The following is a 57221-nucleotide window of genomic DNA, read 5'->3' as shown; positions in this document are numbered from 1 at the left end:
ACGATCCAGGAGCTGGCCTACGCCGCGTTCACCGCGCACGACCTGCCCGACGGGGTGGAGCCGCGGCTGGACTCCGAGGTCACCTTCGACCCGGAGACGTACTCGTTCCCGCACGGCACCCACCTGTGCGCCGTGGAGGTGGACACCGAGACGGGCCAGACGAGGATCCGCTCGTACGTGGCGGTGGACGACATCGGCAAGGTGATCAACCCGCTGATCGTCAACGGCCAGTTGCACGGCGGCATCGCGCAGGGCATCGCGCAGGCGCTGTTCGAGGAGGCCGTGTACGACGCCGAGGGCAACCTGCTGACCACGACCATGGCCGACTACCTGCTGCCGTCGGCCGCCGACCTGCCCGGCTTCACGCTGGACAGGACGGAGACGCCCTCGACCACGAACCCGCTGGGCGTCAAGGGCGTCGGCGAGGCGGGCACGATCGCCTCGACCCCGGCCGTGGTGAACGCGGTCGTGGACGCGCTGCGGCCGTACGGGATCAACGACGTGCAGATGCCGTGCACGCCGGAGCGGATCTGGAGGGCCCTGCAGGAGCGCGCGCAGGAAGGAGTGCGGCCATGATCCCCGCGCAGTTCGACTACGTGCGTCCCGGTTCGGTCGCCGAGGCGTGCGAGGTGCTGGCCGGTGACGAGGACGCCAAGGTCCTGGCGGGCGGCCAGTCGCTGCTGCCGCTGCTGCGGCTGCGGCTCGCGTACCCGTCGACGCTGGTGGACGTGGGCCGGCTGGACGAGCTCAAGGGCGTGCACGACCGGGGCGACCACGTCTACATCGGCGCGCTGACCACGCACGACGAGGTCATGCGTTCTCCGGTGGTGCGGGCGGGCTGCCCGCTGGTGGCGCAGGCGACGGCGCACGTGGCGGACCCGGCGATCCGGCACCGGGGCACGTTCGGCGGCTCGCTGGCGCACGCGGACCCGGCCGGTGACCTGCCCGCCGTGGTGCTGGCGCTGGACGCTGTCATGGTGGCGGTCTCGGCGCAGGGCGAGCGGGAGATTGCGGCGTCGGAGTTCTTCGTGGACTACTGGGAGCCGGCGCTGGCCCAGGGCGAGATCCTGGCCGGCGTGAAGATCCCCAAGCTGGGGGAGGGGTGGGGCTTCCACTACGAGAAGTTCCACCGCACCGCGCAGTCGTGGGCGATCGTCGGCGTGGCGGCCGCGGTCAAGCGCTCGAACGGCTCGATCGCCGAGGCCAGGATCGGGCTGACGAACATGGGCACCACCCCGCTGCGGGCCACCGCCGCGGAGAGCGCCCTGAGCGGCGTGGAGCTGGGCGACCGGGTACGCCAGGCGTGCGAGGCGGCGGCGGAGGGCACCTCGCCCCCGGCCGACCTGCACGCCCAGCCGGACTACCGGCGACATCTGGCCAGGGTGCTGACCTACCGCGCGGTCCGCGCCGCGGCCGGAGCGCCCTGACGACGTGACGGGGGCGCCCTCTTCCGGGGCGTCCCCATCCTCCGGGGCGCCCCGCCGTGCCGGGCGACCCCGGTCTTCCAGGGTGTTTCCATCGCGACGTAGTGTCACAGCATCGGCAGAAGGAGCGGATCGATGGCGATGCGGTTCGAGCACGAGTTCACTGTTCCGGTCCCGATCGAGCAGGCGTGGGCCGTGCTGCTCGATGTCGAGCGGGTCGCGCCGTGCCTGCCGGGGGCGACGCTGGACACCTTCGAGGGTGACGAGTTCACCGGCAGGATGAAGGTCAAGGTCGGCCCGATCACGGTGACCTACCGGGGCACGGCCAGGTTCGAGGACGTCGACAAAGACTCCTACTCGCTCACGATCCAGGCGTCGGGCAAGGAGGCCAGGGGCACGGGCACCGCCTCGGCCACGGTCAAGGCCCGCATGCGGGCGCGCGAGGAGTCCACGCTGGTGACGGTGGAGACCTCGTTCAACGTCACGGGCAGGCCTGCGCAGTTCGGGCGCGGCGTGATGGCGGAGGTGGGCGGCAAGCTCATCGAGCGGTTCGCGGCCAATCTGGCCGAGCTGCTGTCGGAGCCCACCGTGGAGCAGGTGGAGCCGGCGCAGCCGTCCGATGGCGGGCCGCACGAGGAGGAGCGGCACCTGAGCGCGGTCCCCGAAACCTCGCAGGAGGCGGCACAGCAGGCGGCACAGGAGGCTGCACAGCGGGCGGCCGAGGAGTCGGCACGGGAACGGCGGGTCGACTCGCTGCGCTCGTCCCGCACGCCCGACGAGGAGGCGCTCGACCTGCTGGAGATCGCCGGGCAGCCGCTGCTCAAGCGCGTCCTGCCGATCGCGGGCGCGGCGGCCGCGCTCCTTGTCATCATCTGGGTGATTCGCCGGATAATGCGGTGATTTTGGGCAAATAGTCCATCAAGTCCGGTCACTTCTCCCGGGCCGGGGGAAGTGCCATTCCCGCCGGGTTCGTCAAACGGGGGGATGTGCGATGCCGGATTGCACCGTGGTCGTGATCACCTACAACGACGCGGCCCGCCTGCCCAGAGCCGTACGTTCCGTGCTCGGCCAGTCGCTGCGCGACCTGGAAGTGATCATCGCCGACGACGCCAGCACCGACGGCACGCCCGAGGTGGCCCGGCGCCTGGTCGCGAGCGACCCCCGCGTCCGCTACCTGCGCAGGCAGGTCAACAGCGGCGGCTGCGGCGCGCCGCGCAACGACGGCATCGACGCCGCGCGCTCCCCGTACGTGATGTTCCTCGACAGCGACGACGAGCTGCCGAGGCACGCGTGCAAGAGCCTGCTCGCCGAGATCGAGCGGACCGGGGCCGAGTTCGTCGCCGGCCAGATCTCCCGGCTGCACGAGTCGAACGGCCGGCTGTACCCCTACTACCCGTCGCTGTTCGCCCGGCGGCGCGTGGTCGAGGGCATCAGGCAGGAGCCGGAGCTGTTCCTCGACAGCTTCAGCACCAACAAGCTCTACGACGTGCGGCTGCTGCGCGACCGCGTGCTGCGCTTCCCCGAGGACGTCCACTACGAGGACCACGTCTTCGCCGCCGAGCTGTACGCGGTGACCCGCAGGTTCGCGATCGTGCCGTGGACGGTCTACCACTGGCACCGCTCGACCGCGAACGACTCCATCTCGCTCAGCATCGCCGACCTGGAGAACGTGCGCCAGCGGGTGATCGCGGCCCGGCTGAGCGACGACATCCTGCGCGAGCACGGGGCCGCCGACCTGGTGCCGCACCGGCAGTACCGGTTCCTGCGCCAGGACCTACGGGTCTATCTCAACCCGCTGCCCGCCCGCGACCTGGTGTGGGTCAAGGAATTCGCCTCGATCGTGCGGCCGTACCTGGAGGAGATCCCCGGCGAGGTGCTCGACCGGCTGGACCCGCTGGACCGGGTCTGCTCCCAGCTCATCCTCGACGATCGGATCGAGGATCTGCGGGTGGCGGCGGGCTCGCTCACCGGGCCGCGCGCCGCCCCCAGGACGGCGGTGCAGCGCGGCGGGCGCACGTACTGGGGCAGCACGCCCTCCCCCGGCATGGACATCACCCGGCTGCGGCTGGCCGAGCTGCCGTTCAGCGCCTCCCGGCTGCGGCACGAGGTGATCGACCTGTCCTCCGACGGGCGGCGGGTGCGGATGACCGTGCGCACGTACGATCCGTTCGGCGCGCTGCCGCCGGAGTGGATGGCCTTCCTCCAGCTCGGCCGGCTGCGTGTGCCGATCGAGCCGCAGCCGTCGGCGGAGGGCGCGTACGTCACGCGTGTCGAGTTCACGCCGCCCGCCGCCAGGTGCGAGCCGCGCATCGGCTTCATCCGGCTCTCCGACGGGCTCACCACGACCGACCGGCTCATCGTGGACCCGCGTACCGAGCCGATCGAGCTGCGCGGCTGCACGGTCGGGGTCGAGGGGTACGCGGCCTACCTGTGCGTGCGCCCCGACTCGATCACCAGGGCGGTGCTGCGGCGGGTCAAGCAGAAGGTCATCAAGCGGATCAGCACGCCGCGGACGAAGCTGCTGGCGTACAAGCTGCTGGTCAGGGTGCTGCCGCCGCGCAAGAACCTGGCGCTGTTCGAGTCGGACGTCGGCAAGAACTACAGCGGCAGCCCGCGCGCCATCTACGAGGAGATGCGCAGGAGGCGGCTGCCCATCGAGGCGGTCTGGTCGGTGGCCAGGGGGCGCGGCAACTTCCCCGCCGACGCCAAGCTCGTCCGAAGGGGAAGCTGGCGCTACGTCTACACCATGGCCAGGGCCGGGATCTGGGTGGACAGTCACGGCTTCCCGCTCGACTACCCCAAGCCGCGCGGCACTCGCTACCTGCAGACCTGGCACGGCCAGGGCATCAAGTCGATCGGGTTCGACGCGCCCGACCTGCGCGGCGACTTCGACGGGCCGCGGGCGCGCTGGCGGGCCGCAGTGGCCAGGTGGGACGCGCTGGTCGCGCCGAGCGCGGAGTTCTCCCGGCTGTTCCTGCCGTCCAACGGCTACGCGGGCAAGGTGTACCGGTGCGGCACGCCCCGCTGCGACGCGCTGGTCAAGGCGGGCGGCCGCAGCGACGGCGCCCTTGAGGTGCTGCGGCGGCTCGAAGTGCCGCCGGGCAAGCGGGTCCTGCTGTACGCGCCGACGTACCGCGACCGGGCCAAGGGCAGCGGCCGGTCGGTGCGGGTGGACCTGGAGCTGCTGGCCGAGGAGCTGGCCGACGAGTGGGTGGTGCTGCTGCGCACGCACCCGGTCGAGCGCTACCGGCCACCCGAGCGCCTGCGGCACTTCGTCCGCCCCGCGGGCTCCTATCCGGAGATCAACGACCTCATGCTCGCCTCGGACGCGCTGCTGACGGACTACTCCTCCGTCATGTGCGACTACGCGCTGACCGGCAAGCCGATGGTGTTCTTCATCGACGACTGGGACGAGTACCGCCTGTCGGAGCGCGGCGTCTACCACGACCTGCCGTCCATCGCCCCAGGGCCATGCGTGACGACCACGGAGGAGCTGGCCGAGGTGCTGCGCCGCCTGCCCGCCGTGCACGAATCCTACGCCGAGCGCTACGCCGCCTTCCGCCGCATGTGGTGCGCGGAGGAGCGGGGCGACGCGGCGGCGCGGATCGTCTCCGACTTCTTCGAGGAGGCCCGGTGAGCAGCGTCGTGTTCACCTGCCTGGACGCCGACACGCTCGGCGGCATCCAGCAGGTCACCCACACCCTGGCGCAGGGGCTGGCCGAGCGCGGCCACGAGGTGCACGTCATCGGCCTGCACCGCACGGGCCGCCCGTTCCGGTACGTGGACGCGCCCCGCTACCACCGGCACCTGATCAGCCGGCGGCCCGCCGACGGCCCGATCGCCCGCAGGCTGGCCGACCGGCGGCTGAGGGAGCTGCTACGGGAGATCCCGCCCGGCTACGCGGTGCTGACCTCGCCGTCCGTGGTGGCCCGCGTGTCGGGGCTGCTGCCGCGCGGCTTCCGGCCGATCGGCCAGTATCACGGCTCGTACGACCACGCCCGCGGCTGCTGGCACCTGGCCTCGATCCGCCGCCACTACCCGCCGCTCGACCAGGCGCTCTTCCTCAGTGATGACGACGCCGTGCGCTTTTCTGAGCACGCGCTGCTGCCGAACGCGGGCGCGCTGCCGAACCCGCTGGCCCGCTGGCCGCAGGAGATGTCCAGGCTGGACGCGCCCCGGGTGCTGGGAGTGGGCCGGCTTGAGGGGGTCAAGCGCTTCGACCGGCTGATCAGCGCGTTCGCCAGGTCGCAGGCGCCGCCGCCGTGGGAGCTGCACCTCATCGGCGACGGCGGCGAGCTGGAGCGGCTGCGCGCGCACGCCGAGCGCGAGGGCGTGGCCGATCGCGTGGTGTTCCGCGGGGTGGTGCCCGCCGAGCGCATGCCGGGCGAGTATCTCAACGCCTCGATCCTGGGGCTGACCAGCGAGCACGAGGGCCTGCCGATCGTGCTGCTCGATTCGGCCGCGCACGGGGTGCCCGCGGTGGCGTTCGACGTGTCGGGCGGTGTGCGCTCCGCCGCGCCGGTGCTGGTGCCGCCCGGCGACGTGGCGGCGTTCGCGGCGGAGCTGGCCCGGCTGGTGTCGGACGAGGAGGAGCGGCGCAGGCTGGGCGCCGACGCCCGCGCACGGGCCGAGGCGTTCCGCCTCGACCACGTGCTGGACGGCTGGGAACGGGTCTTCGCCCACATCGAGCGCTGACCCGGGCCGAGCCGGTCACACCGGCTCGGTGAGCTCCTTGCGCTGCTGCGGCACGCCGGCCAGCGACCGCTGCCGCGAGGTGAGCAGGGCGGCGACCGGGCTGGGCTCGCGCAGCCGGTTGATCCGGTCGCGCATGTGCTTGCGCATCCTGCTCGCCTTGCGCTTCTGCATCGTCTTCTGGGCCGTGGTGATGTGCTCCTTGGACGGCTTGGGCGCGCCGCTCAGCTCGTAGCCCATCGACTCCAGGCGGTCGCCGAGCATGTGCTCGCACAGCGAGATCTCCCAGGGCTCCAGCCGGTTGGCCCAGCTGCCGACCCGGCTGCGGGTGACCTCGCGGTGGGTGTTGCTGTGCCAGACCTTGTGCTGCGGCACGGCCACGCTGGCCGCCTCGCGCGGCGAGATCATCGCGGGCGAGAATTCCTCGTCGAGGAAGTGGCAGAGCTTCTTCAGCTCGGTCATCGGGTCGTCGGTGAGGTCTTCGTAGCGCAGCTCGTAGTAGGTGTCGTCGGGCAGCGTACGGCGCAGCTTGCCGCCGGCGTCGATGGCCTCGGCCCAGGTCGAGATGGCGTGGAAGGAGTCGAGGGTGTACCAGGGCATCTCCTTCAGCGAGGCCACGCAGTCGCGGCCGTCCCTGATGAGGTGGATGAACTGGGCGTCGGGGAAGAGCCTGAGCAGCATGTCGACCTGCTTGACGTAGCTGGGCCGCTTGTCACCCCAGCGGACCTTGTCGAAGCGGTCGGCGTACATGCGGAAGGCGGTGCCGAACACCGAGCCGAGCGAGCCGGGGCCTTCGACGACCTGCTGGACGAACTCGTCCTTGTCGATCTTCAGCTCGCGGAACTTCGTGCTGCGGTCGGTCGCGATCCACTGCGCCAGCGCGCGGCGCCGCTGGGGGACCCGCAGGTCGCCCCACTTGCGGCGGCGGTAATAAGCGGGAACGAGGAAGCGCGTCTCCGGCGGCACCGCGATGCGCGGGTGCGAGTGGAGCATGAGCTGGAGCATCGTGGTGCCGGACCGCGGGCATCCGATGACGAAGACTGGCCGGTCGTTCATGTCGTACTAACCCCCGAAAACTTAGACGAGAACGTGCTCTCGGCTCTGCTGAGGCGAGCCCACGCCGTGCCTGCGCGTGAAGAGCCACATCCGGTACACAAGGAAGACCTCGTTGGCGAGCAGCAGCGCCCCCGACGTCGCGGCGAGCGGGATGAGCGCCCACGCCCCCGCGATGGGCGCGATCACGAACACCGCCGCGTGAAACTCGATGCCGCTCACGAGGTGCGAGCGCACGCGATGACGGGCCAGGAACCTGTTGAGCCTGCGGAAGAACCGGTGGAAGGTCCGCGACCGGGGCGTACGCCCCCGCGGCTCGCCCTCCGGGTGCTCGGTGAGGAAGGGATCCGGGCCGACCGGGTCCACCCCGAGTGGATCGGCCCCTAGTGGATCGGCGCTGATCTGCTGCGGGCCGCCCAGGAGGTGCGGTTCGGCCTCCTGCCGTTCCTCTCTGATGGCCTCGCGCACGCGCTTCATCTGCGGTGCGTTGACGTATCTGAACAGGTCCAGGACCGCCACCGCCGCGCCGAGCACGACGTAGCGCACGTCGCCTGTCAGCGCGTACTGCCCGTACGCCAGCCCCCCGGCGCACAGGACGACCCTGATGCGATCCCCCACGTAGTCCAGCCAGAGGCCGAACGGCGTGCCCGTGCCCTTCAGCCGGGCGATTTTGCCGTCCACGCAGTCGATCATGAAGCTCAGATAGAAGAAGCCCGCGCCCGCTATGAGGTGGTTCGCCGCGAAACATGCGGCCGACACCGTGCCGAGGACCAGCGAGAGCACGGTGAGGGCGTTGGGCGTGAGCCGGGTGTGGTTGGCGACGGGAAGGGCGACCCGGCAGGCGACCGGATCCACGAAATAGACGGTCCACCAGGAGTCTCTCCGCTTGCGTGTCTCGTAGACGTCATCCAGCGAATAGGTCCTCATGGATCCCAGCATGACCACGCGACGCGCCGAAGCGATTACGCTCTGGAACTACTGGGGGATGTCCATGCCTGTTCTTGACCATCCCGGCACTGACCCCAGCGACGACCACCGCCACGTTCCCCCCGACTCCCCGTCGCGGCACCAGCCCTTGAAGACCAGGCCGCGCATCTCGGCCCGCACGCCGAGCTTCCAGGGGCGGGCGGCGCCGGCCAGGCGGGCGGGGTCCACGGTCGCGATGACGCCGTAGCGGCCCTTGCGCCGCACCTCCAGCGGCACCCTGCGGCGGCCGTCGCTGAGCCAGAGGTTCACCTTGGGCACCTTGCGGTCCACCCGGTGGATGCCGACGTGGACGCGCAGCCGGTACTCGCCGCCCGTCCAGGTCCACTCCTCGACCTTGGCGATCAGCTTGAGCTCGTCGCGGGCGTCGAACACCTCGTCGGGGATGCGCAGGCGGCGGTCGCGGAAGAACGGGTAGTCGCCGTACCAGCCGGTCGTGCGCCAGCCGCGCGGCACCACGCGGGCGCTGTCCTCGCGTCCGCGACGGAACTCCCGCACGGTGCGCAGCTCCCGCAGCAGCCCGCGCCGCAGCAGGTGCAGCTCAAGGCGGCGCAGCGAGGGCGCGCTCGCCAGCACGTGCGGCCCCAGCTCGGCCAGCCAGGCCCGGCCCAGCTCCAGCAGCGGCCCCGGGTCCTGCGATCCCTCCGCGCACCGCTCCAGGGCCTGGAACAGGAAGACCGTGTCCTTCTCCAGCACGAGCGCGTCGAACCCGTCGAGCAGCTCGGGCGCGCGGTCGTCGAGGAACGTGCGCACCGAGCGGATGGCCGACAGCCGCTCCTGGAGGTTGGGCAGCTCGGAACGGCGCTGGGTGATCGAGGTGCCGCCCTCCTCGCGTTTGCGCCAGTGGTAGACGACGTCGCCGACCATGTCCACGCCGGTCGCGAGCACGTGGGCCTGCATGGCGACCGGCACGTCCTCGTAGATGCCGGCGGGGAAGCGCAGGCCGCAGCGGTCCCAGAAGGCGCGCCGGTACACCTTGTTCCAGACCGTGCGGTCCCTGATCAGGACCGGCTTGTCGGTGATGTGCGTGCACAGGTGCGGCCTCCTGAACACCTTCTCGTGCAGGACCGACTCTTCGAGCTCGCCGTCCACGAGCCGCCGCACGGCGCCGGTGGCGAGGTCGGAGCCGGTCTCGGAGAGCGTGCCGACCAGCCGCTCGTACGCCTCGGGCGGCACCACGTCGTCGCCGTCGGCGAAGGCCAGGTACGTGCCGCGCGCCCTGGCGATGCCCCGGTTGCGCGCAGGACCCGGCCCCATGTTGTGCTGGACGACCAGGACGAAGCGGCTGTCGCGCGCGGCGAAGTCCTCGGCGACGCGCCCGCCGCCGTCGGTGGAGCCGTCGTCCACGACGATCACCTCGATGTCCTCAAGGGTCTGCGCCGCCAACGACTTCAGGCACTCGGTCAGGTACGGCTCCACGTCGTGAATGGGGACGACCACGCTGAGCAGGGGGATCATGCCTTATTGCTCCTTGCACTCGGTGTGCGTTCGAGGGCAGCATGCCGTGGCGCCCGCCCCGCCTACGCCTGCGATGGCCGTCCCTGATGAGCTCTTTACCGAGCACGTAATCCGCTACGTTGTGCAAAGGATCGAGCACGAACGGTAGGGGGAGCCGTGTTGAGAGCAGCCCGCGAGGACGACCTGCCGGCCATGCGCCACTGGCGCAACCACCCTCGGGTCCGCGCCACCAGCTTCACCACGCACGAGATCACGCCGGACGAGCACGCCCGCTGGTGGGCGGCCACCCGCGCCGACACGAGCAGACGCGTGCTGATCTACCACCACGAGGGGGCCGCCGCCGGGGTCGTCACCTACACCGGCATCGCGGGCGGCGCCGCCCACTGGGGCTACTACCTCGACCTCGACGGCCTGGAGCGGCAGGGGCTGCTGCTGCCCGCCTGGATCGGCCTGGAGCGCGCGGCCATCCAGCACGCCTTCGGCCCGCTCGGGCTGACCACGCTGCGCGGCGAGGTGCTGGCCGGCAACGAGCCGGTGCTGCGGCTGCACCGGCGGTTCGGCTTCGCCGAGGTGGGCTCCTACCGGCGCGAGATCGACGGCGTGCCGCGCGACGTCGTCACCATCGAACTCAGGAAGGAGCACGCATGATCTCCATCGGGGGGCGGCCGATCGGGCCCGGGCATCCGCCGTTCGTCGTCGCCGAGATGTCCGGCAACCACAACGGCAGCCTGGAGCGGGCGCTGGCCATCGTGGACGCGGTGGCCGACGCCGGGGCCCACGCGCTGAAGCTGCAGACGTACACGCCCGACACGCTGACCGTCGACTGCGACGCGCCCGCGTTCCGGGTGGGCGACGAGCACGAGCTGTGGGGCGGCGAGACGCTCTACCGGCTCTTCGAACGCGCCAGCACGCCGTGGGAGTGGCACCGGCCGATCTTCGAGCGGGCCCGCGAGCGCGGGCTCGTCGCGTTCTCCGCGCCCTTCGACCCCACGGCGGTCGAGCTGCTGGAGAAGCTGGAGACGCCGGCGTACAAGATCGCCTCGTCGGAGATCGTGGACCTGCCGCTGATCCGGCTCGCGGCCGGCACCGGCAAGCCGCTCATCATCTCGACCGGCATGGCCACCGCCGCCGAGATCGACGCCGCCGTCGCGGCGGCCAGGGGCGCCGGGTGCACGCAGCTCGCCGTGCTGTCCTGCACGGCCACCTATCCCGCGCCGCCCGGCGAGAGCAACCTGCGCTCGCTGCCGCTGCTGTCCGCGCTCACCGGCGCGGTGGTGGGTCTGTCGGATCACACGCCGGGCATCGGGGCCGCGCTGGCGGCGGTCGCTCTGGGCGCGTGCGTGATCGAGAAGCACGTGACGCTGTCGCGGGCCGACGGCGGCGTGGACGCCGCGTTCTCGCTGGAGCCGGCCGAGCTGGCCGCGCTGGTGGCCGAGAGCGAGCGGGCCTGGCAGGCGCTGGGCGAGCCGGTGATCGGGCCGCGGCCGTCGGAGCGTGAGGGGCTGCGGTTCCGTCGTTCTCTGCATGTCGTACGCGATGTGCGGGCGGGCGAGCCGGTCACCCCTGAGAACGTGCGCTCGATCCGGCCCGCCGGTGGGCTGCATCCCGACGCTTTCGACCAGGTCGTGGGACGGCGGTTCGTCCGTGATGTTCCGCTCGGTACGCCGCTGAGCTGGGATCTGATCTAGCGCCACTCACGGCTGGATCCGAGGCTTCCGCAGGAGCCGGCGTTTCGGCAGGAGGGCGAGGAGGGCGTCGGCGACGCGCTCCCTGCCTTTGCCGTCCACCAGCCCCCGGCCTCGGCCGCCGAGCTCGTCGCGGGCGGCGGGGTCGGCGAGCAGCCGCGCCAGCACGCCGGTGGCCTCGCCACAGGGGGACGGGCCGAGCGGGGCGGCCGCGCCCAGGCCGACCAGTTCCTCGTAGCCGATGAGCTGGTTGTCGGCCACCCAGGTCAGCGCCGTCGGGACGCCGAGGTGCAGCAGCTCCCAGACGGCCGAGCCCGCCGCCGTCACCACCAGGTCGGCCGCCGCCATCAGCTCGGGCAGCCGGTCGGTGGGCGGGATGACGGTGATCGAGCCGGCGTCGAACGGCGCCGGGCTGACGACCGTACCGGAGAAGGGCAGGCCGGTGGCGTTGAGCGCGTCCGCCCAGCGAGGGGCGACGCCCGCGCTGTCGGTGCCGCCGAAGAAGCAGAGCACGCGCGGCGGTCCCGGCTCGCGCGGTGGCCGCGTACGCGCCCGCACGCTGTCGCGCAGCAGCACGTAACGGGCGCCGGCAAGCCGCCGGCCCGGCAGCGTGAAGGGCCGTCGCTCGGCCCCGAGGTTCTGGTCGAGGTAGAGGTCGGCCTCCTGGCCGAGCGGGTCGCCGTCGATGATGGCCAGCACCGGCAGGCCCGCCGCCCTCAGCGTCGCCCCGGTGTCCTGCGGCAGCGCGTACGAGTCGAGTACCACCGCGTCCAAGGCCAGCTCGCGGGCCAGTGCCGCCAGGCCGGCGGGCTCGCCAGGGGCCGGGACCAGCGGCAGCCCGCGCCCGTCGAGCTGGGCCCGCGCCCACGGCGAGTCGCGTACCTCGCCCAGGAAGACGACCTCGACGCCGCGGGTGACCAGCTCCTCCGCGAGCGCCACGCAACGTACGAGATGGCCGACCCCGCTGCGCGCGCCCGCGTCACAGCGCACCCCGACGCGCACCGCCCCGCCCGGCACCTCGCCCGAAGACCCGCCGGGCGAACCGCCCGGCACGGCCGCGCCCAGAGACCCGGCGCTCACGCGTCCTGGAGTGCCTTCTGCCGGACGTGGGCGTTGAGACCGCACACCTCGGGATGCTCGCGCAGCCACCCGATCAGCGTTCTCGCCGGGACGCACCGGTCGCCGAGCGCGGCGACGACGGCGGAGATCAGCCGCCAGTCGTCCTCGGTGTCGAGCGTCACCCGCAGGTCGCCGGCCGCCGGGCGGTAGGTGAGGCCGAGCAGCCGGGACTCGCCGGGATGCTCGTACAGGTAGGAGGTGACGTGGGTGCGGTGGAAGCCGGTGGCCTCACGGTCGGCCCTGGCCAGCGCGGAGCGCCCGGCGATCTCGACGTCGAGCCCGCGCGGCAGCGTGCGCTCCAGGCTCGTGCTCAGGTAGTCGAGCCCGGGAACGGCGCGGAAGACCAGCGCGGCCTCCCTGATCACGGCCGGGTCGAGCAGCGGGCAGTCGGCGGTGAACCGCATGACCGCGTCGCACCGGCGCCCGTCCAGCGCCTGCACGAACCGGGTCAGCACGTCGTCGACCGGCCCCCGGTGGCAGGCCACGCCGAGCCGGTCGCACTCGCGGGCCACCGCGTCGTCGGCCTGCTCGGTGGTGGTGGCGACGAGCAGGTCGTCGAGCGCGCCCGCCTCGCGCGCCGCGCGTACGACCCAGGCGAGCACCGAGCGCCCGCCCAGCTCGCGCAGCACCTTGCCGGGCAGCCGCGTCGATCCCATCCGAGCCTGGATGATCCCCACAATCCGCACCGAAGCCCCAATCCCCCGTGTGACTCTTCGTCATCGTGTGGTCGCGCTATGCTACCGGCTTGCCACGACGACTACAGCGCCGTCCGGCGCACTCAGGGGGCCACGTGAGCATTCTCAGTGGATCGTCGATTCTGATCACCGGAGGCACGGGGTCCTTCGGCAAGGCCTTCATCCGCCACGCGCTCGACTCGCTCGGGGTCCGCCGCCTGGTGGTCTTCTCCCGCGACGAGCTCAAGCAGTACGAGAGCAAGCAGCTCTTCGGCGACGACGAGCGCCTTCGCTGGTTCATCGGCGACGTACGCGATCGCGACCGCCTCACCCGCGCCATGCACGGCGTCGACCACGTCGTCCACGCCGCCGCGCTCAAGCAGGTCGACACCGCCGAGTACAACCCGTTCGAGTACGTCCGCACCAACATCGCCGGGTCGCAGAACGTCGTGGAGGCCGCCATCGACTGCGGCGTGCGCAAGGTCGTGGCGCTCTCCACCGACAAGGCGAGCAGCCCCATCAACCTCTATGGGGCCACCAAGCTGGTCGCCGACAAGCTGTTCGTCTCGGCCAACCACTACGCCGCCGCCCACGAGACCCGCTTCTCCGTCGTGCGCTACGGCAACGTCGTCGGCAGCAGGGGCTCGGTGGTGCCGCTCTTCCAGCGCCTGGCCGAGCAGGGCGGCAGCCTGCCGATCACCGACAAGCGCATGACGAGGTTCTGGATCACGCTGGAGCAGGCCGTCAGGTTCGTGGTCGACTCGTTCGACCTGATGCAGGGCGGCGAGCTGTACGTTCCGCGCATCCCCAGCATGCGCATCACCGACCTCGCCGAGGCGCTGGCGCCGGGCAGCCCGATCTACGAGATCGGCGTGCGGCCGGGCGAGAAGCTCCACGAGGAGATGATCGGCCCCGACGACAGCCGCAGGGCGCTGCGCCTGGCCGACCGCTACGTCGTCCAGCCGACCATCGCCACCTGGGGCTACAAGCCGCCGGAGGGCGGCGAGACCCTGCCGGAGGGCTTCTCCTACCGCTCCGACACCAACGACCAGTGGCTGTCGGTCGACGACCTGCGCGCCATGGTGAACGGCTGATGCTGCCCTACGGCCGCCAGTCGATCGACGAGTCCGACGTCGAGGCCGTCGCCGAGGTGCTGCGCGGCGACTGGCTGACCACCGGGCCCGCGGTCGGCAGGTTCGAGGCGGAGCTGGCGTGGTGGACGGGCGGCGTGCCGTGCGTGTCGGTCACCTCGGGCACCGCCGCGCTCCACGTCGCCTACGTCGCGGCCGGGGTGGGCGCGGGCGACGAGGTCATCACCTCGCCGCTGACGTTCGTCGCGACGGCCTCGACGGCGGCGCTGCTCGGCGCGCGGGTGGTCTTCGCCGACGTGCAGCCCGACACCGGCAACCTCGACCCCGACGCCGCCGCCGCGCTCGTCACCTCCAGGACTCGGGCGATCACCGCCGTCGACTACGCCGGCCATCCCGCCGACTACGACGAGCTGCGCGAGGTGGCCGGGCGTTGCGGGGCGGCGCTGGTGGCCGACGCCGCGCACTCGCTCGGGTCGGCGTACAAGGACCGGCCGGTGGGGTCGCTCGCCGACCTGACCACGTTCTCGTTCTTTCCCACCAAGAACGTCACCACGGCCGAGGGCGGCGCGGTGGCGGCGGCCGACCCCGCCATGCTGCGGCGCGCGGCCCGCTTCAGGAACCACGGCCTGGTCAGGGAGCCGGCCGAGCAGCGTCACCCCGACGAGGGCGGCTGGCACCAGGAGGTGCACGCGTTCGGGCTCAACTACCGGCTGCCCGACGTGCTGTGCGCGCTCGGCATCAGCCAGCTCCGCAGGCTCGCGCGCTTCCGCGAGCGGCGGGCTCGGCTGGTCGCCCGTTACGACACGCTGCTGCGCGACGTGCCGGGGCTGACGCTGCCCGCGCAGCGCGCCTACGTCAGCCCCTGCCGGCACCTCTATCCGGTCAGGATCGGCGGCGGGCGGCGGCGCGAGGTCTACGACCGCATGCGCGCGGCCGGCATCGGCGTGCAGGTCAACTACGTACCGGCCTACTGGCATCCGGTGTTCGAAGACCTCGGCTACCGCCGCGGCCTGTGCCCCGGCGCCGAGTCCTACTACGCCGAGGAGCTGTCGCTGCCGCTGTGGCCCGGCATGACCGACGCCCAGCAGGACCGCGTCGTCGAGACGCTGGCGGGCATCCTGCGCTGAGCCCGGTCGTCAGCGCTCGGCCAGCAGCAGGCAGCCGTCCTCACTGCGGTCGATGAGGAAGCGGCGCTCGTCCACGGTCGTGATCGTGCGCTGCCGCGAGCGTACGATCGGGCGCAGCGGGCGGCCCTGGTCGATCATCACTTCCCACCACGACTCGTGGCCCACGCACTCGTCGATGCCGGCCAGCGGGACGCATGCGCTGAACTTCTGGCCGTCCAGCTCCACCGGGAAGTACATCTCCTCGCCATCGCTCTTGCGCCGCAGGCGCAGCACGGGCTCGCCGTCGCCCAGGTCGGTGAGCCGTCCCGACAGCAGCAGGTCGCCGCCGTCCACCCGGCAGTCGCCGATGACCGCCTGTGCGGTGCGCACCCGGATGCCCCAGGCTCCCTTGGCGCTGCGTACCGGCACCAGCCACACCCCCGACGTGCGGCGCGGCGCGGGTATCAGCGGCGGCAGCCAGCGCGGCCCGGCCACCCGGCACTCAAGGCGCAGCCCGCCGCCTTTCACCCGCACGTGCAGATCCCACTGGCCGTGCCGGGCGAGCTGCCCCCGCGACATCACCTCCGGGTCGAAGGCGAACCTGAACGGGAAGGCGTGCTCGGGCGCGCGGACGCCGTCCTCCTGCTCGACATCCTCCCAGGTGGGGAAGCTGTCGTTCTCCGACAGCACGACGGTGTCGCCGGTGCCGCGCTCGCGCAGCCACGTACGCACCCGCGCCCGCCGCAGGTCGCCCACGTCGAACCTGCCGACCGCGACCCGGCCCGCGCCGTGCAGCACGCCGTCGTGCCAGTCGAGGCTGACCAGCCTGGCCTGCAGGCCCAGCTCCTCCGAGACCTCCGACAGGTGTCCCGGCATGGCGGGGTGGCGGCCGTACCAGCGCTTGCGCAGCCACCCCGACGAGCCGACCTTCGGCAGCAGCCGGCCCTGCCTGGCCTCGGCGTAGACCCGCGACAGCTCGCCGAGCCTGCGCCGGTGCAGCAGGTGCACCATCAGGCGGTGCTCGAACGGGATGCTCAGCCACGCCTCACGCGACACGCCGTCGAGATAGCGGGCGGCCAGGTCCACCAGGTCGGGTTCGGCGTCCTCGCCCATGGCGGCCATCGCCTCCACCGCGACCGTCATGTCGATGTCCAGCGTGTCGCGGTCGAAGTCGGTCTTGAGCCCGGGGGCGCAGCGCGCCAGCAGCTCGGCCGTCTGCGTCACCGACAGCAGGCGGTCGCGCAGGTTGGCCGGCGCAAGGCGGCGCTGGGTGATCGAGGCGTTCTGCTCGTCGCGCTGCCGCCAGTGGTAGACGACCCTGGCCAGCACGTCCACCGACTCGGCACCGACGTGGGCGGCCATGGCGACCGGCTGGTCTTCGTACATGCGCTCGGGGAAGCTCAGGCCGAGGCGGTCCCAGAAGGAGCGGCGGTAGACCTTGTTCCACAGCATGCGGTCGCGGACCAGCAGCGGATGCCGGGTGATGTGGGTGCGCTTGGCCGGTTTGGCGAACGCCTGCCGGTGCGCCCACGACGGGATGAGCAGGTTGCGGTAGAGCCGCATCACGTTGCCGCAGGCAAGATCGGAGCCCGTCGTCTCCAGCGAGGACACCATGCGCTTGAACGCGTCGCGCGGCACGGTGTCGTCGCCGTCCACGAACGCCAGGTAGGTGCCCGTCGCATGGCGTACGCCCACGTTGCGGGCGTGGCCCACCCCGTGATTGTCCTGGCTGAGCAGCTTGATGCGCGGGTCCTGCGCCATTCTGGCCTCGACGGCGGCGGCCCCCTCGTCGCCGCTGCCGTCGTCCACGCAGATCACCTCCAGGTCGTCCAGCGTCTGCGCGGTGATGGAGTCAAGGCAGGGTCCGATGTACTTCTCGACGTTGTGGAACGGGACGATCACCGAAAGAACCGGCACAGGAGCTCCTCATCGTGTGGTCAGCCGGACAGCAGCCGCATGACGCGGCGGGCGACCTTGCGGGGGCGGGCCAGTCGGCGGGAGAGGCGGTATCCGAGCGTTCTGCGGTAGGCGGTGGCCTTGCGCTGCGTCCTGCGCAGCTTGGCCTTGGCCCGCACCAGCTCGCGCTCGCGGTAGGACAGCTTGGTCTCCAGGCGGGAGATCCTGGCGAGGGCGGCGGTGAGCTGGTCGGCGAGCCGGTCGCGGGCGCCCAGCAGATCCCGGTACGTCGGCGCGTGCTCGCCCAGCTCGGCCGGCTGGCCCAGCTCGGCGTCCAGCTTGCGTGCCAGGTCGAGGTCACCGTGGTCGCAGGGCCGCTCGGCCATGCCGCACAGCGTCAGCGCGAGCTGGTCGGCCTGCAGCGGCCACGGCCACGGATGGTGGTGCCCGGCCGCGAGCAGCCGGACCGCGAACCGCCACAGGATCCGGCACAGCACCACGCGCGGCTCCCGCGGCGTGACCGGGGCGGCGGACGGGTTGACCGCGGCGAAGCGCTCGCCGTCGTAGACCAGGCTGTCGGTCGCCGCCGACACCTCACCGCTTCGCTCCAGCCACTCGGCCAGCGACGACAGCAGCTCGCGCACGGTCTTGACGTCCTCGCGGGCGCACGCCTCGACCAGGATCTCCTCGACCACGCGGCCTGCGGGGACCGGGCGCTCCTCGCCGTCGGGCAGGCGCCTGGTGCCGTGTCCGGTCAGCTCGTACAGGGACCGCCCCTCCTCGATGAGGCCGAGCGGCAGCTCCACCGGATGCGCCGGGTGCCCGCTTTCCGCCGGCGCCGGCTGCACCCGGTCACCGCTGTCCGCGGACACCGGCCCCGACGGCGCCGGATGCGCCTGGTCGGCGGTGAGCGGCGGGCGCGTGGCGACGGCCAGCCACAGCGGTGCCAGCTCCTCGCCGAGCCCGTGCCTGAAGACGAGCCTGGTCAGGCTGAGCGGGTCGGCCACCAGCATGCGGTCGCTCTCCCGGGCGCTCAGCGGGAACGTCAGCGCCTCGGGCAGCTCGCCCGCCAGCGCCTCGCGCGACAGCAGCGAGCGCGGCGCCTCCCGGTCGGGGTAGGCGGCGTAGCAGCGCTGCGGGCTCAGCCCCGCCGACTCCAGCCCGTGGTCCAGCGCCGCCGGGCCGCCCGGGTAGCTGGGGTCGAAGCCGTGCGGCGCCCACTGGTCGTCACCGCACTCGCGGTCGGCGGGCCTGGCCTCGATGAACCGGTCGATGCCGAGATCGTTGCGCACCACGAGGACCAGCCGGCCGCCCGGTCTGGTCAGCCCGGCCAGCGCGGCCAGCGACTCGCTCCACGCCGACGCGGGCGCCTCCGCCGAGTGCGTACGCAGCAGGCCGTCGAGCGCCAGCACCAGGTCGTACGGCTCGGCGACGTCCAGCGCCTCAAGCCGCCCGCAGAACACCTCCAGCTCCGGGTGCCGCTCCCCCAGGGCGCGGGCGTCGGGGAACGAGCGCACCAGCGCCGCCGCCGAGCCCGCCCTGGCCACCACGTCGTCCACCACCTGCTCCGGGTGCGGGCCCACCAGCAGCACCCTGCCGTCCGGGGGCACCAGCCGCCTGATCAGCTCCAGTGCCGCGCCGCGCCACTCGGTGACGCCCCCGATGCCTGACATGTCCGACCAGAGCAGCATCTCGCCGCCGATCAGCCGTACGTTCGCGGGCGCCTCGTTCACGCTCATCTCCGCACTCCACCCCGCTCGCCCGCTTCAGCCCCCTTGAGTCCGGCCGCCGCCTTCGGCAGGTCGGCACGGACCGCCGCGCCCGCCCCGGAACGTGCGCCCTCCTCGGAACGTGCGGCGGCCCCGGAACGTGCGGCCGCCTTCGGGAGGTCGGCACGGACCGCCGCGCCCGCTCCGGGATGGGTGGCCGCGGCGGTGGGCCGGGGGCGGCGTCTCGTCACCGCCGCCGACGGTGCGTTGCGGGCCCGCTTCCATCCGAACATTCGCCGTAGCTCCTCCGGTGTCGCCTGATACTCGAATCCCAGCTCGCGCCGCGCCACCTCGGCCGCCAGCTCGGTATCGACCTGCGTGCCGTGCAACTCGGGCCAGAGCCGCATGCGGCGGGCGGTGCCGCCGTACTCGGGCCGCTCGTCCTCGTACTGCATCGGGTCTCCGTAGACGGCGACCTCGCAGCCGACGGACGCGCCGTAGAACAGCGCGCTGCCGAGCCGGTTGGAGGCCACCCTGCGGTGGCGCCGCAGCTCGACGAGCTGCTTGCGCAGGAAGTCGCGGCCTCTCGCGTCCCAGCGGGAGCCGCGCTCACCGTGACAGATGACCCGGAACCCCCTCGATTCGTACGCCCGCCGAATGTCCGGATTTGCGAATTCCAACCAATAAAGGCAGACCGTTACCGGGCCAATCTCGACATCTCGGATTTCATCGGCGAGCCTGGCATGGTCTCCGCTGACGGAATACTTCTCCCAGCCATGAAAGGGATACCAGATCGTACCCTCGCGATCCTGCCGTACGCCGAGGTCGGGCTCCAGGTAAAGAAGGTAGATCCACGGCGCGCCGATGAGATAGTGCCCCCGCCGGCCCATCGACCATCCCCTGCGGCGCAGCACGTCCGACCAGATGAAACGCGGATATCCCGGGCTGCACCAGTGGTCGTTCGGCGGAAATCCATGCAGATAGTTCCATCCATGCTGGAGGAAACCTTGAATGCGCTTTGGCGCCTCATCCGGCATGCCACAGTATCTGCCGAGAATGCGGGAGTGCCCGTACCAGTGATTAGATTCGTCCATCATTCCCCCCGTACGGCTGGCGTGTCCTTCCCGACATTCCCAGCACCCATCACGGGTCACGCATCGTTATACGCTTCCATTACTCAGGTCGGGGGCTTGGTTTTTCAAGGCGTTCCCGATACGGCTACACTTCGTCATGGCTCGAAGACAGAGAGTGAGTGATCATGAGTCATCTCGACCGCCTGCGGGCCGTGTTCCGCATGGCGCTCAATCTTCCGCCCGACGCCGGCGTCGACGACCTCGAATACCGCGCCATCCCGGAGTGGGACTCCCTCGCGCACATGGCGCTCATCGCGGCGATGGAGGACGAGTTCTCCATCATGATCGACACCGATGAGATGATCGACATGAGCTCGTTCGCCAAGGCGGCCGAGCTGCTGGAGAAGCATGGCATCGGCGCCGCCGCCGTCTGAGCGCGAGGTCGCTCCAGCCGCCCTCCTCACCCCCGGTGCCGTCCGGGGCCCCGACCCGCGCACGCTCCTCCACCCACGCCCTCCGCACGGGGAGCCCGCCCAGCAGTCCCTCCGCGGAGGGAGAAGGCCACGCGCCGAGCCGAGGGCGGTCCGCAAGCCCGCGACACGCCGAACGTGCGCGCCAAGCGAAATCTCGCTGACTCACCGAGAGCCGCCGCCGACCGGCCAAGAGCCCGCGGCAGTCCAAGAGCCCACAGCACCGCAGCCACCCGAAGCAAGCGAGGAGCCCACGACGCGCCGCACGACGGCGGTGGGCCGACCACCCACAGCGCGCCAAGAGCAGGCAGCGCACCGACAGCCCGCAGCGCACCGCGCGTCGGCAGACGGGCGAAGAGCCGCCACACAGCGGGATCCGGCCGTGAGCCGCGACACGGCGGTGAGCCGAGAAGCCGCCGCACCTCAGCCACCTTCGGCGAGCCGGGAGCCTGCCGTGCACCTGGAATCCGCACCGAATCGAGCGTCCGACGCGTGCCGGGAGCCGGGGGTGAGTCGAGAGCCCGCCGAGCGCCGGGTGCCCTCCGCGAACCGCGAGTCCGCGACGAGCCGGTGTTCCACGGGGAGCCGGGAGGCTGCGGCGAGGCGGGAGGTCACGGCGCGCGAGGGATCCACGGCGGTGCGGCGTTTTGCGGAAGGCCGGGAGGCCGCGCAGCGCCGTGTGCCCCACCCGTCCGGCGGGCGGATCGCGGCGGAGGCCGGGCCTGCGCGGGAGCCGGAAGCCGAGCTGGAGGGGGAGGCGGTGGCGGTGGAGCCGCGGGTGGCGTTGGTCACCGGGTCGACGATGGGGATAGGGCGGGCGGTGGCGGTGCGGCTGGCGGCGTCCGGATACGTGGTCGTGGTGCACGGCCGGGACGAGGAGCGGGCCGCGAAGGCGGCGGCCGAGGTGGCCGCGCAGAGCGGCGGCGTCACCGACTCCGTGCACGGCGACGTCGCCGACCCCGCGCAGATCAACACGATGATGCGGCGCATCTATCAGCGGCACGGCCGCCTGGACGCGCTCGTCGTGAACGCGGGTGTGCACGCGGCGGGTCTGCTCGGGCTGACGAGCCGCGAGACGATCGGCCGCCTCTTCGACGTCAACGCCGTCGGTGCCACCCACACCCTGCAGGCCGCGCTCAGGCTGCTGCGCAGGGGCGGCGATCCGGCCGTGGTGCTGGTGTCGTCGATCATGGGCAGGGCGGGCGGCGCCGGGCAGACCGTCTACTCCGCCACGAAGGCGGCGGTGCTCGGCCTCACCATGGCGGCGGCCAAAGAGCTGGGCCCGCACGGCATCAGGGTCAACGCCGTCGCGCCCGGCTACATCCGTACCGACATGCTCGCCACGCTCGGCGACGACGAGCGCGCCGCCACGATCGCGGCGACCCCGCTCGGCCGGCTCGGCGAGCCCGACGACGTCGCGCACGCGGTGGCGTTCCTGCTGTCGCCCGAGGCCGGGTTCATCACCGGCCAGGTGCTCGGCGTGGACGGCGGGCTGGTCCCATGACGACCCCGCGTTCCCATGACACCGGCGACCAGGACACGCCACCCGTGCCCGCCGCCGTCCCGCAGCCGCACGCGCAGGCGGCCGGCGCACTCGGCGAACCGACGGCGCGGCCCGCCGGCGCACCTCCCTCCGATGTCTCGCATCCGCAGCAAACCGCCGGCGACCCCGACGGGACGAAGGCACGGCACGACGCCGTTCCGCATCCGCAGGTCGCCAACGAGCCTGGGAGGTCACCGGTGCAGCCCGAAGCCGATCCCGCGCCCACCACGCCTCTACAAGCCGCCACCGGATCCGGCAAGTCCGAAGCCGATCCCGCGCCCGCCGCGCCTCTGCAGGCCGCCCACGAGTCCAGCGGGCCCGGCGCCGGTCCCGCCGGCTTCTCGCGTCCGCAGGACGCCGGCGAACCCGATGGTGTCTCGGTGCGGGCCAAGGCCGGTCCCACCGCGGTCTGGCGTTCTCAGCGTTCCGGAAAGTCCGACGGGTCCGTTGCGGCGCCCGAGAGCGTGGTGTTCCCGCATCCGGAAGCCCGGCTGGTCGCCGCAGGTGACCGGGACGGCGTGTCCGGGGAGGATCTGGCGCGGTCGATCAGGCGGGCGGCGGCGCACCTCGACAAGCTGCCGCCGGGGCCGGTGTTCTGCGGCATGCGCAACACGCTGGCGTCCGTCTTCTGCTACCTCGGAGCGTGGCACGCCGGGCGGCCGATCGCGCTGCTCGACCCCGACCTGCCCGCCGCGACGCTGGCGGAGCTGGCGGAGCGGTTCGAGCCGTGCGCGCTGATCGGGTTCACGCAGGCGGGGGCCGAGCCGCCGCGCCGCCGCACCGCGCCGGACCCGCATCCCGACCTGGGCCTGCTGCTGGCCACCTCGGGTTCGACGGGCAACCCGAAACTGGTGCGCATCTCGCGTCACGCGGTGCTCGCCAACGCCCGCGCGATCGCCACAGCCCTGTCGCTCGGCCCTGGCGAGGTCGCGCCCACCAGCCTGCCGCTGCACTACAGCTACGGCCTGTCGGTGCTCAACAGCCACCTGGTGGCCGGCGGCACGGTGGTGCTCACCGAGGCGGGCCTGCTGGAGCGCTCGTTCTGGAACGATCTGCGCACCCACGCCTGCACCTCGCTGGCCGCGGTGCCCTACCAGTACACGATGCTGCGCCGGATGCGCTTCGACCACACCGACTACCCCGCGCTCACCACGCTCACCCAGGCGGGCGGGCGGCTGGCGCCGGAGCTGGTGAAGGAGTTCGCCGCGCAGGCGGAGCGCTTCTACGTGATGTACGGCCAGACCGAGGCCACCGCCCGCATCGCGGTGCTGCCGCCCGACCGGCTGGACGACAAGCCGGGCTCGGTGGGCGTGGCGGTGCCCGGCGGGCGGCTGGAGATCGACGACGGCGAGGTCGTCTACCTCGGGCCCAACGTGATGATGGGCTACGCCGAGACGGCCGCCGACCTGGCGAGGGGCGACGACATGGGCGGCGTGCTGCGCACGGGCGACCTCGGCAGGCTCGACGACGAGGGCTTCCTGTACGTCACGGGCCGGATCAAGCGCATCGCCAAGGTCTTCGGCACCCGCGTCAACCTCGACGACGTCGAACGCCTGCTGCGCGGCTCCGGCCCGGTGGCCGCCACCAGCGGCGACGACCGGGTGACGATCTGGACGGAGAGCCTCGACAAGCCCGCGCGGGCGCTGCTGGCCAGGCGGCTGGCGGCGCAGCTGAGGCTGCACTGGAGCGGCTTCGACGTCCGCCACATCGACCGCCTGCCGCTGCTCGCGACGGGCAAGGTCGACTATCGAGCGCTGGAGTCGATGACATGACACACCCGCAGCCGGGCACGGTCCTGGCGCCGCCGGAGCGGTCGGTGTTCACGCTGGGAGCGGCTCAGCGGGAGGCCGTGCTGCTGCCGGAGCTGGCCGCGCTGACCGAGCGGCACCGCCGCGCGTGCCCGCCGTACCGCCGGATCCTCGACGCGATCGGCGCGCACCCGCCGTACGAGCGGCTCGCCGATCTGCCGTGGCTGCCGGTACGCCTGTTCAAGACGCATGAGCTGCGCAGCGTGCCCGCCCACGAGGTGTTCAGGGTGCTGACGTCGAGCGGCACGACCGGGCAGACGCCGAGCCGCGTCTTCCTCGACCGGGCGGCCGCGGCGGCGCAGACCCGCATGCTGGCCGCCACGATGCGGCAGGTGCTGGGCGAACGGCGGCTGCCGATGCTGGTGGTGGACCAGCGCTCGGTGGTGCGCGACCCGATGCTGAGCGCCAGGGGCGCGGGCGTGCTCGGGATGATGAACTTCGGCCGCGACCACACCTTCGTGCTCGACGAGCGGGGCGAGGTGGACGCGCGGGCGGTCAAGGATTTCCTCGCCCGGCATGGCGGCGAGCCGTTCCTGATCTTCGGGTTCACGTTCATGGTCTGGCTGCATCTGCTGGGCCTGGGCGAGGACCTGTCGCAGGGGGTGCTCGTCCACTCGGGCGGCTGGAAGCGGCTGGCCGAGCAGTCGGTCGGCAACGCCGAGTTCCGGCGGCGGCTGGCGGCCGAGTGCGGGCTGCGCAGGGTGCACAACTTCTACGGCATGGTCGAGCAGATCGGGACGGTGTTCTTGGAAGGACCCGAGGGTGACGGGCTCTACTGCCCTGACTTCGCCGACGTCGTGATCCGCGACCCCGAGACCTGGCAAGAGGCGCCCACCGGCGTCCCCGGGCTGGTCGAGGTGGTCAGCACGTTGCCCACGTCGTATCCGGGGCATGTGCTGCTGACCGAGGATCTCGGCGTGGTACGCGGCGTCGATGACGGACCCTGGCCGGGCAAGCGCTTCGAGGTGCTGGGCCGGCTGCCGCGGGCCGAGGCGCGCGGCTGTAGCGACACCATGGGGCGGGGCTGATGTCCGACGACCTCTCCCCCCGCGACGCCCGCCCCGGGCGCGACCAAAGCCCCCAGACCGTTGACGTGCTGTTCCCCAAGGGGGCGGCCGTGCCGGTCGAGGAGTTGCTGAAGCAGCTCGCCGACGACCCGCTCCAAATGGGCGACGAGCGGATCAGGGACTTCCTGGCGGCGTTCGGCAGGCGGCTGCTGCGGCCGGCGCTCGCCCGCCGCCACCCCGAGCTGGGCTCGCTGGGCTTCTTCCTGCGTCCGAGCGAGCTGGCCCGTACGGTGGCGGAGCTGGGCGGCGAGCACGTACGCGTCCCGCGCGGCCTGATCTTCCACCTGCCGCCCGCGAACGTCGACACGGTCTTCGTCTACTCGTGGGCGCTGTCGGCGCTGATGGGCAACCGCAACGTCGTGCGCCTGTCGCCCCGCTCGGGCACGGTGGCGCAGGCCATCCTGGAGACGCTGCACGAGACGCTGGCCGCCGCCGACCCGGTGGTGGCGGCGACCCAGCGCATCATCTCCTACCACCGCTCCGACGAGGTCACGGCCGCGCTGTCGGCGGCCTGCGACCTGCGGGTGGTGTGGGGCGGCGACGAAGCCGTACGCGAGATCCGCCGCCGCCCCCTGGCCCCGCACGCCCGCGACCTGACCTTCCCCGACCGCTCGTCGTTCGCGGTGATGCGGGCGGCGGCCTGGCTGTGCGCGCCGAGGGCGGCGCGGGTGTCGATCGCGGAGGGGTTCGTCAACGACACCTACTGGTTCGACCAGGCGGCCTGCTCGTCGCCGCGCACGGTGTTCTGGGTCGGGGACGAGGACGACTGCGAGGCGGCGCGGGCCGATTTCACCGGGCACGTGTCGCGGGTGGTGACCGTACGCGGGTGGGGTGTCGATGCGGCGATGGCGGTGGAGAAGCGGGTGTCCACGTACGGGCTGGCGGCCGACGGGCTGGCGGAGAGCGTGGAGTTCCACGGCAACGCGCTGGCCTGTGTGCGCCTGTCGGCCGCGGCGGCGGCGCCCCGGCGCTGGCTGGGCGCGGGCACGTTCGCGCACGCCAGGCTGGAGTCGCTGGCGGAGCTGGTGGCGCTGGTCGAGCGGCGGGACCAGACGATGACCCACTACGGGTTCGGCAGGGGCGAGCTGGAGGAGCTGGCGCGCGACCTGGCCGGGCGGGGCGTCGATCGCATGGTGCCGGTGGGCAGCGCGCTGAGCTTCCACCGGGTGTGGGACGGCGTCGATCTGCCGGCCGAGTTCACGCGTCTGGTGACCGTCATCGGATGACGCTGGCCCCGCCCGCGAGCGCGCTGGTCCGCCTGTCGATGTCCAGGGGGCGCGGGCTCGGCTCCGGGTGGGCTCCGGCGGCGCTGGTGTGCGCGCTCGCCGCAGCGGCGTTCCTGTGGTGCGGGGTGTCCTGGCGCGACCTGGCGATCTTCGCCGCGTACGCCGGACTCGGTCTGGTGCTGCCGGGCACGCTGCTGTGGCGGGCGCTGGCGGGCGGCGGCCGGTCGATGGCCGAGGACCTCGCGGCGGGCCTGGCCATGGGCTACGCGGTCGAGGTGCTCGCCTACATCCCCGCCCGCGCCGCAGGACGGCCGCTGCTGGTGCTGGTCGCGCCGGTCGCCGTGGTGGCGGCGTTTTCGTGCGTGCCCCGGCTGCGGCGGCACTGGCGCGGGCCCGCGCTGAGCGAGCGGGTGCCGCCGTGGTGCGCGTGGCTGCTTGCCGGGATCGTGGCGTTCCTCATCGTGTGGAGCGCGGTGCACCTGTACGGGGTGCCGGTGCGGGCCGCGTACGTGGACATGCCCTACCACCTGGCGCTGGTCGGCGAGCTGCGGCATCACATGCCGCCCGCGCTGCCGGTGGTGCTGGGCGAGCCACTGCCCTACCACTGGTTCGTCTACGCCGAGCTGGCGGCCACGAGCTGGGTCACCGGCATCGAGCCGCTGACGCTGGTCTACGGGCTGGGCACGCTGCCCATGGCGGCGGCGACCGTCGTGCTGGTGGCGGTGCTGGGGCGCAGGGCAGGCGGGAGCTGGGGCGCGGGGGCGGCGGCGGCCGGGGTGACGTACTTCCTGTTCAGCCCGGAGCTGGTGCTTGGGGTGGTGTTCAGCTCGCGGTCGATGTTCACGGTCTGGGCGAGCCCGACGCAGACGTTCGGCGCGCTGCTGTTCGCGGCCGTGATGACGGTGCTCCTCGCGCCTCGGGTGCGGTGGGCGGCGCTGGTGGTGCTGCTCGCGGTGCTGGGCGGGGCGAAGGCCACGTACCTGCCGCTGCTGCTGGCCGGGCTGGCGCTGGTCGTGGCCGTACGGTGGGCGGTGCAGCGGCGGGTGCCGTGGCGATGGCTGAGCGCGGCGGGACTGGCTCTGGGTTTCCTGGTGTTCGCACATGTCGTCCTGTACGGCGGCGCCGCCCAGGGCACGGCGCTCGACCCGTTCGCCACCATGCGCGCGCTCTGGGGACCGCGGGCGCCGATCGCGGTCCTGGCGGTGCTGACCGTGGTGCACCTGTTCTGCCTGGTCTGCGTGTGGGGCGGGGCCGCCGGGCTGGGGCGGCGGGCGCTGGAGCCGCCGCTGCTGCTCATGCTGGGGGTCGGGGCGGCCGGGATCGGCGCGGTGGTGCTGCTCGGGCATCCGGCGCAGTCGCAGCTCTACTTCCTGGAGGGCGCGCGGCCGTACCTGTCGATCGCGGCGGTGTGCGGGATGCTCGCCGCACGGCCGGTGCCATGGGCGCGGGCTGCCTGCCTGGCCGGTCTGGGGGCGGCGGGCGCGCTGCTGGTCTCGGCCGCGGGGTTCGGCGGCGGGCGGCTTGCGCGGGTGGTGCTGCCGTACGCGGTGCTCGTGGTGGCGGCGGTCGTCGCCTGGTGGCTGCTGCGGCGGCGCGGGCCCCTGCTCGCGGTGGTGGCGCTGCTCATCGGGTACGCGCTGCCCACCTCCGTACGCGTGATGGCCGCGCACGTCACCCCCGAGGAGCGGCGGCCCCGGCTGATCCCCAAGGGCGCGCTGGAGGCCGGGCGCTGGCTGCGCGGCCACTCATCGCCCGGCGACGTCGTGGCCACCGACCTGCACTGCCTCCACCCCCGCTGGCGGGTGTGCGACAGCAGGCATTTCCACGTCTCGGCGTTCAGCGAGCGGCGGGTGCTGGTCGAAGGCTGGGCGTACGCGGAGAGCACGCTGTCCAGGGCGGCCGGCCACCGGTCCTACCTCGCGGTGCCGTACGCCGACCGGCAGCGGCTGGCCGCCAACGACGCCGCGTTCCTGACCCCCACGGCGGAGAACGTGCGGCGGCTCGCCGAGACCTACGGCGTGCGCTGGCTGTTCACCGGGATCAGACCCGAGCTGGACGGGCACGCCAGGCTGCGCTTCCGCAACGCGACCACCTCGATCTACCAGCTCCGCTAGCGCCGGCTCAGGCGGACGGCCCAGGTAGACGGCTCAAGCAGGCGGCTCAGGTAGACGGCTCAAGCAGGCGGCTCAGGTAGACGGCTCAGGCGAGCGGCGAAGGTAAAGGCTTGCACCGCGCCGCGGAATGCCGCGGAGAAACGCGTCCGGCGCGCCTGACTTCGCCAGCACCATCGTCGTGGATTCACGGCAACGAGCAACATCAGGGGGATCTATGGAGACCCGTGCCGCCCTGGAGCCGAGCCCCCGCCTCCACGCCCCGGTGCCCCGCAAGGCGGTCCGCCCCGTGCGCCGCCCGGCGTACCAGCAGGCCGGCCGCCCGGCGAGCGTGGACATCGTCATCCCCGTGCTCAACGAGGAGCGCGCCCTGCCCGGCTGCGTGCGCACGCTGATCAACTACCTCGACGGCTTCCCGCTGCCGTGGCGCATCACGATCGTGGACAATGGCAGCACCGACGGCACGTGGCGGATCGCGGCGGCGCTGGCCGGCGAGTTCGCGGAGGTGCACGCCAGGCGGCTGGAGGTCAGGGGGCGGGGCGCGGCGCTGCGGGCGGCCTGGCGGTCCAGCCCCGCCGACATCGTCGCGTACATGGACGTGGATCTGTCCACCGACCTCGACGCGCTGTTTCCGCTGCTCGCCGCGGTGGCGAGCGGGCACTCCGACATCGCGATCGGCACCCGGCTCGCACACGGCGCGCGGACCCGGCGCTCGCTGCGCAGGGAGATCGTCTCGCGCGGCTACAACGCCCTGCTCAGATACGGCTTCGGCGCCCGCTTCAGCGACGCCCAGTGCGGGTTCAAGGCGGTCAGGGCCGACGTGGTCAGGCCGCTGCTCAGCCGGGTCAAGGACGACTCCTGGTTCTTCGACACCGAGCTGCTGCTGCTCGCCGAGCACAACGGGCTGCGGGTGCACGAGGTGCCGGTGGACTGGATCGAGGACGCCGACTCCCGCGTCCAGGTGTTCAGGACGGCGCTCGACGACCTCAAGGGGCTGGCCAGGCTCGCCTGGTCGATGGCGCGCGGCCGCGCGGACGTCGAGGTGCGCAGGCCCGACCCGGCGCCCGTGCACCCGAGCCCGGCCCCGGTCGCCCCGCGCGTGGTGACCAGCGCCGCCATCACCTCCTTCGCCGCCATCGGCACCGTCTCCGCCGTCCTGTACGCGCTGCTCTACCTGCCGCTGCGCGGCCTCTGGCCGCCGGTGCCCGCCAACCTGGGCGCGCTCGTGCTCACCGGGCTGTGCACGCTGGCGGTCAACCGGCGCTGGACCTGCGGGCTGCGGGCCGCGATGCGGCTGCGCGGCCCCGTGCTCGTCGCCGCCACGTACGTGCTGACCACGCTCGCGCTGCTGAGCGTGCCGCCGTGGGCCGGGCTCGCGGCCGAGGTGAGCGCGATCGTCACCACGTACTGCCTGCTCACCCTGCTCCGCTTCGCCGCACTCGACCGCTGCGTCCTGTCACGCACGAGGAATTGACACGAGGAACTGACCCGATGGAACGCTCAGAGATCCGCCGGCTGGTCGCGGTGGAGGACACGCACTGGTGGTACCGCGAACGGCGGGCCATCCTGCGCGCCCAGCTCCGCCGGCTGGGCCGGCCGGGCCGGGCGCTCGACATCGGCGCGGCGGGCGGCGGCAACACGCGGGTGCTGGCCGAGGCGGGCTGGGCCGCGACGGCGGCCGACACCTCCCCCGAAGCGGTGGAGTCGGCCAGAGAGCGCGGGCTCGACGCGGTATGCGCCGACGCGCGGGCGCTGCCGTTCCTGGCGGGCAGCATGGACCTGGTGACCGCGTTCGACGTGCTCGAGCATATCCGCGAGGACGACCTGGTCGCCGCCGAGATCGCGCGGGTGCTCGCGCCCGGCGGGCACGCGCTGATCGCGGTGCCGTGCGACATGGCGCTGTGGTCGGCGCATGACGAGGCCGTCGGCCACGTACGCCGCTACGACCGCGACACGCTCACCGTCGTCGTCGAGAAGGCCGGGCTGACCGTCGAGCGGGTGTGGAGCTGGAACGTGCTGCTGCGGCCACTCGTCGCCATGCACCGGCGCCGCTCGGAGGGCAGCGACCTGCGCAGGCTGCCGTTCCCCGTCAACGCCGGGCTGTCGGCGGTCGTCAAGGCCGAGCGGTGGCTGCCGGTGCGGTCGCTGAAGGGCGTCACGCTGTTCCTGCGCGCCCGCCTCCGCCGCTGACGGACCTCACCGCCGCCCCGGCAGCGGCACGTCACCGCGCCGAAGAGTCCCCGCCCCGCGCCCCCACGCCTCGCGCCGACCAACCCCCACACCCCAGCGCCTCGCACCGACGAACTCCGCCGCCCCGCGCCTCGCGCCGACGAACCCGCACGCCCCAGCGCCTCGCGCCGGAAGCCACGCGCGCCGCCTCAGCGCTCATCGGTGTTCAGAACGAGACATTGCCGCCACATGAGGGGCCCTTGGTTGGCTCTAGGCTTGCGCATGTGGTGATTCATGCCCTTATCGCGGCCTCTCTGGCCTTGACCTCCGTGCCCGCGCAGGCGCCTGCCGCCACCGACTGCTCCCGGGTCAAGTGTCTGGCCCTGACGTTCGATGACGGGCCCGGCACCTACACCCCCGCCCTGCTCAAGACGCTGCAGAAGGCAGGCGCGAAGGCCACGTTCTTCCTCGTGGGCAAGCGGGCCGAGAAACACCCCAAGATCGCCAGGCAGATCCTCGCCAAGGGACACGCGATCGGCAACCACTCCTACTCGCACGCCGCGCTGCCCCACCGCTCCGACGACGAGATCAACGAGGAGCTGAAGCTCGCCCAGCAGGCCATCCAGAAGGTCACCGGTCAGCGGCCCACGATGTTCCGCCCGCCGTACGGCCAGACCGACGACCGGGTGCTGAACTTCGCGTACCAGAACGATCTCTCGCAGATCCTCTGGACGGGCAGCACGCTCGACTGGAGCCTGCGCGACAAGAAGAAGATCAAGGCTGCCGTGCTGAAGCTGGCCAAGCGCGACGGCGTGATCCTCATGCACGACGTGGTGCCGCAGACCGTGCAGGTGATGCCGGAGATCCTCAAGGAGCTCAAGAAGCGCGGCTACCACCTCGTCACCGTGCCGACGCTGCTGCGCGGTAAGGGTCCGGTGGCCGGAGAGAGCTACTTCAGGAAGTAGGCGCTCCCGCAGCACGAGACGGGAACCATGGGGAGTGACACCCGGCCCGGCCGGCCCTGGGTCGCGCTCGCGACCTTCCTGATCGTCCAGGCGGTGCTCGGCTGCTGGTGGGCGGCGTTCTATCCCGGCCTGTTCAGCCGCGACTCGGTGCTCTATCTCAGCCACACCGTGGCCGGGCCCTGGGTGGCCGACCACTCGGTGCTCTACGACGCGCTGCTGTGGCTGAGCTTCACCGGGACCGGCGACCTCGGGGCCGTGACGTTCGCCCAGACGACGGCCATGGCCGGGGCACTGACGTACCTGGCGCAGTCGGTGAAACGGCTGGGCGCGCCGCGCCTGCTCACGACCGCGGTGGCGATGCTGATGCCGCTCGCGCCGCCGGTGGGCGCGTTCACGGTGACGTTGTGGAAGGACGTGCCGTTCACGATCTGCGCGGTGGCGATCGCCGCCACGTGCGCGCGGATCGCGGCCAGGCGCGCCGTCACCCTGCCCGCGCTGGCCGGGCTCGGCGTGCTGTTCGCGCTGCTCGGGCTCTTTCGCGCGAACGGCTTCCTCATCGCGGGCGTCACCGTGCTGACGCTGGTGGTGATCGTCACGACCAGGCGCGTGCTCCTGCTGCTGACCGGGCTGCTCGCCGCCGCGCTCCCCCTGGCGCTCACCGGTCACGTCTACCCGCGGGCCGGAATCGTGGCCCCGTCGCCGACGTACGTCTACCACACCGCCTTCGGCGACATCGCGGTCGCCTACCGGGAGCGCCCCGAGTTGTTCACGCCGGGGGACATCGGCCTGATGAGCTCGGTCGCTCCGCTGCGCCGCTGGTGGGAGGGCGGCACCTGCTACACGATCAACCCGCTGATCTGGCGGCGCGACTTCGACTGGCGGCAGGCCGACATGCGCGCGGGCGAGCTGCTCGACCTGTGGCGGCGGCTGCTGGTCACCGACCCCGAGCTGGTGGTGCGGGCCAGGCTGTGCCGGGGCGCGATCGCCTGGCGGCCGGTGGCCGACGCGGCGGCGACCGGCGGCGCCACCTACCGGCTGTCGCTGCGGCCGAACGCCGACACCTACGTCGGCCCCGGCAAGGTCACCGACTTCCCCGGGCGCGGGGTGTTCTCGCTGCGCCCGCTGTCCATGGAGCTGTACCAGGTGGCGTCGCCGTGGCTGGCCGGCGCGCTCACCCCGCAGTGGGACTGGGTGCTGTGGCGCGGGGCGTCGTGGGCGTACCTGTCGTACGCGGCGGCGGCGCTGGCCGCGCTGACGCGGCGCAACCGCTACGCGCTCGGCGTCGCCGCCGTGGTCGCCGGCCAGCAGCTCGCGGTCCTCGCCAACATTTCGGCGCAGGACTTCCGCTACATGGCCGCGCCCATTCTCACCGGGGCGCTGCTGGTGCCGCTGCTGCTGGGCGGCCTGGTGCCGCGCCGCCGGGCGCGGCGGCGCGGCACCGGGCGGCAGGTCTCCGCCGAGGAGCCGCCGCCCCTGCTTCAGGCGGGGGTCTCCGCCGAGGAGCCGCCGTCCCCGTTTCAGGCGGCAGGTCTCCGCCGAGGAGCCGCCGCGCCTGCTTCAGGCGCGCGCGGAGGTCAGAGCCGGTCGCATTCGGCGGCCTGGCGCTCGTCGTAGCGCCGCCTGGCCTCCGCCACGGCGGAGCTGTACTTGCGCGACCAGTTGGTCAGCGTGAGCATCGCCTCGTACAGCTCCAGCGCCATGTCGGTGGCGCGGTACTCCACCTTGGGCGGCACCGTCGGATAGACCGTGCGTTCGAGCAGGCCGTCGCGCTCCAGGTTGCGCAGGGTCAGGGTGAGCATGCGGCGGCTGATGCCCTCGATGAGCCGCTCCAGCTCGGTGAAGCGCCGGGGCGCGCGGGCGGTCGCCACGATGATGAAGATCGCCCACTTGCCCGCGATCCTGTCGAGGATCTCGCGGGGCGGGACGGGACACTCTCCGCTCTCGATGAGGAATTCGGCGTCCTCGATCGTCCTGAGCTGCTCTGGTACAGCGATGTTCCCCTGATACATGAAAGTGCCTTCTTCCGGGTGACCTCGATGGTCACACATCATGGCCACCGTTACAAATCGTTCCCTTAGGGAGTTCGGCCATGAAGAACAAGTGGGCGGCGTTCTCGTTGCTCGCCGCCACCCAGTTCGTGCTCATCCTCGACACCACGATCGTGGGCATCGCGCTGCCGCCGATGGGCCGCGAGCTCGGGATGACGGCGCAGGACCTGTCGTGGACGACGACGGCGTACTCGCTGGTGTTCGGCGGGCTGCTGCTGCTCGGCGGGCGGCTCGCCGACTACTTGGGGCGGCGGCGGATGTTCGTCGCCGGGATGCTCACGTTCGGGCTGGTGTCGCTGATCGGCGGCGTGGCGTCGTCGGGCGGGGTGCTGGTCGCCGTACGCGCGGTGCAGGGTCTCACGGGCGCGATCGTGGCGCCGGCGGGCATGTCGCTGGTGATGGGGATCTTCCGGGGTGACCCGGCGCTGAACAAGGCCATGGGGCTGTGGGGAGCGGTCGGCGGCATGGGCGCGTCCGCGGGCGTGGTGCTCGGCGGGCTGCTCACCGACTGGTTCGGCTGGCGTGCGGTGTTCCTGGTCAACACGCCGATCGGGCTCGCCGTCGGCGGGCTCGCGCTGGTGATGCTGCCGGCCGTGCGCGGAGCGGGCGCCGGGCGCGGCTTCGACGTGGCCGGGGCGCTCACCTCGACCGCCGGGCTCGGCCTGCTCATCTACACGCTGACGGACGCCACGGAGGCCGGCTGGGCGTCGGCCAGGACTCTCGGGCTCGGTGCGCTTTCGCTCGTGCTCATCGCCGCGTTCCTGCTCGTCGAGCGGCGTTCGGCCAACCCGCTGGTGCCCCTGGACGTCTTCCGCCGCCGTACGCTGGCGGCCGGCAACGTGATCATTATGCTGGTGGCCGCCTCCATGCAGCCGATCTTCTTCCTGCTCACCCTCTACACGCAGGACGTGCTCGGCTACAGCGCCACCCGGTCGGCCATGTCGGTGGTCGCCATCTCGGTGACGATCGCGCTGACCTCGTCGTTCCTCGGCGGCCGCGTGCTCACCCGGTACCGCGTGCGCGCCACGACCGTCGCCGGCCTCGTCTCCATCACCGCGGGCGGCCTGCTCTACCAGCGCATCGACGTACGTGGCGACTTCCTGACCACGCTGCTCGCGCCCGAGCTGCTCGGCGGCTTCGGCTTCGGCCTGCTCATCGGCGCGGTCACCGTGGCCGCCACATCGCAGGCGGCGCCCGACGAGGCGGGCATGGCCTCCGGGCTGTTCAACACGACCACGCAGGTGGGCATCTCGGTCGGCATCGCCGCTCTGGCCACGGTCGCCGCGGCCGTCTCGGGCGACGAGCCCACGCCGCAGGCGCTGGTGTCGGGCTATCACGCGGCGTTCGCCGGATCGGCGGGCCTCGCCCTGCTCGCCCTGGTGGCGGCACTGACCCTGCTGCCCAAGCACATCAAGCCCGCCGCCGCCCAGCCGGCACCGGCCCCCGAGCCGGGCGCGGGCAAGGCCCCCGTCGCCTGACCCCGCGAGGGCAGGGCCACGTGAACCAGGCGAACCAGACGGACCGCGCCAGGCACCGGGCATGAGGTCACAGGAACGGAGCCGGGCGCCGGACGCGAGGTCGCGGGGCCCGGCTCAGCGCCGGGTCACTCCCACTCGATGGTGCCCGGCGGCTTGCTCGTCACGTCGAGCACCACGCGGTTGACCTCGCGTACCTCGTTGGTGATGCGGGTGGAGATGCGCGACAGCACGTCGTAGGGCACCCGCGCCCAGTCGGCGGTCATCGCGTCCTCGGAGGTGACGGGGCGCAGCACGATCGGGTGGCCGTACGTACGTCCGTCGCCCTGCACGCCCACCGACCGCACGTCGGCCAGCAGCACGACGGGGCACTGCCAGATCTGCCGGTCGAGACCCGCCCGCGACAGCTCCTCGCGGGCGATGGCGTCGGCCTCGCGCAGGATGGCCAGCCGCTCGCCGGTGACCTCGCCGACGATGCGGATCGCGAGCCCAGGCCCGGGGAACGGCTGCCGCCACACCATCGCGGCCGGCAGGCCCAGCTCTTCGCCGGCCCTGCGGACTTCGTCCTTGAACAGCGAGCGCAGCGGCTCGACCAGCGTGAACCGCAGGTCTTCCGGCAGGCCGCCGACATTGTGGTGTGACTTGATGTTGGCGGTGCCGGTGCCGCCGCCGGACTCGACGACGTCGGGGTAGAGCGTGCCCTGGACGAGGAAGTCGACGGGACCGTCGGCCATGATGGCGCGCTGCTCGTCCTCGAAGACGCGGATGAACTCACGCCCGATGATCTTCCGCTTCTCCTCCGGGTCGGTGACCCCTTCGAGCGCCTTGAGGAACCGGTCGGAGGCGTCGACCACCCGCAGCTTGACGCCGGTGGCGGCCACGAAGTCGCGCTCGACCTGCTCGGCCTCGCCCTTGCGCAGCAGGCCGTGGTCGACGAAGACGCAGGTCAGCCGGTCGCCGATGGCGCGCTGGACGATCGCGGCGGCCACCGCGGAGTCGACGCCGCCGGACAGCGCGCAGATGGCGCGGCCGTCGCCGACCTGGCGGCGCACGGCCTCGATGGAGTCTTCGACGATGTTGAGCATCGTCCACGTGGGACGGCAGCCCGCGGCCTCCAGGAAGTGCTTGAGCACCGTCTGGCCGTGCTCGGAGTGGAGCACCTCGGGGTGGAACTGCACGCCGTAGAGCCCGCGCTCGGCGCTCTCGAACGCGGCCACCGGAGTCTGCTCGGTGGACGCGGTCACCTCGAAGCCCTCGGGGGCCTTGACCACGCTGTCGCCGTGGGACATCCACACGGTCTGCGAAGACGGCAGCCCGGCGAAGATGGCGCCCTCGTCGAGCACCGTGAGCGGGGTGCCGCCGTATTCGGCGGCGCCGGTGCGCTTGACCTCACCGCCCAGCGCCTGCGCCATGGCCTGGAAGCCGTAGCAGATGCCGAACGTGGGCACGCCGGTGTCGAACAGCCCGTGGGGCACCGGCGGCGCGCCCTCGGCGTAGACCGACGAAGGACCGCCCGACAGGATGATCGCCTTGGGGTTCTTCGCCATCATCTCCTCGACCGGCATGGTCGAGGGAACGATCTCGGAGTAGACGTGGCACTCACGCACCCGCCTGGCGATCAGCTGCGCGTATTGAGCGCCGAAGTCGACCACCAAGACCGTGTCGAATTCAGACACCGTGAGAACCCCCTGACAAGGCGAAGAGCGGTGACCCCAGTCTATCGGCCCCGGCTCGAGCACCTGGCCTGGCCGGGTCCGGCGTGCTAACACAGAACGATGGATCTTGTCTGGCCGGCCATCGCGTGGGCCCTGTGGGTCATCGCGACGGTCACCGCCTTCAAGGTGTCGGGCCGTGACAGGGGCGAGGAGGCGCCCCCGTACCCGGTGCCCGCGGCGGTGGCCGAGCTCTTACGTGGCATGCGTCCCCAGGACGTGTTCTACACCGTGCTCTTCGAGCTGGCAGGACGCGGCTGGGTGACGATCGACGGCGACCGCCTGTCGCTGAACCCGATTCGTCCGCCGGAGCCGTTGCGCCCGTACGAGGTCTGGGTGCTCGAACGGGTGCGCGTCCGCATGGCGGGAGCGCCGAGGGCGCCCGTGATCGCCCTCGTGCCCGAGTCCGAGGACCTGGAGCGGGGTTTCGTCCCGCTCGTCCGGGAGCACGCCATCGAGATCGGCCTGGCCCGCCACCGCTGGGGCAGCATGGGCGTCCCCGTGCTGCTGACCATGGCCCTGTTCATCCCCTGGTTCATGACCGTGGTGGTGGCGCTCTTCTCCTGGCCCGCGGGGATCGCGACGGTGGGGGCGATGGTCGCGGGCGTCTCGCTGCTGTCGGACGGCAAGGGCTTCCTGCTGACCCGGCGCGGGCGGGAGGTGGCCGGATCCGGATCGCCGCCGGCGAACCGCAACCAGGAGTGGATCTTCACCGGCAGCGGCTGGAAGGGCGTCGAGATCGAGCCGGCCAACCTGCCGCTCCGCTCGGGCCGCCAGGAGATCGCCGGGCACGTCGTCAAGCGCTGGGTCCATGAGACCACCGACGACCAGGGCCGGTCGGTGGAGTACTACATCGCGCTGCACGACGGCCACTCGGAGAAGGCGATCAGCTTCCGGGTCGGCGAGAGCCTCTACCGCGACGTGCTGCCCGGCGACTCCGTACGCCTGCTGGTCAAGCCGCGCCGCTGGGTGGTGCGCGTGCTGGCGCACGACCGTCACTGGTAGCCGGGCACCTCACCGGTCAGCAGCGACTCGACGTACAGGCGCAGGCTCGCCGCGTACGAGGAGTCGGTCAGCAGCAGGAACCGCTCCTCGCGGATGCCCTGGATCACCAGGTCGGCCACCTCGGACGGCTCCATGCCGCGCTCGGCCGCCTTGCCGATCCGCTCCTTGACGGCCACCTCGTCCGCGGCGGGCGTGGTGGCCAGAGTGGGCGGGCGCGACCGGTCGGAGTCGGCGATGCGAGTCCTGACCGCGCCGGGGCACAGCGCGCTGACGCGCAGCTTCGACCCCGTCGCGGCCAGGTCCTGGGCGAGCGCCAGGGACGCGGCGAGCGCGGCGTGCTTGGCCATCGCGTACCCGCCGGTCCCCGGCGACACCAGCAGTCCCGCCACGGAGACGGTGTTGACGACGTGTCCCTCGGTGTCCTGCTCGATCATGCGCGGCACGAACCAGTGGATGCCGTGCAGCACGCCCCACAGGTTCACGCCGAGCAGCCAGGAGAAGTCCTCCTCGTCCCGCGTCCACATGTGGCCGCCCTGGAAGACGCCCGCGTTGTTGCAGAGCACGTGCACGGCGCGCAGCTCACCGAAGCAGCGGTCGGCGAGGTGACGTACGGACGAGGCATCGGACACGTCGGTGATCTGTGTCAGCACCTTCGTGCCGCCGCACATGGCCGCCGTCTCCGCCAGCCCGCCGTGGTCCACGTCGGCGAGCATCAACGTCATTCCCTCTGCCGCGAACCGGAGGGCGAGCGCCCTCCCGATGCCACTGGCCGCACCCGTCACCACCGCGACCTTGCCGGAGAGCTCGCGCACGTACAGACCTCCCTAGGGACACGCCATAGGTCGTTCCCCGATCAGTCCGAGCGACGCTACAGCACCGCGTCCATCAGGCCCAGAGGCGGCGAGCCGAGATCGAACAGGGCCTTGTGGAAGCGCTGGAGGGTGAAGCCCGCTCCCCACTCCTTGCGCGCCCGCTCGCGCAGGTCGAGGATGAGCAGCTTGCCCCAGGTGTAGCGGCCGTAGGTCGGGTCGAACGTGGCCCGGCGCGCCTCCGACAGCGCGGCGGGACCGGCCAGGTGGGTGTCCGACTCGAAGCGGCGCGCGCCCTCCTCGACCGTCATCTGGCCGGTGTGCACGCCGATCGCGCAGGCCAGCCGGGTGACGCGGATGAGCGCCTCCACCCAGACGCCGATCTCGAAGCGCGGGTCGCCGTCGCCGAAGCCCTCCTCGACGCACAGCTCCTCGGCGTAGTGCGCCCAGCCCTCGACGAACGCCATCGACTGCAGCAGCCTGCGCACCTCCGACGGGGCCCGGCGCAGCGCCCTGGCGTGCGAGAAGTGCCCGGGCGCCACCTCGTGGACGTTGATGGCGGGCAGCGTGGTGCGGCTGAAGACCTGCAGCCACTCCTCCTGCTCCTGCTCGGGCCAGTCGGGCTCGGGCGGCGTGATGTAGTACCAGGACGGCCCCTCGGGCTCGCCGGGCGAGTTCCACGCCATCATGGCCATCGCCCAGCGGCGCGACTCGGGCGCCAGGCCGACCAGGCACTCGCCGTCGTGGTAGGGCACGAGGTCCTTCTCGCGGGTGAACGCGATGGCCTTCTCCGTGCCGATCCGCGCGGCCTCGATGACGCCGTCGGCGTCGGGGTGGTCCTTGACCAGCTCGCGTACGACGTCGAGCGGGGGCCTGCCGGCCTCCCCGAGCTTCGCGCACGACTCGGCGAGCAGGCCGAGCAGCCGGTCGCGTTCGGCGTCGGCCCGCTCGGCCAGCCTGCCCAGGTCCACCGGCAGGCCCTCGGCGGTGCCCATGAGCCGGGCGAGCGCGTCGCCGCCGAGCGCCGCGTCGGGGTCGCCCTCCTGCGCGGCCCGCTCGACGTGCGCGACGAGCCTGGCGTGCGCGGCCAGCGCGGCCTCGTCGGTGATGCCGGCGGCGAGGCCCTTGACCGCGCCGATCAGGGACTTCGCGACCGGGGCCGGCACCTGGTCGAGCGAGGCGAGCGCCTGGTCCACGGCCTCGGGCCAGAGCGCGAGGTGGGCCGCCTTGGCCGCCGCGCGCTCCTCCTCCGGCGCGTAGTCGCGGTCGTAGCACGCGAGGTCGAGGTTGGACAGGTGGATCAGGGGGTTCTTGCGGTGCAGCTCCAGCTCGCCGAACTGGGTGCGCAGACTCTCCTCGAACACCTGTAGGTGCCTGGCGTCGTGCGCGTCAGCGGGCGCGGGTCCCTCGCCGAGCCGCGCCAGCCCGGCCCGTACGCCCTCGGGCGACAGGTCCTGGATCCGGCCGTCGTACTCGTGCCTGCCGCCGCCCTCGCGCGCCTCGGCCACGATCAGGTCGGTGATGGCTCGTAGCCTGGCGTCAAGTTCTGTCATGCCGCCGACGCTAGCGCACCCCTGGTATGGGGTCTTTAGTGCTGAAATTTCGGGCACTTTCGGCTGCTGCGCGGTGCAAGATGATCAGCATGGCTCTCCGCATCACCACGCTCGCTGAGCGTCCCGAGTTCGCCGCGACCCTGTGGGACATGGAGCACACCTGGGCGCAGTTCGTCCTGAACGACCCCATCGCGGATCTCTACTACCCCTTCGTCACCACCCGCCACCAGCACCACGTGCTCGTGGCCGACGACGACGCGGAACCCGGGCGGCCGGTGGCGCGGGCGTGCCTGATCCCGTACGTGTCCGGCGGCGACGGCCTGCCCGACGACGGCTGGGACGGCGTGATCCGGGCGGGCTGGCTGGCCCGCGAGCGCGGCCAGGAGCCCGACGCCGTCTCCGCGCTGGAGATCACCGTCCGCCGCGACCTGCAGGGCAGGGGCCTGTCGGCGCTGATGGTGGCCGCCCTGCGCGAGCATGCCGCCAGGCTCGGCTTCCGCACGCTCGTCGCCCCCGTACGTCCCAACCACAAGCACCTCGAACCGCACACCCCCATGAGCGAGTACGCCTTCAGGACCCGCCCCGACGGCCTGCCCCAGGACCCGTGGCTGCGGGTGCACGTACGGGCGGGCGCCGAGATCGTCAAGGTGGCGCCCCGGTCGATGGTGGTGCCGGGCACGCTGGCGGAGTGGCGGGCCTGGACCGGCCTGCCGTTCGACCGGTCGGGGCCGGTGGAGGTGCCGGGGGCGCTGACGCCGGTGCATTGCGATGTGGAGCACGACCACGCCGTCTACGTGGAGCCGAACGTCTGGGTGGCCCACTCCCTGACCTGAGCGGGCCTTGCGAGCGCCCGGCCGCGCCGGACCGACCGGGCGCGGGCCTTTGAGGCGCCCGGCCCTCCAGGCCGATCAGGAGCGGGCCTTCGAGGCGCCCGGCCCGCCGCACCGGCCAGGAGCGAGCCCAAGGACGCTCAGCCTGCCGGGCTGACCAGACGGAGGCGGTCGGCGTGGCGGGCGACGTCGAGGCCGCGCTCGGCGGCCCAGGCGTCGTCGTGGCAGGTGGCGAGGTGGCGCTCGGAGGCGTCGCCGATCAGCGAGACGATCGTGCCGCTCTCGCCCCGCATGACCATGCGCTCGATCAGCTCGAGCGCCGCCCAGAGCACGGTGCCGGACGACGGGCCCACGGGCAGCCCGGTGACCCCCCTGATGTGCCGCGCCGCAGCCACCGTGGCCGCGTCGGGCACCGGGATCACCAGGTCGATCAGGTCGGGACGGAAGCCCGGCTCCATGCGCGGGCGGCCGATGCCCTCGATGCGCGAGGGCATGCCGGTGGCGTAGTCGCGCACGTCGAGCGTCCAGCCAGGAAAGTACGCGGAGTTCTCCGGGTCGGCCACCGCGACCCGGCAGTCGAGGTCATGCTTCTTGATCCAGTTGCCGAGCGTCGCCGAGGTCGCGCCGGTGCTCGCGCCCGTCACCACCCAGTCGGGGCTCACCTGGGCGAACAGCTCCTCGGCGAGGTCGTGCTCGGCCGCCCTGCCGAACTGGTCGAGGAAGTGCCCTTCGATCCGCCGCGCCGCGTCGTAGATGGCCAGCGGCGGCGAGACGAACCTGCACTCGCCGCCCAGCTCCTCCACCGGCCGCGCCCGCTCGGGCCCCGCCTTGCCCGGCATCACCACGATGTACCGCAGGCCGAGCCGCCGGGCGAACCACGCCTGGGCCACCGCCGCGTTGCCGCCCGTGGCCTCGACCACGGTCGCGCCCTCGGTGACCAGGCCGTCGAGCACGGCCTGGCGGAATAACGCGCGCGCGTGGCGGTGCCTGAGGCTGCCTGTGGGATGCCGGGACTCGTCCTTCAGCAACAACGTGATCCCGGGGACCCGAACCGGGAATTCGATCAGCGGGGTCGGCTCCCCCGCGGCCAGCACGTCGAGGGCTCGTGCGTTCCAGCTCACGTCTCCACTTTTTCAGTCATGCCCCCGCGAGGTCCGTGCTTTCGCCAGGAACGTAGTGAATCGCGGCAATATGCCGGACAGCGGTAACTTCCCCTATTCTCGGCGGAGTCCCACGAGACGGGCGGCATGGGGCCAGAATTCTGGCATGGCTTCCTTCGCTCCGCTCCGCCCGGCAGATCCGCGCTCGCTGGGGGGCCTGCGTCTGCTCGGCAGGCTCGGCGAGGGTGGCCAGGGCGTCGTCTACCTGGGCGAGGACGCCGAGGGCGGCAAGGCGGCGGTCAAGTGGCTGCGGGCCGACCTGGCGGGCGACGAGTCGAGCGTGCAGCGCTTCCTGCGCGAGGTCGAGGTGGCCAGGCACGTGGCGCCGTTCTGCACGGCCGCCGTGCTGGGCACAGGGATCGAGCAGGATCGGCCGTACATCGTCAGCGAGTACATCGAGGGCCCCTCCCTGCATCGGGTGGTGCAGGAGCAGGGGCCGCGCACGGGGACGGCGCTGCACCGGCTGGCCGTCGGCACCGCGACCGCGCTCGCCGCGATCCATCAGGCGGGCATCGTGCACCGCGACTTCAAGCCGGCCAACGTGATCATCGGCGCCGACGGGCCCCGGGTCATCGACTTCGGCATCGCGCGGGCGCTGAACGCCACGACGATCAGCCAGTCGGTGGTGGGGACCCCGTCGTACATGGCGCCCGAGCAGTTCATGGGCCACGCGGTGGGACCGGCGGCCGACCTGTTCTCGTGGGCCGGGACGATCATTTTCGCGGCGACGGGGCAGGCGCCGTTCGGCAGCGACACGATGCCCGCGGTGATCAACCGCGTGCTCAACCGGCAGCCCGACCTCGGCCCGCTCGACGGCACGCTGCGCGAGGTCGTGGCCGCCTGCCTGGCCAAAGATCCGGCGCAGCGGCCCACGGCCGAGCAGGTGATGGTGCGGCTGCTGCGGCACCCGGCGTCCGGCTCGGGCATGCTGGCGGAGGGCGCGGCGGCGGCATCGTCCGCGCCCTTCCCCGGCCCGCCCGCCTTAGGTTCGCCCGTCTCAGGGCCGCTCTCCCAGGCGGGCCCGCGGCCCGCGGGCCTGCCCGTCACAGGCGCACCCGCCGCAAGCACGCCCCCGCACACCGGCGCGCCCGCCGCAGGACCGCCTTCCCAGCAGCACATCCCGCCGGGCCACCCCCACGCGTGGCAGCACCTCCAGCCCACGCACCCCGCCGCCAAGCCGCCGGACCGCAGGCGGGGGCAGGTGGTGGCGAGCGTCACCGCGGCGGTCGCGCTGCTGCTGGCCGCCGTCATCTTCGCGGGCGTCCAGATGTACCGGACGGCGAGCACGGCCGCGCTCCAGTCCACGACCCCGTCGGCGGACACGGAGCGGCAGCCCAGCGGCTCCGGCGAGGAGCCCACCGGGGACGCCACCGGAGACGACTCCGAGGGCCGGACCGAGGACCAGGCGGAGCACCAGGCGGAGGACGTGCCCGGCGAGGGCACCAAGCGGAAGCTGCCCGGCGGCGACATCTCCCTGTACGAAAGCCCGTCCGACGCCATCGTGCTCACCTCGTACGAGGTCAAGGACGCGAAGAAGGACGACTGGATCGACTACGCCAGGGACTCGCTGCGCGGCAAGTTCACCAAGTACGCGGGCAACATGGAGTCGCTGGTCTCCCCCGACGGACGCTACCTCGCGTCGAGGGGCAGGCAGTACACCCCCGACGATCACGACTTCATCGTCATCACCGACCGCCGGACCGGGCAGCGCCACACGATCAAGACCGTCAAGAGCCCGCTGGACGGCATCATCATGCGGTGGTCGAAGGACGGCGGGACGATCCTGCTCAGCATCGCGCGGGAGGTCGGCGACGAGCTGACCTACCCGGGGTTCATGCTGGTCGACGTGGCCACCAAGCGCGTCAGGCGGGTGGGCGTCAGCGACACCGCCGTCAGGAGGAACATGTTCGCCTTCGACGGCGACAACGTCGGCACGGTCAACGTCTACGGCCCCGAGGACAACCTGAACCTGCGCTTCTTCGACCCCCAAGGCCGGGTGGTGCGCTCGCAGGAGAAGATCGGCACGCTCCCCGCCGGCACGACGGAGGACATCTTCTCGCCTTCGGGCAAGGCGTACGTCACCAACTGCCCTGACGGCACGTACAACGACCACTGCATCTGGGACGCCGCCACCGGCAAGCGGCTGCACACGTTCTACTCCGACTGCGACGAGGTGCTCGGCTTCTACGACGACAAGCACCTGTACTGCTGGGAGAACGACAACGGCGCCAACGCCGAGGTGCAGGTGGTCGACTTCAAGGGCAAGCTGGTGCGCAAGCTCCTGGAGGCCCCGGAAGAGCTGGACGTCGACCCCGTCTTCACCAGGAATCCGGCGCGCGGCTCGTGAACCATCCGGCGGATCCGGCCGTGATGGGGGGCATGAACACGCTGATCCGCACGACCGTGGCGGCCGCCGCGCTGGCCGCGGTCACGGCCGCCTGCACCACGTCGCCGGGTGGAGACCAGGGCCCGCCGCCGGTGAGGACGAGCCTCGGCGCGGTGCGCCTGGTGGCGTACGACGGGTGCGACGACCTGCTGGAGGAGCTGCGCGAGCGCAGCGCGGCCAACGTCGGGCCCTACGGCTTCGGCGACGCGATGCCGATGATGGTCGGGCAGGACAGCGTGCGCAGCGAGGCCAAAGCGCGTGCGGTCACGCAGTCGCCCGAGCACTCGACGACGAACGTGCACGAGGCGGGCGTGGACGAGCCCGACCTGGTCAAGACCGACGGCGAGCGGCTCATCACCGTCACCGACGGCACCCTGCGCGTCATCGACACGGCCACCAGGAAGATCACCGCCTCGCTCCGGCTGACCGAGGGCGAGGGCGGCTCCGGCTTCCCCGCGGACCTGCTGGTGTCGGGCGACCGGGCGCTGGTGCTGATGGCCGGCGGGGACATCATGTACAAGCGGATCGCCGGGGGTCCGGTGGGCGACACCCGGTACGTGCTGGTGGACCTCGCGGGCGAGCCGAAGGTGCTGGGCACGATCAAGCCGCAGGGATCGTACGTGGACGCGCGGCTGGTCGGCTCCACCGTCCGCCTCGTCACCCGCAGCCGGCCCGACGTCGTCTTCCACGAGCGGCGCCCTGGCAGCAGCGAATCGGACTTGATCGCGGCGAACCGGGCCGTCATCGCGAACGCCCCAGCCGAGGCGTGGCTGCCCAGGATCGAGATCACCGACGCGTCCGGCAGGACCACGCAGAGCCGGGTGCCGTGCGAGCGGGTCAGCCACCCCGCCGACTACACCGGCACCTCGATGCTGACCGTGCACACGATCGACCTGGCCCAGGGCATCACGGCGGCGGGCACCGACCCGATCACGCTGGCCGCCGACGGCGACATCGTCTACGGCACCGGCCAGAGCCTGTACGTGGCCAGCAACCCGCGCTGGTGGTTCCCCGTGGTGCGACGGCTTCCGCCGCCGCCCTCGCCTCGCCCGACGGCCGTGGCCCCGGCGGAGGAGCCGACGGTGACCGACCCGCCGATCGCGCCGACCACCACAGGGAGCACGCCGGCCGCGACGGTGCCGGCCGAGACGGTGCCAGCCGAGACGGTGCCAGCCGAGACGGTGCCCGCGGAAACGCCCACGCCGGAGCCCACCCCCGCGCAGCCGCCCGAGGAGACGGAGGTGCACCGCTTCGACATCACGAAGCCAGGCGCGCCCGCGTACGTGGCCTCGGACAAGGTGCCCGGCCGGCTGCTCAACCAGTACGCGCTCTCCGAGCACGACGGCCACCTCCGCGTGGCCACCACGCTCAACCGGTCCGACGGCCGCGACAGCTCCAGCGCGGTCTACGTGCTCAAGGCCGACACCATGGAGAAGGTGGGCGAGGTCGGCGGCCTCGGCAAGGGCGAGCGCATCTACTCGGTGCGCTTCATCGGCCCGGTCGGCTACTGCGTGACGTTCCGCCAGGTGGACCCGCTCTACACGCTCGACCTGCGCGACCCCGCACATCCCCGGGTGACGGGCGAGCTGAAGATCACCGGGTACTCGGCGTACCTGCATCCCGCCGCCGACGGCCGGCTGATCGGCATCGGCCAGGAGGCCAGCGAGAAGGGCAGGACGCTGGGCACGCAGGTGTCGCTGTTCGACGTGAGCGACCCGGCGGCGCCGCGCCGGCTGTCGCAGTTCTTCCAGCGCGACTCGGGCTCGGGCGCGGAGTGGGACCCGCACGCGTTCCTGTACTGGCCGAAGACCGGTCTCGCGGTGGTGCCGCTGGTGCAGCCGGACAAGTCGGGCGCGCTGGTGCTCAGGATCGACGACAAGGAGGTACGGCGGCTGGGCATGATCGAGCATCCGGAGCGGCGCGGCGAGTACCCATACCGGCCGGGTATCGAACGCTCGCTGGTCATCGGCGACTCGATCTGGACAGTGTCGTATGAAGGCGTCCAGGTCAACGACATGGAGACGCTCGATTCACAAGTGTGGATCCCGCTTCGTTGAGCAACCAAAAGGTGCCGGTTCGCAAATGAACCGGCACCTTTTTTATGGACTTATCCCGACAACCGGTGAAAAATTCGCTTACACCGTCTTGTCGGACACGGCGCGCCCGTCACGAGCCACCGCCGGTCCGCCTTCACGAGAAAGGGCCCCACGCTGCCATGCGATCACGCACCCCCCTGCTCGCATCGCTGCTCAGCGCGCTCGCGTTAGCCGCGGCGCCGCTGCCCGCCTCCGCGGCAGAGCCGCCTGAGGCCGCTCAGGAAGGCACGTACATCGTCCAGCTCAACCCGTCGCTGCGCGCGCCGCGCGGCGCGGCCGAGACCCAGGTGTCGCAGCTCGGCGGCGAGCTGGTCGGCGTCTACCAGCACGCGTTCAAGGGCTACACCGCGAAGCTGAGCGCCGCCGCCGCCGAGAAGCTCAAGAAGGACCCGAGCGTGCTCAGCGTGGAGCCCGACGCCGTGGTCACCCACTTCGCCCAGACCATCCCGACCGGCGTGAGCCGGATCTTCGGCCCGGACAACCCCAACCTCGACATCGACGGCACCGACGACCGCCGCGTGGACGTGGACGTCGCCGTGGTGGACAGCGGCGTCGACCAGAGCCACCCCGACCTGAACGTGGTCGCCAGGACCAACTGCGTGATCGGCCTCTGCATCAACAACTCCGGCACCGACGACAACGGCCACGGCACCCACGTCGCCGGCACCATCGGCGCGATCGACAACGCGATCGGCCCGGTCGGCGTCGCACCCGGCGCGCGCATCCACGCGGTCAAGGTGCTCAACGCCTCCGGCTCAGGCTCGCTCGCGGGCATCGCGGCCGGCATCGACTGGGTGGTGGCGCGCAGCTCCACCATCGAGGTCATCAACCTCAGCCTCGGTTGCAGCGGCTGCTCCAGCAGCGCGATCAGCAGCGCCATCACGAACGCGGTCAACGCCGGCATCGTGGTCGTGGTGGCCGCGGGCAACAGCAGCGCCAACACCGCCTCGTTCTTCCCGGCCAACCACCCCGACGTGGTCACCGTCTCCGCGCTGACCGACAACGACGGGCAGGCCGGCGGCCAGGGCGGCAGCACGCTGTCCTGCCGCAGCGAGTCCGACCAGGACGACACCCTCGCCTTCTACTCCAACTACGGCTCCACCGTGGAGATCACCGCGCCCGGCACCTGCATCTACTCGACGTGGCCCGGCGGCGGCTACAACACGATCAGCGGCACCTCGATGGCCAGCCCGCACGTCGCGGGCGCGGCGGCCCTGCTCACCTCGGGGTCGGCCAAGCCGACCACGCGGGCAGGCTCGCTGGCCGTGCGCAGCACGCTGATCTCGACCGGCAACTCCGACTGGACCGACGACTCCGGTGACGGCGTCAAGGAGCCCCTGCTCGACGTGCACGACGCCGGCGTCTACAACCCGGCCTGAGCCGGGGCGCGCCTGACGCAGAACCACCTCGGATGAGGGCGGTCCGCGGACAACCGCAGCGCCGCGGACCGCCCTGCCCTAGGCGTTCTCCGGCGCCACCACCGGGACGATCTCCGGCGCGCCCAGCCTGATCGCGTCGGCCTCCTGGTCGGAGTCCTGCTCCTGCGAGCGCCGTTCCGCCTCCACCCGCTTGGTGTAGTACTCGACCTCGCGCTTGACCTGCTCGCCGTCCCAGCCGAGCGGCCCGGCCAGCAGCTCCGCCGCCTCGCGCGCCACCCCGACCCCGCGGTGGAAGGTCTCGATGGAGATGCGGGTACGCCGGGTCAGCACGTCGTTGAGGTGCCTGGCCCCCTCGTGGGTGGCGGCGTAGACGATCTCGGCGCGCAGGTAGTCGTCGGCCCCGTCCAGCGGGCGGCCCAGCGACGGGTCCTGCTCGACCAGCTCCAGGATGTCGTCGATGAGCGAGCCGTAGCGGTGCAGCAGGTGCTCGATCCTGGCCACGTGCAGCCCCGACTCCTGGGCGAGGCGGTGCCGGGAGTTCCACAGCGCCTGGAAGCCCTCGGCGCCGACCAGCGGGATGCGGTCGGTGCACGATTGCGGCACCCGGTAGTCGAGGCCGTGCGCCACCGCGTCCACCGCGTCGCGCGCCATCACCCGGTACGTCGTGTACTTGCCCCCGGCCACCATCACCAGGCCGGGCACGGGGTGGGCGACCACGTGCTCCCTGGACAGCTTGGACGTCTCGTCGGACTCGCCCGACAGCAGCGGCCGCAGCCCCGCGTAGACGCCCTCGACGTCGTCGCGGGTCAGCGGCACCGACAGGATCGCGTTGACGTGGTCGAGCAGGTAGTCGATGTCGGCGCGGGAGGCGGCCGGATGGCTCCTGTCGAGCGTCCATTCCGTGTCGGTGGTGCCGATGATCCAGTGGCGGCCCCACGGGATGACGAACAGCACCGACTTCTCCGTACGCAGGATGATGCCGGTCAGCGACTGGATGCGGTCGCGCGGCACGACCAGGTGGATGCCCTTGGAGGCGCGTACGTGGATCTGCCCCCTGCCGCCCACCAGCTCCTGGATGTCGTCGGTCCACACGCCGGTCGCGTTGACCACCTGCCTGGCGCGTACGTCGAACTCGTCGCCGCTCTCCAGGTCGCGCACCCGCACGCCGGTGACCCGCTCGCCCTCGCGCAGGAATCCGACGACCTGGGTCCGCTGCGCGATGTGCGCGCCGTAGGTGGCGGCGGTGCGCAGCGTGGTCACGACGTAGCGGGCGTCGTCCACCTGGGCGTCCCAGTACTGGATGGCGCCGGTGAATGCGCTCTTCTTCAGCGAGGGGGCAAGGCGCAGCGCCCGCTTCCTCGACAGGTGCCGGTGCCCCGGCACGCCGCGGGTCAGGCCGGTCGCGAAGCCGAGCGTGTCGTACAGCATGACGCCGGCGCCCACGTACGGGCGCTCCCACCCGAAGTGGGTCAGCGGGAACAGGAACGGCACGGGCCTGACCAGGTGGGGCGCGATGCGCTGGAGCAGCAGGGCGCGTTCCTGCAGCGCCTCGCGTACCAGGTCGAAGTTGAGCTGCTCCAGGTAGCGCAGGCCACCGTGGATGAGCTTGGACGAACGTGACGACGTGCCGGAGGCGAAGTCCCGCGCCTCCACGAGCCCCACGTCAAGGCCCCTGGTCACCGCGTCGAGCGCGATGCCGGCACCCACGACGCCGCCGCCTACCACGACGACGTCGAGTTCCTGGGCCCTCATGCGCTCCAGCGCCTCGGCCCGTTCGGCGGGCCCGAGACGGGCCGCGCACTTTCCCGACGCCATATTTCCCCCTGAAACGGCTTTGTCGCTGTTCCTGGTACCTACCCGCACAGCGTCCGACCTGTAACGCTTTATGCCGGGAGCCGCGCTCAGGCCCGAGGGGAGGCCGCTTTCAGGCGCGTACGACCTTCACGCCCGCCTCGGTGAGCCGGGCGGCGAGATCGTCACTGAGCCGGGCGTCGGTGACGAGGGTGTCGATCCGCTCGATGGGGCAGATCCGGGAGAACGCCCGCCTGCCGATCTTGGAGGAGTCGGCCACCACCACGACCTGGGCGGCCCGGCTGATCAGCAGGTTGTTGACGCTGGCCTCGCCCTCGTGGTGCGCGGACGCGCCGAGCCCGACGTCGAGCGCGTCCACGCCGAGGAAGGCGACGTCGAGCGTCACCTGCTCCAGCACGCCGGTGGAGAGCGGGCCGATCAGCTCGTACGACTGCGGCCGCGCCACCCCGCCGGTCACCACGATCTTGACGTGCTTGCGGACGGTGAGCTCGGAGGCGATGTTGAGCGCGTTCGTGACGATCGTGAAGCCGCTCTCCAGCGCGGGCAGCGTGGCGAGCGTGCGGGCCAGCTCGGAGGTGGTGGTGCCGCCGTTCAGCCCGACGACCGCCCCGGGCGAGACCAGCTCGGCCGCCGCCGCGGCGATGCGGTGCTTCTCGTCGGCGTGCCGCGCGGTCTTGTAGCGCAGCGGCAGGTCGTAGCTGACGCTCTGCGACACCGCGCCGCCGCGCGTGCGCATGAGCATCTGCTGCTGGGCGAGCTGGTCGAAGTCCCGCCTGATCGTGGCGGTGGAGACGTCCAGCGCCTGCGCGGCCTCCTCCACCGACAGCCTGCCCTCCTGCGCCAGCAGTTCGAGGATGGCGTTCCAGCGGTCGTAGCGGGACACGTCGGCCTCCTAAGGGGATGAGGTCAGGAGCAAGCGTGGCACAACCTGGGACCCCAGAGCCACCGATGTTCATTTTTGCCGTTTTCTGCTATAAAAAACGCAGAAACAATCAAGCTTGGAGGTAAGTGGTGACCACCCACACCGAAGCCGAGATCGCGTCCCAGCCGTCGTGCTGGCGGCGCGCCGTGGCGAACGTCCCCGCCGACGCGCTCCCCGCCCGGGGTGAGCGGGTCGCCGTGGTCGGCTGCGGTACGTCGTGGTTCATCGCGATGGCGTACGCGGCGCTGCGCGAGCGGGCCGGGCACGGCGAGACCGACGCGTTCGCCGCCTCCGAGTTCCCCGCGGGCCGCCGCTACGACCGGGTGCTCGCGCTGACCCGTTCCGGCACCACGACCGAGGTGCTCGACCTGCTCGGCAGGATCGACACCAGGACCACGGCCGTCACCGCCGACCCCAACACGCCGATCAAGGACGCCGCGCAGGACCTGATCGTGCTCGACTACGCCGACGAGAAGTCCGTCGTGCAGACCAGGTTCGCCACCACCCAGCTCGCCATGCTCCGCGCGAGCCTCGGCGAGGACCTCACCCAGGCCATCGCCGACGCCGAGCGGGCCGTCGCCGAGCCGCTGCCCGACCAGTTGGTGAACGCCGAGCAGTTCAGCTTCCTCGGCACCGGCTGGTCGGTCGGCCTCGCCCAGGAGGCGGCGCTGAAGATGCGCGAGGCGTCCAGGTCGTGGACGGAGGCGTATCCGGCGATGGAGTACCGTCACGGCCCGATCAGCATCGCGGGCCCCGGCCGGGTGACGTGGATGCTCGGCACCGCGCCCGAGGGCCTGCGCGCCCAGGTCGAGGCGACCGGCGGCACGTTCATCGAGGGCGCGCTCGACCCGATGGCCGAGCTGATCCGCGTCCAGCGGGTCGCCGTGGCCCGTGCCTTCGCGCGCGGGCTCGACCCCGACGAGCCCATGCACCTCACGCGATCTGTGATCCTTTCTTCATGAGCCTTACTCTTGCCGACGCCAGGATCGTGACGCCCGAGGGAGTTCACGAGGGGTGGCTGACCATCGAAGACGGCCGCATCACGCATGTCGGCCACGGCGCCGCCCCCGGACCCGGCCTGCGGCTGGGCGGGCGCCACGTGGTCCCAGGGTTCGTGGACGTGCACAACCACGGGGGCGCGGGGGCTCGTTCCCCACCGGTGAGCAGGACAAGGCGCGCGACGCCGTGGCGCTGCACCGCCGCCACGGCACCACCACGACCGTGGCCAGCCTCGTCACCGACACCGTCGAGGGCCTGACCAGGGCGGCCGCCGCGCTGGCCGAGCTGTGCGACGAGGGCCTGCTGGCCGGTGTGCACTTCGAGGGCCCGTACATCGCCAAGGCCCGCTGCGGCGCCCACGACCCCACGCTGCTGCGCGAGCCCTCACCGCAGGAGTTCGCCGGGCTGGTCAAGGCCGCGCGCGGGCACGCCCGCATGGTGACGATCGCGCCCGAGCTGCCCGGCGCGCTCGACACGATCAGGATGGCCGCGGACGAAGGCGTCATCGCCGCCATCGGACACAGCGACGCCGACTACGAGCAGACCATCGCCGGCATCGACGCGGGCGCCACCGTGGCCACCCACCTCTACAACGCGATGCCACCGCTCGGCCACCGCGCACCCGGCCCGGTAGCGGCGCTGCTCGACGACGAGCGGGTGACGGTCGAGCTGATCAACGACGGGGTCCACGTCCACGCGGCCATGCTGCGGCTGGCGTACGAGGTGGCCGGGCCGGGCCGCACGATGCTCGTCACCGACGCCATGTCCGCCACCGGGCTCGGCGACGGCGACTACGTGCTCGGCCCGATGCAGGTCCACGTGCGCGACGGCGTGGCCAGGCTGGCCGAGGGCGGCTCCATCGCGGGCTCCACGCTCACCATGGACGTCGCCTTCCGCCGCGCGGTCCAGGAGCTCGGCATGTCGCTGCCGGACGCCGTACAGGTGACCTCGCTGACCCCCGCCCGCGTGCTCGGCCTGGCCGACCGCATCGGCTCGATCGCCGTCGGCAAGGCCGCCGACCTGGTCGTGCTCTCCGACTCCCTGCAGGTCGACGGCGTGCTGAAAGACGGCGTCTGGATCATGGAGCCCTGATGATCGTCACGGTGACCCTCAACCTCGCCCTCGACACCACCTACCGGGTGCCCGGCGCCGACTGGGACGGCGTCAACCGCGTGGCCGGCGTGCACCGGCGGGCCGGGGGCAAGGGCGTGAACGTCGCCAGGGTGCTGCGCGCGCTCGGCCGCGACGTGCTGGTCACCGGCCTGGCCGGTGGTCCGACCGGCCAGGCGATCGAAGCCGACCTGCGGGCCGCCGGCATCCCCCACGACCTGTACGCGGTCGCCGCCGACTCCCGCACCACGCTCGCCGTCACCGACCCCGACGCGGGCCGCACGGCGCTGTTCAACGAGCCGGGGCCCGAGGTGAGCGCCGCCGAGCTGGCCGGGTTCACCCGCTACTACGAGTCCCTGCTGGCCGGGGCCGACGCGGTCGTGCTCTCCGGCAGCCTGCCGCGCGGCGTGCCGTCCGACGCCTACGCCACGCTCGCCGCCGTCGCCGCCTCCCTGGGCGTGCCCGCCATCGTGGACGCCGACGGCGAGCCGCTGCGCCACGCGCCCAAGGGGCGGCCGTCCATCCTGAAACCCAACGCCGAGGAGCTGGCCAGGGCCGTGCCCGGCAGCCCAGCAGAGGGCGCGGAGGCCCTGCGCGGGCAGGGGGCCGAGGCGGTGGTCGTGTCCATGGGCGCGGGCGGGCTGCTGGCCGTCACCGGCGAGGGCACCTTCCGCGCGCGCATGCCGTACGCCGTGCACGGCAACCCCACAGGAGCGGGCGACTCGCTCGTCGCCGGTCTCGCCCTCGGCCTCGTCGAACGCGAGCCCTGGCCGGAACGCCTGCGCCGCGCCGCCGCGCTCGGCGCCGCCGCCGTCGCCACGCCCGTCGCCGGCGAGTTCGCCCCCGACGTGTACGCCGACATCCACCCGCAGATCACCATCAGCTGAAGGAGCCCGCCATGCCCCTCGCCCCCATCGGCGACATCGTGACCCGGTCACCCGCAGGGGTGGGCGCGTTCAACGTCATCCAGCTCGAACACGCCACCGCCATCGTCGCCGGTGCCGAGGCGCTCGGCCTGCCCGTCGTGCTGCAGATCAGCGAGAACTGCGTGCGCTACCACGGCGCGCTCGAACCCATCGCGCTGGCCGCGCTCGCCGTCGCCCGCCGCGCCGAGGTGCCGGTCGCCGTGCATCTCGACCACGCCACCGACCGGGCGCTCGTCGAAGAGGCCGTCGGCCTCGGCCTCGGCTCGGTCATGTACGACGCCTCCGCCCTGCCCGACGAGGAGAACGTCGCGAGCACCGCCGAGGTCGCCGCCTGGTGCCACGAGCGCGGCGTGTGGGTGGAGGCCGAGCTGGGCGAGGTCGGGGGCAAGGACGGCGTGCACGCGCCCGGCGCGCGCACTAAGCCGCACGAGGCCGCCGACTACGTGACGCGGACCGGCGTCGACGCGCTGGCCGTGGCCGTCGGCACCTCCCACGCCATGACCACCAAGGACGCGGTGCTCGACCTCGACCTCATCGCCGAGCTACGGGCCGCCGTGCCGGTGCCGCTGGTGCTGCACGGCTCCTCGGGGGTGCCTGATGACGTGCTGCGCGAGGCCGTACGGCGGGGCATGAAGAAGATCAACATCGCCACACACCTGAACAAGGCGTTCACCGGGGCCGTCCGCGACTACCTGGCCCACGATGAGCGGGTGGTGGACTCGCGCAAGTACCTCAAGGCGGGCCGCGACGCGGTCGCCCGCGAGGTCACCCACCTGCTCGGCGTCCTCAACCCGTCGTAGACGGGGGTCATTGCGGGTCGCGCGCCGCGATGCCCGCCGCGATGCCCGCCACGATGCCCGCCACGATGTCCGCCAAGATGTCCGCCAAGATGTCCGCCAAGATGTCGATCTCGCCGTCCACCCACATCGACACGTGCTCGGCCATCTCGGCCACCTCGTACGCCAGGTCGCTGCGGCCTGAGTCCTCGAAGTCGACGATGCGGACGCTCGTGCCGTCCAGAGGAAGTTGGCGAGGTTGCCGTCACCCGTGCTGAACGCGGGCGTGACGCCCTGCTCGCCGGGCGTCCGGCTCTCCAGCCAGCGCAGGCCCTCCTTGACGGCCAGGTCCGCCTGAGCGCCCCTGGGCCGCCACTCGGCGCACCTGCGCCCCACCCATGCCGCGCAGCGGCACCCCGTCCAGCCGCGACATCGTCACCACGCCGTCCTCGTACGCGATCGGCTCGGGGGCGAGGCCGGGGGTGTGCTCGGCGAGGACGGTCAGCGCCCGCCACTCCCGCTCGGCCGCGCCGGGCTTGGGCTCGACGTAGCGCTTGACGACCCGGCCGCCCTCGTACGTCAGTGCGTGGGTGTGGGTGAGGTCGGCCATCCGCGCTCAGCGTTCGATCGCGTCCTGGCGGCGCTGCATCGCCTCCACCGCCTTCTTGGCGTTCACCAGCGAGGCCCCGGTCTCCTTACGGTAGATCGCGATGGCCTTGACCAGCTTGCCGTCGCGCACCGCCGCATGAAACTCCGGCGACAGCCGCAGCTCACCGCTGTCGTCGAGCCGGATGCCGAGGTACTGCTGGAGCGAGGCCACCTGCTGTTCGAGCCGCTTGACCCTGTCTTCGAGTGATTCCGAATCCATGGACAGGCACTCTATCGGCGCCCCCCTTCCACGCACACGGGCATCAGCCCCCAAACCCCGGCATATCCACCCTTGGCCCCAGCATCGCACCAAGCCCAACACCACTCCGGGAAGGCGACGCGCCGCAAACCACGGCACCCAGCGAAAGCGGCAGCTCGAACGCACGCACCGCAGACAGCGCCCCTCCCCACCACCCCCACACGACCAGGAGTGACAACGGCCAGACCGCGAACCACGGCGCACAGCGAAGACAGCAGCCCAGACGCGAGCACCGCAGACAGCGCCCTCCCATCACCCCCAGAGGGCCGGAAGAGGCGACGACCAGACCACAAATCACGGCGCACAGCAAAGACGCCGGCCGAAGAGAAGCACCGCAGGCGGTGGGCCTGCGGTGCCAGAGAAGCGGAAGGTGCCGGAACCAGCGCGAAGCGCCGAACCCCCGGCGCCTCGCGCTCGACGTACTCAGCGCTGGATGGGCGCCACGACGACCTCGACCCGCTGGAACTCCTTGATGTCGGAGTAGCCGGTGGAGGCCATGGTGCGCTTCAGCGCGCCCATGAGGTTCATCGACCCGTCGGCCACGCTGGACGGCCCGTGCAGGATCTGCTCCAGCGTGCCGACCGTGCCGAAGTGGACGCGGCGGCCGCGCGGCAGGTCGGGGTGGTGCGCCTCGGAGCCCCAGTGGAAGCCGTGGCCGGGGGCCTCGACGGCGCGCGCCAGCGGCGAGCCCACCATGACGGCGTCGGCCCCGCAGGCGATGGCCTTGGCGATGTCGCCGGAGGTGCCCATGCCGCCGTCGGCGATCACGTGGACGTAGCGGCCGCCGGACTCGTCCAGGTAGTCGCGCCGAGCCGCCGCCACGTCGGAGATCGCGGTCGCCATCGGCACGGCCACGCCCAGGACGTTGCGGGTGGTGTGGGAGGCGCCGCCGCCGAAGCCGACGAGCACGCCGGCCGCACCGGTGCGCATCAGGTGCAGCGCGGCGGTGTAGGTCGCGCAGCCGCCCACGATGACCGGCACGTCGAGCTCGTAGATGAACTGCTTGAGGTTGAGCGGCTCGGCCCGCCCCGAGACGTGCTCGGCCGAGACCGTGGTGCCGCGGATGACGAAGATGTCGACGCCCGCGTCGATGACGGCCTTGTGGTACTGCACGGTGCGCTGCGGCGACAGGCGTACGGCCGTGGTCACCCCGGACGCGCGGATCTCCTCGATCCTGCGGCCGATCAGCTCCTCCTGGATGGGCGCGGCGTAGATCTCCTGGAGCCGCTTGGTGGCCGCCTGCTGGTCGAGGGCGGCGCACTCCTCAAGCAGCGGCAGCGGGTCCTCGTAGCGCGTCCAGAGCCCTTCGAGGTCGAGCGGGGCGAGCCCGCCGAGCCGGCCGATCTCGATGGCGGTGGCCGGCGAGACCACGCTGTCCATGGGAGCGACGACCACGGGCAGCTCGAACCGGTAGGCGTCGATCTGCCAGGCGATCGACACCTCCTCCGGGTCGCGGGTGCGCCGCGAGGGCACCAAACCGATCTCGTCGAGCGAGTACGCCCTCCGCCCGGTCTTCCCCCGGCCGATCTCCACCTGCTGAGTCATGAACTTACCTTCTGTGATAGTTCGGAGCTTCCACGGTCATCTGGATGTCGTGGGGGTGGCTCTCCTTGAGGCCCGCCGCGGTGATCGGCATGAGCTCGCAGTCGGTGTGCATCTGCTCGATGGTGCGGCAGCCCGCGTACCACATGCCCTGGCGCAGACCGCCGACGAGCTGGTGGGCGACGGCGGCGACCGGCCCGCGGTAGGGGACCTGACCCTCGATGCCCTCGGGGATGTACTTGTCCTCGCCGCCGACGTCCGCCTGCGCGTAGCGGTCCTTGCTGAAGGAGGTGCCGCCGCGCTCGCGGTTGCGTACGGCGCCGAGCGACCCCATGCCACGGTACGACTTGAACTGCTTGCCGTTGATGAAGATCAGCTCACCGGGCGATTCCTCGCAGCCGGCGAGGAGCGAGCCCAGCATGACGGTGTCGGCGCCGGCGGCGATGGCCTT

49 protein-coding genes (2 of these 49 running past the window's edge) are annotated in these 57221 nt (G+C 72.2%); 29 read left to right on the top strand and 20 right to left on the bottom strand.

Annotation, left to right across the window (positions count from 1 at the left end; genetic code table 11):
• From ACFMQL_RS18215 to ACFMQL_RS18195, 5 genes are all read left to right on the top strand, one after another.
• On the top strand, positions 1-576 hold the 3' portion of the coding sequence (locus tag ACFMQL_RS18215) for a xanthine dehydrogenase family protein molybdopterin-binding subunit (RefSeq protein ID WP_378786178.1). Its footprint begins 1773 nt before the window's first position; the window shows 576 of its 2349 coding nt (coding positions 1774-2349); its start codon lies off the left edge, out of view; its stop codon occupies positions 574-576.
• Positions 573-1427: a xanthine dehydrogenase family protein subunit M gene (locus ACFMQL_RS18210; protein WP_364068457.1), complete on the top strand. Its 855-nt coding sequence runs from the start codon at positions 573-575 to the stop codon at positions 1425-1427. The genes ACFMQL_RS18215 and ACFMQL_RS18210 overlap by 4 nt, the downstream gene beginning before the upstream one ends.
• 132 nt (positions 1428-1559) lie before the next feature.
• Positions 1560-2324: an SRPBCC family protein gene (locus ACFMQL_RS18205; RefSeq protein WP_364068459.1), complete on the top strand. Its 765-nt coding sequence runs from the start codon at positions 1560-1562 to the stop codon at positions 2322-2324.
• A gap of 91 nt (positions 2325-2415) precedes the next feature.
• Complete coding sequence (locus tag ACFMQL_RS18200) at positions 2416-5061, top strand: CDP-glycerol glycerophosphotransferase family protein (RefSeq protein WP_378786175.1); 2646 nt, start codon at positions 2416-2418, stop codon at positions 5059-5061.
• Positions 5058-6119, top strand: coding sequence for a glycosyltransferase (locus tag ACFMQL_RS18195; protein ID WP_364068463.1), 1062 nt, complete (start codon positions 5058-5060; stop codon positions 6117-6119). Before ACFMQL_RS18200 ends, ACFMQL_RS18195 begins: the two co-directional genes overlap by 4 nt.
• A gap of 15 nt (positions 6120-6134) precedes the next feature.
• Here ACFMQL_RS18195 and ACFMQL_RS18190 read toward each other — a convergent pair whose 3' ends face one another.
• Genes ACFMQL_RS18190 through ACFMQL_RS18180 form a run of 3 tightly spaced genes read right to left on the bottom strand, consistent with a single transcriptional unit; the run spans position 6135 to position 9611 of the window.
• Positions 6135-7172 (bottom strand): sulfotransferase, encoded by a 1038-nt coding sequence (locus ACFMQL_RS18190; protein ID WP_364068465.1) that lies wholly within the window; start codon positions 7170-7172, stop codon positions 6135-6137.
• Positions 7173-7193: 21 nt separating this feature from the next.
• Positions 7194-8096, bottom strand: a complete 903-nt coding sequence (locus tag ACFMQL_RS18185) for a CDP-alcohol phosphatidyltransferase family protein (RefSeq protein ID WP_378786173.1) — start codon at positions 8094-8096, stop codon at positions 7194-7196.
• A 48-nt stretch (positions 8097-8144) separates the two neighbouring features.
• Positions 8145-9611, bottom strand: coding sequence for a glycosyltransferase family 2 protein (locus tag ACFMQL_RS18180; protein ID WP_364068469.1), 1467 nt, complete (start codon positions 9609-9611; stop codon positions 8145-8147).
• Between the two features lie 156 nt (positions 9612-9767).
• Here ACFMQL_RS18180 and ACFMQL_RS18175 point away from each other — a divergent pair, with 156 nt between their 5' ends.
• The gene (locus ACFMQL_RS18175; RefSeq protein WP_364068471.1) at positions 9768-10259 is read left to right on the top strand and encodes a GNAT family N-acetyltransferase; all 492 of its coding nucleotides are present in this window, start codon (positions 9768-9770) and stop codon (positions 10257-10259) included.
• Positions 10256-11299, top strand: a complete 1044-nt coding sequence (gene pseI / locus ACFMQL_RS18170) for a pseudaminic acid synthase (protein WP_364068473.1) — start codon at positions 10256-10258, stop codon at positions 11297-11299. Before ACFMQL_RS18175 ends, pseI begins: the two co-directional genes overlap by 4 nt.
• Positions 11300-11305: 6 nt before the next feature.
• Here the strand turns inward: pseI and ACFMQL_RS18165 are convergent, their stop codons facing one another.
• Together ACFMQL_RS18165 and ACFMQL_RS18160 are read right to left on the bottom strand one after the other, a co-directional pair.
• On the bottom strand, positions 11306-12376 hold the full coding sequence (locus tag ACFMQL_RS18165) for a PseG/SpsG family protein (protein WP_378786170.1): 1071 nt from the start codon (positions 12374-12376) through the stop codon (positions 11306-11308).
• A complete protein-coding gene (locus ACFMQL_RS18160) occupies positions 12373-13092 on the bottom strand; it encodes a cytidylyltransferase domain-containing protein (RefSeq protein ID WP_378786168.1) in 720 nt (239 codons plus the stop codon). The genes ACFMQL_RS18165 and ACFMQL_RS18160 overlap by 4 nt, the downstream gene beginning before the upstream one ends.
• Positions 13093-13205: 113 nt before the next feature.
• Here ACFMQL_RS18160 and pseB point away from each other — a divergent pair, with 113 nt between their 5' ends.
• Together pseB and ACFMQL_RS18150 are read left to right on the top strand one after the other, a co-directional pair.
• A complete protein-coding gene (gene pseB, locus ACFMQL_RS18155; protein WP_364068479.1) occupies positions 13206-14183 on the top strand; it encodes a UDP-N-acetylglucosamine 4,6-dehydratase (inverting) in 978 nt (325 codons plus the stop codon).
• A complete protein-coding gene (locus ACFMQL_RS18150) occupies positions 14183-15307 on the top strand; it encodes a DegT/DnrJ/EryC1/StrS family aminotransferase (protein WP_378786166.1) in 1125 nt (374 codons plus the stop codon). Before pseB ends, ACFMQL_RS18150 begins: the two co-directional genes overlap by 1 nt.
• Positions 15308-15316: 9 nt before the next feature.
• Here the strand turns inward: ACFMQL_RS18150 and ACFMQL_RS18145 are convergent, their stop codons facing one another.
• From ACFMQL_RS18145 to ACFMQL_RS18135, 3 genes are read right to left on the bottom strand one after another with little or no spacing between them, the layout of a single operon-like run.
• On the bottom strand, positions 15317-17203 hold the full coding sequence (locus tag ACFMQL_RS18145; protein ID WP_378786164.1) for a glycosyltransferase family 2 protein: 1887 nt from the start codon (positions 17201-17203) through the stop codon (positions 15317-15319).
• Positions 17204-17223: 20 nt separating this feature from the next.
• Positions 17224-18921, bottom strand: coding sequence for a hypothetical protein (locus ACFMQL_RS18140; RefSeq protein WP_364068486.1), 1698 nt, complete (start codon positions 18919-18921; stop codon positions 17224-17226).
• Positions 18918-19928 (bottom strand): hypothetical protein, encoded by a 1011-nt coding sequence (locus tag ACFMQL_RS18135; protein ID WP_378786163.1) that lies wholly within the window; start codon positions 19926-19928, stop codon positions 18918-18920. The genes ACFMQL_RS18140 and ACFMQL_RS18135 overlap by 4 nt, the downstream gene beginning before the upstream one ends.
• 221 nt (positions 19929-20149) lie before the next feature.
• On the opposite strand from ACFMQL_RS18135, the gene ACFMQL_RS18130 reads away from it, so the two are divergent.
• From ACFMQL_RS18130 to ACFMQL_RS18085, 10 genes are all read left to right on the top strand, one after another.
• Positions 20150-20398: an acyl carrier protein gene (locus ACFMQL_RS18130; RefSeq protein WP_364068490.1), complete on the top strand. Its 249-nt coding sequence runs from the start codon at positions 20150-20152 to the stop codon at positions 20396-20398.
• A gap of 673 nt (positions 20399-21071) precedes the next feature.
• Positions 21072-21938 carry an SDR family NAD(P)-dependent oxidoreductase gene (locus ACFMQL_RS18125; RefSeq protein ID WP_378786160.1) on the top strand — a complete coding sequence of 289 codons (867 nt, stop codon included), beginning with the start codon at positions 21072-21074 and terminating at the stop codon, positions 21936-21938.
• Positions 21935-23749, top strand: a complete 1815-nt coding sequence (locus ACFMQL_RS18120) for an AMP-binding protein (protein ID WP_364068494.1) — start codon at positions 21935-21937, stop codon at positions 23747-23749. Before ACFMQL_RS18125 ends, ACFMQL_RS18120 begins: the two co-directional genes overlap by 4 nt.
• Complete coding sequence (locus tag ACFMQL_RS18115; protein WP_364068496.1) at positions 23746-24813, top strand: acyl-protein synthetase; 1068 nt, start codon at positions 23746-23748, stop codon at positions 24811-24813. Before ACFMQL_RS18120 ends, ACFMQL_RS18115 begins: the two co-directional genes overlap by 4 nt.
• Positions 24813-26078, top strand: coding sequence for an acyl-CoA reductase (locus ACFMQL_RS18110; protein WP_378786158.1), 1266 nt, complete (start codon positions 24813-24815; stop codon positions 26076-26078). Before ACFMQL_RS18115 ends, ACFMQL_RS18110 begins: the two co-directional genes overlap by 1 nt.
• Positions 26075-28192 carry a hypothetical protein gene (locus tag ACFMQL_RS18105; protein WP_364068500.1) on the top strand — a complete coding sequence of 706 codons (2118 nt, stop codon included), beginning with the start codon at positions 26075-26077 and terminating at the stop codon, positions 28190-28192. Before ACFMQL_RS18110 ends, ACFMQL_RS18105 begins: the two co-directional genes overlap by 4 nt.
• A 214-nt stretch (positions 28193-28406) precedes the next feature.
• Positions 28407-29663: a glycosyltransferase gene (locus ACFMQL_RS18100; RefSeq protein ID WP_364068502.1), complete on the top strand. Its 1257-nt coding sequence runs from the start codon at positions 28407-28409 to the stop codon at positions 29661-29663.
• Between the two features lie 17 nt (positions 29664-29680).
• Complete coding sequence (locus ACFMQL_RS18095) at positions 29681-30379, top strand: class I SAM-dependent methyltransferase (RefSeq protein ID WP_364068504.1); 699 nt, start codon at positions 29681-29683, stop codon at positions 30377-30379.
• A gap of 266 nt (positions 30380-30645) precedes the next feature.
• Positions 30646-31323 (top strand): polysaccharide deacetylase family protein, encoded by a 678-nt coding sequence (locus tag ACFMQL_RS18090; RefSeq protein ID WP_364068506.1) that lies wholly within the window; start codon positions 30646-30648, stop codon positions 31321-31323.
• A 27-nt stretch (positions 31324-31350) separates the two neighbouring features.
• Positions 31351-32937 (top strand): hypothetical protein, encoded by a 1587-nt coding sequence (locus ACFMQL_RS18085; protein ID WP_378786154.1) that lies wholly within the window; start codon positions 31351-31353, stop codon positions 32935-32937.
• Here ACFMQL_RS18085 and ACFMQL_RS18080 read toward each other — a convergent pair.
• On the bottom strand, positions 32898-33332 hold the full coding sequence (locus tag ACFMQL_RS18080; RefSeq protein ID WP_364068510.1) for a helix-turn-helix domain-containing protein: 435 nt from the start codon (positions 33330-33332) through the stop codon (positions 32898-32900). The genes ACFMQL_RS18085 and ACFMQL_RS18080 overlap by 40 nt on opposite strands.
• An 80-nt stretch (positions 33333-33412) precedes the next feature.
• Here ACFMQL_RS18080 and ACFMQL_RS18075 point away from each other — a divergent pair, with 80 nt between their 5' ends.
• Positions 33413-34849 (top strand): MFS transporter, encoded by a 1437-nt coding sequence (locus tag ACFMQL_RS18075; RefSeq protein WP_378786151.1) that lies wholly within the window; start codon positions 33413-33415, stop codon positions 34847-34849.
• 125 nt (positions 34850-34974) lie between these two features.
• Here ACFMQL_RS18075 and guaA read toward each other — a convergent pair whose 3' ends face one another.
• Complete coding sequence (gene guaA / locus ACFMQL_RS18070; RefSeq protein WP_378786149.1) at positions 34975-36522, bottom strand: glutamine-hydrolyzing GMP synthase; 1548 nt, start codon at positions 36520-36522, stop codon at positions 34975-34977.
• Between the two features lie 99 nt (positions 36523-36621).
• On the opposite strand from guaA, the gene ACFMQL_RS18065 reads away from it, so the two are divergent.
• Positions 36622-37563, top strand: a complete 942-nt coding sequence (locus tag ACFMQL_RS18065; protein WP_364068516.1) for a hypothetical protein — start codon at positions 36622-36624, stop codon at positions 37561-37563.
• Here ACFMQL_RS18065 and ACFMQL_RS18060 read toward each other — a convergent pair.
• Both ACFMQL_RS18060 and ACFMQL_RS18055 read right to left on the bottom strand, forming a co-directional pair.
• A complete protein-coding gene (locus ACFMQL_RS18060) occupies positions 37554-38375 on the bottom strand; it encodes an SDR family NAD(P)-dependent oxidoreductase (protein ID WP_364068518.1) in 822 nt (273 codons plus the stop codon). The genes ACFMQL_RS18065 and ACFMQL_RS18060 overlap by 10 nt on opposite strands.
• A gap of 56 nt (positions 38376-38431) precedes the next feature.
• Entirely contained in the window at positions 38432-39925 is a 1494-nt protein-coding gene (locus ACFMQL_RS18055) for a DUF885 family protein (RefSeq protein ID WP_378786146.1), read from the bottom strand.
• A gap of 89 nt (positions 39926-40014) precedes the next feature.
• Here ACFMQL_RS18055 and ACFMQL_RS18050 point away from each other — a divergent pair, with 89 nt between their 5' ends.
• Positions 40015-40758 (top strand): N-acetyltransferase, encoded by a 744-nt coding sequence (locus tag ACFMQL_RS18050; protein WP_364068522.1) that lies wholly within the window; start codon positions 40015-40017, stop codon positions 40756-40758.
• Between the two features lie 137 nt (positions 40759-40895).
• Here the strand turns inward: ACFMQL_RS18050 and ACFMQL_RS18045 are convergent, their stop codons facing one another.
• Entirely contained in the window at positions 40896-41876 is a 981-nt protein-coding gene (locus tag ACFMQL_RS18045) for a pyridoxal-phosphate dependent enzyme (RefSeq protein ID WP_364068524.1), read from the bottom strand.
• Positions 41877-42021: 145 nt separating this feature from the next.
• Here ACFMQL_RS18045 and ACFMQL_RS18040 point away from each other — a divergent pair, with 145 nt between their 5' ends.
• From ACFMQL_RS18040 to ACFMQL_RS18030, 3 genes are all read left to right on the top strand, one after another.
• Positions 42022-44262 carry a protein kinase gene (locus tag ACFMQL_RS18040; RefSeq protein ID WP_378786143.1) on the top strand — a complete coding sequence of 747 codons (2241 nt, stop codon included), beginning with the start codon at positions 42022-42024 and terminating at the stop codon, positions 44260-44262.
• A 32-nt stretch (positions 44263-44294) separates the two neighbouring features.
• Complete coding sequence (locus ACFMQL_RS18035) at positions 44295-46358, top strand: beta-propeller domain-containing protein (RefSeq protein WP_378786142.1); 2064 nt, start codon at positions 44295-44297, stop codon at positions 46356-46358.
• A 158-nt stretch (positions 46359-46516) separates the two neighbouring features.
• Positions 46517-47776: a S8 family serine peptidase gene (locus ACFMQL_RS18030; protein WP_378786140.1), complete on the top strand. Its 1260-nt coding sequence runs from the start codon at positions 46517-46519 to the stop codon at positions 47774-47776.
• A 78-nt stretch (positions 47777-47854) separates the two neighbouring features.
• Here ACFMQL_RS18030 and glpD read toward each other — a convergent pair whose 3' ends face one another.
• Together glpD and ACFMQL_RS18020 are read right to left on the bottom strand one after the other, a co-directional pair.
• A complete protein-coding gene (gene glpD / locus ACFMQL_RS18025; RefSeq protein WP_378786138.1) occupies positions 47855-49591 on the bottom strand; it encodes a glycerol-3-phosphate dehydrogenase in 1737 nt (578 codons plus the stop codon).
• A 109-nt stretch (positions 49592-49700) separates the two neighbouring features.
• Positions 49701-50471, bottom strand: coding sequence for a DeoR/GlpR family DNA-binding transcription regulator (locus ACFMQL_RS18020; protein ID WP_364068534.1), 771 nt, complete (start codon positions 50469-50471; stop codon positions 49701-49703).
• Between the two features lie 128 nt (positions 50472-50599).
• On the opposite strand from ACFMQL_RS18020, the gene ACFMQL_RS18015 reads away from it, so the two are divergent.
• The 4 genes from ACFMQL_RS18015 to ACFMQL_RS18000 all read left to right on the top strand — a co-directional run bounded on the left by ACFMQL_RS18015 (position 50600) and on the right by ACFMQL_RS18000 (position 54345).
• Positions 50600-51472, top strand: a complete 873-nt coding sequence (locus ACFMQL_RS18015; RefSeq protein WP_364068536.1) for a sugar isomerase — start codon at positions 50600-50602, stop codon at positions 51470-51472.
• Positions 51473-51695: 223 nt separating this feature from the next.
• Positions 51696-52601, top strand: coding sequence for an N-acetylglucosamine-6-phosphate deacetylase (gene nagA, locus ACFMQL_RS18010; protein WP_378786135.1), 906 nt, complete (start codon positions 51696-51698; stop codon positions 52599-52601).
• On the top strand, positions 52601-53506 hold the full coding sequence (locus tag ACFMQL_RS18005) for a 1-phosphofructokinase family hexose kinase (RefSeq protein WP_378786133.1): 906 nt from the start codon (positions 52601-52603) through the stop codon (positions 53504-53506). The genes nagA and ACFMQL_RS18005 overlap by 1 nt, the downstream gene beginning before the upstream one ends.
• A gap of 11 nt (positions 53507-53517) precedes the next feature.
• Positions 53518-54345 carry a ketose-bisphosphate aldolase gene (locus ACFMQL_RS18000; RefSeq protein ID WP_378786131.1) on the top strand — a complete coding sequence of 276 codons (828 nt, stop codon included), beginning with the start codon at positions 53518-53520 and terminating at the stop codon, positions 54343-54345.
• 7 nt (positions 54346-54352) lie between these two features.
• Here ACFMQL_RS18000 and ACFMQL_RS17995 read toward each other — a convergent pair whose 3' ends face one another.
• From ACFMQL_RS17995 to guaB, 5 genes are all read right to left on the bottom strand, one after another.
• Positions 54353-54490 (bottom strand): hypothetical protein, encoded by a 138-nt coding sequence (locus ACFMQL_RS17995; RefSeq protein WP_378786129.1) that lies wholly within the window; start codon positions 54488-54490, stop codon positions 54353-54355.
• Between the two features lie 96 nt (positions 54491-54586).
• Positions 54587-54931, bottom strand: coding sequence for a hypothetical protein (locus ACFMQL_RS17990; protein ID WP_364068546.1), 345 nt, complete (start codon positions 54929-54931; stop codon positions 54587-54589).
• A gap of 6 nt (positions 54932-54937) precedes the next feature.
• Positions 54938-55189: a hypothetical protein gene (locus ACFMQL_RS17985; RefSeq protein WP_364068548.1), complete on the bottom strand. Its 252-nt coding sequence runs from the start codon at positions 55187-55189 to the stop codon at positions 54938-54940.
• Positions 55190-55651: 462 nt separating this feature from the next.
• Positions 55652-56761: a GuaB3 family IMP dehydrogenase-related protein gene (locus ACFMQL_RS17980; RefSeq protein ID WP_378790174.1), complete on the bottom strand. Its 1110-nt coding sequence runs from the start codon at positions 56759-56761 to the stop codon at positions 55652-55654.
• 16 nt (positions 56762-56777) lie between these two features.
• Positions 56778-57221 carry the final stretch of an IMP dehydrogenase gene (gene guaB, locus ACFMQL_RS17975; RefSeq protein ID WP_364068552.1) on the bottom strand. 1038 nt of this gene lie beyond the right edge of the window, so the window shows 444 of its 1482 coding nt (coding positions 1039-1482); the start codon falls outside the window, past its right edge; its stop codon occupies positions 56778-56780.

The organism is Nonomuraea fastidiosa (genome assembly GCF_042751225.1).
Lineage (GTDB): Bacteria > Actinomycetota > Actinomycetes > Streptosporangiales > Streptosporangiaceae > Nonomuraea > Nonomuraea fastidiosa.
Note: the sequence above shows the minus strand (reverse complement) of the source record. Positions and strands in the feature narration are given on the sequence as shown.

What these genes read in the sequence shown, in the direction of transcription:
- ACFMQL_RS18185 (WP_378786173.1), bottom strand. Translation starts at nt 8,096, where the DNA reads ATGAGGACCTATTCGCTGGATGACGTCTACGAGACACGCAAGCGGAGA.
- ACFMQL_RS18005 (WP_378786133.1), top strand. Translation starts at nt 52,601, where the DNA reads ATGATCGTCACGGTGACCCTCAACCTCGCCCTCGACACCACCTACCGG.
- ACFMQL_RS18035 (WP_378786142.1), top strand. Translation starts at nt 44,295, where the DNA reads ATGAACACGCTGATCCGCACGACCGTGGCGGCCGCCGCGCTGGCCGCG.
- pseI (WP_364068473.1), top strand. Translation starts at nt 10,256, where the DNA reads ATGATCTCCATCGGGGGGCGGCCGATCGGGCCCGGGCATCCGCCGTTC.
- ACFMQL_RS17990 (WP_364068546.1), bottom strand. Translation starts at nt 54,931, where the DNA reads ATGGCCGACCTCACCCACACCCACGCACTGACGTACGAGGGCGGCCGG.
- ACFMQL_RS18210 (WP_364068457.1), top strand. Translation starts at nt 573, where the DNA reads ATGATCCCCGCGCAGTTCGACTACGTGCGTCCCGGTTCGGTCGCCGAG.
- ACFMQL_RS18150 (WP_378786166.1), top strand. Translation starts at nt 14,183, where the DNA reads ATGCTGCCCTACGGCCGCCAGTCGATCGACGAGTCCGACGTCGAGGCC.
- ACFMQL_RS17985 (WP_364068548.1), bottom strand. Translation starts at nt 55,189, where the DNA reads ATGGATTCGGAATCACTCGAAGACAGGGTCAAGCGGCTCGAACAGCAG.
- ACFMQL_RS18180 (WP_364068469.1), bottom strand. Translation starts at nt 9,611, where the DNA reads ATGATCCCCCTGCTCAGCGTGGTCGTCCCCATTCACGACGTGGAGCCG.
- ACFMQL_RS18115 (WP_364068496.1), top strand. Translation starts at nt 23,746, where the DNA reads ATGACACACCCGCAGCCGGGCACGGTCCTGGCGCCGCCGGAGCGGTCG.
- ACFMQL_RS18030 (WP_378786140.1), top strand. Translation starts at nt 46,517, where the DNA reads ATGCGATCACGCACCCCCCTGCTCGCATCGCTGCTCAGCGCGCTCGCG.
- ACFMQL_RS18130 (WP_364068490.1), top strand. Translation starts at nt 20,150, where the DNA reads ATGAGTCATCTCGACCGCCTGCGGGCCGTGTTCCGCATGGCGCTCAAT.
- ACFMQL_RS18110 (WP_378786158.1), top strand. Translation starts at nt 24,813, where the DNA reads ATGTCCGACGACCTCTCCCCCCGCGACGCCCGCCCCGGGCGCGACCAA.
- ACFMQL_RS18055 (WP_378786146.1), bottom strand. Translation starts at nt 39,925, where the DNA reads ATGACAGAACTTGACGCCAGGCTACGAGCCATCACCGACCTGATCGTG.
- glpD (WP_378786138.1), bottom strand. Translation starts at nt 49,591, where the DNA reads ATGGCGTCGGGAAAGTGCGCGGCCCGTCTCGGGCCCGCCGAACGGGCC.
- ACFMQL_RS18140 (WP_364068486.1), bottom strand. Translation starts at nt 18,921, where the DNA reads ATGAGCGTGAACGAGGCGCCCGCGAACGTACGGCTGATCGGCGGCGAG.
- ACFMQL_RS18000 (WP_378786131.1), top strand. Translation starts at nt 53,518, where the DNA reads ATGCCCCTCGCCCCCATCGGCGACATCGTGACCCGGTCACCCGCAGGG.
- ACFMQL_RS18040 (WP_378786143.1), top strand. Translation starts at nt 42,022, where the DNA reads ATGGCTTCCTTCGCTCCGCTCCGCCCGGCAGATCCGCGCTCGCTGGGG.
- ACFMQL_RS18190 (WP_364068465.1), bottom strand. Translation starts at nt 7,172, where the DNA reads ATGAACGACCGGCCAGTCTTCGTCATCGGATGCCCGCGGTCCGGCACC.
- ACFMQL_RS18050 (WP_364068522.1), top strand. Translation starts at nt 40,015, where the DNA reads ATGGCTCTCCGCATCACCACGCTCGCTGAGCGTCCCGAGTTCGCCGCG.
- ACFMQL_RS17995 (WP_378786129.1), bottom strand. Translation starts at nt 54,490, where the DNA reads ATGGCCGAGCACGTGTCGATGTGGGTGGACGGCGAGATCGACATCTTG.
- ACFMQL_RS18135 (WP_378786163.1), bottom strand. Translation starts at nt 19,928, where the DNA reads ATGCCGGATGAGGCGCCAAAGCGCATTCAAGGTTTCCTCCAGCATGGA.
- ACFMQL_RS18065 (WP_364068516.1), top strand. Translation starts at nt 36,622, where the DNA reads ATGGATCTTGTCTGGCCGGCCATCGCGTGGGCCCTGTGGGTCATCGCG.
- ACFMQL_RS18105 (WP_364068500.1), top strand. Translation starts at nt 26,075, where the DNA reads ATGACGCTGGCCCCGCCCGCGAGCGCGCTGGTCCGCCTGTCGATGTCC.
- ACFMQL_RS18205 (WP_364068459.1), top strand. Translation starts at nt 1,560, where the DNA reads ATGGCGATGCGGTTCGAGCACGAGTTCACTGTTCCGGTCCCGATCGAG.
- ACFMQL_RS18095 (WP_364068504.1), top strand. Translation starts at nt 29,681, where the DNA reads ATGGAACGCTCAGAGATCCGCCGGCTGGTCGCGGTGGAGGACACGCAC.
- ACFMQL_RS18120 (WP_364068494.1), top strand. Translation starts at nt 21,935, where the DNA reads ATGACGACCCCGCGTTCCCATGACACCGGCGACCAGGACACGCCACCC.
- ACFMQL_RS18200 (WP_378786175.1), top strand. Translation starts at nt 2,416, where the DNA reads ATGCCGGATTGCACCGTGGTCGTGATCACCTACAACGACGCGGCCCGC.
- ACFMQL_RS18075 (WP_378786151.1), top strand. Translation starts at nt 33,413, where the DNA reads ATGAAGAACAAGTGGGCGGCGTTCTCGTTGCTCGCCGCCACCCAGTTC.
- ACFMQL_RS18080 (WP_364068510.1), bottom strand. Translation starts at nt 33,332, where the DNA reads ATGTATCAGGGGAACATCGCTGTACCAGAGCAGCTCAGGACGATCGAG.
- ACFMQL_RS18100 (WP_364068502.1), top strand. Translation starts at nt 28,407, where the DNA reads ATGGAGACCCGTGCCGCCCTGGAGCCGAGCCCCCGCCTCCACGCCCCG.
- ACFMQL_RS18085 (WP_378786154.1), top strand. Translation starts at nt 31,351, where the DNA reads ATGGGGAGTGACACCCGGCCCGGCCGGCCCTGGGTCGCGCTCGCGACC.